We start from the raw sequence: 57,347 nt of genomic DNA, 5'->3' as shown, positions 1-57,347 counted from the left end.
GGTGGCAGCATCGACGCTGCCGCCGCGCGCGCGTTTAAGACGCGACGATTTTATTGGCGCCGCCGGTATTTTCCTGCTGGTCGTCGTCTCGACCTTTCCGGTCGCGCTGCCCTTCATCATCGTGAAGGATCACATCACAGCGCTGATCATTTCGCGCGTGCTCACGCTTGCCATGCTGTTCGCCGCAGGCTTTGCGCTCGGGCGCTACACGGGTGCGGGCGCGATGAAGGCCGGTTGCGCCATGACCTTGCTGGGCGCCGCCTTGACATCGGCGATTATCGCGCTGGGAGGTTAGCGCCCGCCGTCAGGAGCGTTGGTAGTAGAGATTCTGCGGGTGCCGCGCCTCGGCGAAGAAAAACCAGCGCTCGGCCACCAGCCCCGCGTACTGGATAATCGCCGCCGCGCAAAGCAGCGCGAACGACAGCCCAACCGGGCGCACGCCGCCACCGATCGCCACGAGGCAAAAAGGCGCAAGAAACGCCGCGATCAGGAACGTCCATTTGACGCGGGCCAGCGCACGCGGCGTCTTGCCGTGAAAGAACTCGCGCAGATTAAACGCTCCGGCGGTAAATCCGCGCGACTTCTGCTCGACACGTTCCGCGCGAATGCCGGTCGCGCTTTGCACCGTCGATTTCGGGCGCAGACGCGCATTGCGGATGAGCGAGCCCGTACGCGACGCACAGCCCGCGAGCGTCAACACGCAGGCGCAAACGGCGAGCGGCACGATCATGGCCGGTGCGAATTTCGCGGCGCAGGCGGTTGCCAGCGTAAAGCCGGATGCGCAGCCCAGCAGCAGGAAATTGACCAGCGTGAGCGGCGTGGCCCATTCCTGAAGAAAGCGCAGGCACGCGTAAATCATCGCGGTGCAAACGAACAGCAGCACACTGGCCACCACTGCCACGCCGCCTATCGCGAGCGTAAAGGACGCCCCCAACAGATGCGCCAGACCATAGGCGAAGGTGCAGGCAAGAAACGCGGGCAGACAAAGGCATTCGCGCGAAAGCCACGAGGTGCGCCACATTGCAATGGCGCGCCATGCCCGCTCGGGATGGCCGAGATGAAAAAACGATGCGACCAGTCCCAACACGCCAAGCAAGCACGACAGCCCTGCGCCAACCACATAAAACGCGGACGGAACAGCAGCCGCATCGCCGAAGCCTAGTCGCATTGCCAGTTCGACGCCCACGAGCGCGATGAGCAGCCCCTGGCCCGCGCCGCTGAGCGTCGTGAGAAATACCACTGAAAATGCCGGTTTCATTGCGCTCTCCTTTCTTCTATTCAGGCGTCGTCAAGTACGTTAAAGCGCAGGCCGCGTAGCGATAGACGCCAGATTGAGCGCCCCGCTTTCAAGCTGGGCTTCGAGCGTCGCGGACCCGGCTTCATCCGATGTCTTGCACGAACACGCGCCGCCGCAGGACGTCACTTGCTGACGCGGCAAATAATGATTCGACGGTTTGGTGTCCCACTCCGGCATCAGTTGATAGCCGCCGCGTTCGCGGATCGCCTTCGACACAACCGACTCGGGATCGTGAATGTCGCCAAACAGCCGCGCCGAGGTCGGGCACGCCAGCACGCACGCGGGCTTGCGGTCGCGCTCGGGAAGCGCCTCGTTATAGATGCGATCGCTGCAGAGCGTGCATTTGGTCATTTCCTTGCGCGCCTCGTCGATCTCTCGCGCGCCGTAGGGGCAGGCCCACGCGCAGTATTTACAGCCGATACAGCGGTCGTAATCGACCAACACAAGGCCGTCCTCCTTGCGCTTGTAGCTCGCGCCCGTGGGACAGACCGGCACGCACGGCGGGTCCTCGCAGTGCAGGCAGGACTTAGGGAAGTGAATGGTGTCGGCCAGCGGATATTCGCCGGCCTCGAACGTCTGCACACGGTTGAAGAACGTGCCCGACGGATCGGCGTCATAAGGGCGAAAGTCGGCCAGACTGCCCGCCTCGCCCGAGGTATTCCATTCCTTGCAACTCGTCACGCACGCGTGGCACCCCACGCAGACGTTCAGATCGATCACGAGCGCCATCTGTGTCATAGCCTGTACTCCGAATTATTTACGCTGCGTGGCCTTCGCCAGACGCGCGGCGAACTCGCCGCGCCCGGCAAAATAGGTCTGAACGACACGATGAACGAGTCCTTTCGCCCCCGTGCCGATCTCACCGGGCAGCGCGGGCATGGCCTCGAATTGCGGCAGCGTGTGGTCGGCGTCCGCCTCGGCTGCATAGATCCGCACGCGCACGTCGTACCACGCCGCCTGTCCCGTGATGGGATCGGAGTTCGAGGTGCGCGGATGATCGGCATGCTTGAGCGGGATTTCGTCGGCGATCAGATGGTTCAGCAGGAAGCCGCGCTGCGATTCGTTGGCGTCGGGCCCAAGATTCCACGCGCCCGCCGACTTGCCGATGGCGTTCCATGTCCATACCGTGCCGGGCTCCACCGCTTCGCTATAGCGCGCCATACAGCGCACTTTGCCCCATTGCGATTCGACGTAAATCCAGCTGCCGTCCGCGATATCCTGCGCGGCCGCCGTGCGGGGATTCATGTAGAGATAGTTCTCGCCGTGGATTTGCCGCAACCAGGCGTTCTGCGAATCCCACGAGTGATACATGGCCATGGGCCGCTGCGTGACGGCTGCGAGCGGAAACCGCGCGTGATCGGTCGCGTCGTGTTCGAGCGGCGCATACCAGAACGGCAGCGGATCAAAGTACTGTTCGATACGTGCGCGCAAATGTGCGGGCGGCTGCCGCCCTTTCGTCTTACCCTGCGCGGCGAGCCTGAACTTCTGCATCACATCCGAGTAAAGCGCAATGACAATGGGTTCGTTAAACTTACGAAAGCCCTTTTCCACCGCGAACTGCAGATAAGGCCCGTTGACGTTGCGCATGTACTGCAGCGATTCGGGCAGCGTGTAGTGGTAGACGCAGTTGTGTTTTGCGTACTGCTCCCACTGCTGCGGGTTTGGTTCGCCCACCAGCGCCTTGTCGCCGTCCTTGCCGCGCCAGCCCATCAGGAAGCCCACGCCCGATCCCGGCGCCGTCTGATGATGGATGACGAAGTCCGGATAGTCGCGGTATTTGCGCTGACCGTCCGGCGTGGTGAAAGCCGGAAGTTTCAGGCGGCCCGCCAGTTCGACGAGCACTTCCTGAAACGGCTTGCACTCGCCCGTGGGCGGCACGACGGGCACGCGCACGGAATCGACTGGCCCGTCGAATTCGGAAATCGGCCGGTCGAGCATCGACATAGCGTCGTAGCGCTCAAGATAAGTCGTATCGGGCAGGATCAGATCGGCGAACGCGGTCATCTCCGACTGGAACGCATCGCACACGACGATGAACGGAATCTTGTACTCGCCGCTTTCGTGTCGGTCCGCCAGCATCTTGCGGACTTCGACGGTATTCATCGACGAATTCCACGCCATGTTGGCCATGAAGATCAACAGCGTATCGATCGGATACGGGTCGCCGCGCCAGGCATTCGTGATGACGCTATGCATCAACCCGTGCACGGCAAGCGGATATTCCCACGAGAATGCCTTGTCGATCCGCACGGGCTCGCCACTGGCGTCCACAAACAGATCTTCCGGCGCGGCGGGCCAGCCCAGCGGGCCATTCGCAAGCGGCGTGTTGGGCTTGACGTCGTCGGGGCTATTGGGCGGTTTCGCCGAAGGCGGCACGGCGCGCGGATACGGCGACTTGTGCCGGAAGCCGCCCGGCCGGTCGATGGTGCCGAGCAAGGACATCAGCACGGCAAGCGCACGGATCGACTGGAAGCCGTTTGAATGGGCGGCAAGCCCACGCATGGCGTGAAAGGCAATGGGCGCGCCCGTCACGGATTCGTGCGTTTGCCCCCAGGCGTCAGTCCATGGAATCGGTAAGGTAACCTTATGATCGCGCGCGGCATCGGCCATTTCCTGCGCCAGCCGGCGGATCGTAGCGGCGGGAATGCCGGTGATCTGCGCCGCCCATTCCGGCGTGCAACTGGCGACCTGCTCGCGCAACAGTTCAAACGACGGTGCGACCGGCGTGCCGTTGGCGAGCGTATAGCGCCCTTCCAGCGCGGGCCGCACGCCCGGCGCGTGATGCGGCACCGCGCACTGGCTCGCGGCGTCCCACCACATATGATTCTGCGGAAAGAGCGGATTGCGCACTTCAACCGTTTCGTCCTGCACGAACAGGCCGTACGTATCGCTATCGGGCCGCATATCGAGCAGCTCGCCCGCATTCGTATAACGTTCGACGAATTCGCGGTCATACGCGTCGTTTTCGATCAGCTCGCGCATGAGCGCCATGAACAGCGCGCCGTCGGTGCCTGGACGAATCGGCACCCATTCGTCGGCGATGGCCGCATAGCCGGTGCGGATCGGATTGATCGCAATGAAGCGGCCACCCGCGCGCTTGAACTTCGAAATGGCGATCTTCAGCGGGTTCGAGTGATGATCTTCCGCCGTTCCAATCATGAAGAACAGCTTCGCGCGGTCCAGATCCGGGCCGCCGAATTCCCAGAACGATCCGCCTATCGTGTAGATCATTCCAGCCGCCATATTCGCCGAGCAGAATCCGCCGTGCGCCGCATAATTCGGGGTGCCAAACTGTTTGGCGAAGAGCCCCGTGAGCGCCTGCATCTGGTCGCGGCCCGTGAATAGCGCGAATTGTTTCGGGTCCGTCGCGCGCAAATGGGCGAGGCGCTTTTCCAGCAGGTCGAACGCGGTTTCCCAGGAAATCGGTTCGAACTGCGCGGCGCCCCGCACGGCGTCTGGTTTGCGCAGCAGCGGCTGGGTGAGACGCGCTGGCGAATACTGTTTCATGATGCCCGACGAACCCTTGGCGCAGATCACCCCCTGGTTGAGCGGATGCTCCGGATTGCCGTCGATATAGCGCACCTCGCCATCGCGCAGGTGCACGCGAATGCCGCAGCGGCAGGCGCACATGTAACAGGTCGTGGTTTTGACCTCGAGCTTTTCGTTCTGCGTGCGGGGCTTATGTTCCATCGCTCCTCCAGTTGCGCGCGCGGTACAAGCTGCACAACCGCTGCGCCGATACCGAACATCGTATAAACGACCCGCACATAAGAAAACTCGCAATTTGCGATCTCAATCATCGGCCTGGCTGATAGTTTCAGGCAGCCTGCCCCATCTGCATCGTCAACGCGAACGACTGGGGCTCAGGGTTGCCGCCGCGATAGCCGCTGCGATGAACGCACACGCGGCGGACACGGCGGCGACGGCGCGCAGGGCGTCGACGATGGCATCGGCGTCCGCGCGGGCCACCGGCGTGCGGGCTTCGCCCTGATGATCCGCCGCCAGCAATGGCTGCGTCGGCCGCACGTCCTGCAGTACATGCAAGCTGTCAAGGCGCGCCGATAGCCCGGCCTGGTGAGACCAGACGAACACGATGCCGAGCACCGCAATCGCCAGCAGGCCCGCCACGCGCGCGACCGCGTTGTTGATGCCGGACGCAACGCCGGTGCGCTCGCTCGACACCGAACTCATAACGACCGTCGTCAGCGGCGCCACCGTGATCGTCATCCCCAGTCCAAGCACGACGAGCGCAGGGAAAAAGCCGACCCAATAGCCCTCGTGCACGAACGGCAGCGCCAGCAACGCGAAACCCATACCCGCAACGCCGGGGCCGGCAGTCAACAGCGAGCGCGCACCGAAGCGGTTCGTCAGCCCGCCGGTGAAACGCGATAGCAAACCAATCGCGACAGGCACCGGCAACAGCGCCGCGCCCGCGGCGGTCGCGCTATAGCCGTGCGCGCGGATCAGCGTGAAAGGCAGGAAGAAGAATGCGCCGCCCAGTCCAAAGTAAAGCAGCAAGGTGACAAGATTGGCGGCCGTGAAATCGCGCGAGCGAAACACATCGAGCGGCATCATCGGGTTGGCGCTGCGCGCCTCGATCGCCACGAACACGCCGAGCACCAGCACGCCCACGCCAATCGCGGCGCATACCAGCGGATGCGCGAAGCCGCGCGCCGATGCTTCGGTCAGGCCGAACGTCAGCGCGGCAAGACCCGCTGCCGCGCTGAAGGCGCCCGGCCAGTCGAGTTCGCGCGGCGCATCGAGCTTGTGACTGTTGGGCACGGACGACAGCGCCAGCGCGATCGTCAGCGCGGCAAGCGGCACGTTCAGGAAAAAGATCGCGCGCCACGAAAACGCATCGACGAGCCAGCCTCCCGCCACCGGCCCCACCGCCGAGGTGATCGCGCCCACGCCCGCCCAGGTGCCAATCGCGCGCCCGCGCGAAGCGTCGTCGAACACCGCGCCGATGATCGAGAGACTACTGGGCACGAGCAGCGCCGCACCGATGCCTTGCACCGCGCGGGCCGCGATCAGCGCAGACGCATTCGGCGCGAAGCCGCAGGCCGCCGAGGCCAGCGTGAAGAGCGCGATGCCCGCGACAAACACCGTGCGCCGTCCGAGGCGGTCGCCCATTGATCCGCCGACCAGCACGAGCGAGCCGAGAAACAGCAGATATGCATTGACGACCCACTGCATCGCCGCGACGCTTGCGCCCAGTTCGCGCTGAATCGACGGCAGCGCGACGTTGACGACGGAGCCGTCGATGAAGGCCATGCTCGAACCGAGGATCGTCGCGGCCAGCGCGAGACGCTTGTGCCGGCAGGGGCGATCGACCGTGGTGGGCTGCGCGTGGATGACGAGTTTGTCGCACGGGCTGGCCTGCGCGGCGATGACGCGCGCGGCCTTCGGGTCGTCGACGGAAAGATCCGGGTTGGCCACGTCCGCTCCGGTGCTGATCGATGGTGAGCAGAGTCTGTTCGTGCTGGCGAGGCAAGTCAACCTGGTGACCGTGCCCTAAATCTGGAGCGTCAGGCGACTGATACTCGACGCATTCAATATGCGATAGCTGAACGAAAGGTGGGGTCGTCGGCGCAGTTCATCACGTTCGAATGAGCGCCGGGCCACGTCATATCGTCGTCATGACGACACAATCGTCGCTAACGCGGAATCGCCTCTACCCGGCGCCCTCTCATGATGCCGATATGGAATATTTATATTCAATCAATATTTAAACTTTGCATGTCGCGATGCTAGGCTGCGCTCCATAGAGACCTCTCACAGGAGCCAGCATGAGCATCGAATTCATCGGCATGATCCAGCAGCGCAAGGTGTCGGAGACGCACCAGGCGAGCGGCCCCGCGATCGACGTCGACTACGTTCGCGATTTCGCCCAGGCGCACGAGCGCGCGGGTTTCGACCGCATCCTGGTGCCGCATAGTTCGAGCAGCCCCGACGCCACGCTCACGGTTGCCTACGCCGCGAGCGTTACGTCGCGCGTGCATTTCATGCTCGCGCATCGTCCCGGTTTCGTCGCCCCCACGCTGGCCGCGCGCCAGATCGCCACACTCGATCACTTTTCGGGTGGCCGTCTGGCCGTGCACTTCATCTCGGGCGGCAGCGATGCGGACCAGCGCCGCGACGGCGACTTCCTGAGCCACGACGAACGCTACGCACGCACCGACGAATATCTCCGCGTACTCAAGCGCATCTGGACCGAAGACAAACCTTTTGACCACCACGGCCGCTTTTATCGCTTCGAGCAGGCGTTCTCCGAAGTCAAACCGCGCCAGCAGCCGCATGTGCCGATCTATTTCGGCGGCGCATCAGAAGCGGCGCTGACGGTCGCCGGCAAGCATGCCGACGTGTACGCGCTGTGGGGCGAATCGAAACAGGGCGTGGCCGACCTGATCGACCGCGTGCGCGCCGAAGCCGCGAAGCACGGTCGCGAGGTGCGCTTCTCTGTGTCGTTCAGGCCGATTCTCGCCGATACGGAAAAAGCCGCGTGGGAGCGCGCCGGGCACATCCTCGAAGAAACGCGCCGCCTGCGCGCGGCGCAGGGTCTCGATAAGGGCGGCCCGCTCGAAAGCGAAGGGGCGCGGCGCTTGCTCGGCGCAGCCGGTGACGGCGTACGCGCGGACGAGCGCCTATGGACCGCGGTTGCAAAGGAGATCGGCGGCCGCTCGAATTCCACGGCGCTCGTGGGCACGCCCGAACAGGTCGCGCAGACGCTCGCGGAATATCACGCGATTGGCGTTACCACGTTCCTGATTCGCGGCTTCGATCCGCTCGAAGACGCCGCGGATTATGGCCGCGTGTTGATTCCCGCCACGCGCGAACTCACCAGCCGCGTGCGCGCCGCCGCGTAAGCGCAGCAAAGCCCCTAAAAACAAGGAACGACATGAGCGCGATCCTCGCCAATTCCCCCCGCGATATTCCCAGCGATGCCGCGCCTGCGGACTTCCGGCATGCCCCCATCCGCAAGTTCTGGTTCGACGACGAAGCCGCGCCCGCGCGCACGGTCGCCGAAGAACGGCGCCATCGCCAGGCGCGCCTGGCCGGTGCATTCCGGCTGTTTGCGCGCTTTGGTTTCGATCAAGGTCTCGCCGGCCACATCACGGCGCGCGACCCGCAATGGCACGATCACTTCTGGGTCAATCCGCTCGGCCTGCATTTCGGGCGCATCCGCGTGTCCGATCTGCTGCTCGTGAACCGCCATGGCGAGATCGTGGTGGGCGAAGGCCCCGTCAATCAGGCCGCTTTCGCGATCCACGCAGCGATTCACGAAGCGCATCCCGACGTGGTCGCCGCCGCGCACACGCATTCGCTTTACGGCAAGGCCTGGTCGACGCTGGGCCGCACGCTCGATCCACTTACGCAGGATTCCTGCGCTTTCTACGAGGACCATGCGCTATTCGACGATTTTAGCGGCGTGGTGCTGGACACCGACGAAGGGGCGCGCATCGCGCATGCGCTCGGCGCGCGCAAGGCCGTCATTCTGAAGAACCACGGCATCCTCACTGCGGGCCCGAGCGTCGAAGCCGCGGCATGGTGGTATATCGCGCTCGACAACGCCTGCCACGCGCAACTGCTGGCCGAAGCCGCCGGCAAACCGCAGCCCATCGCCCACGACATCGCCACGCTCACGCATGGCCAGGTGGGCCGTGCGGCAGGCGCACGCCATGCGTTCGAAAGCCTTTACGCCGGTCTGGTCGAACGCGAGCCGGAGCTGCTCGACTGATGGCGATCCACAAACTACGCCGCTTTGTCGGCAACATCGCGGAACTGGTCGATCGACAGCCTCATGGATTTCAAAAGGAATCCGAACTGATCGAAGGCGGCCTCGAAGCGCTGAGCGAACTCGTGAGCGAGGACGACTGGCTGCCCGACGCTTACGCCGTGCCCTCGCCCGAGCGTTATCAGCAATTTCTGTTGCACGCCGACGCGCGTCAGCGCTTTTGCGTCGTCAGCTTCGTGTGGGGACCGGGGCAACAGACGCCGGTGCACGATCACACGGTCTGGGGCCTCATCGGCGTGCTGCGGGGCGCGGAATACGCCCAGCCCTACGTGCGCAGCGCCGATGGCGTGCTGAGCCCGCACGGCGCCGAAACGCGTCTCGAACGGGGCATGGTGGAGGCCGTTTCGCCCACCATCGGCGATATCCATCGCGTGCGCAACGCCTTTGACGACCGTGTGTCGATCAGCATCCACGTCTATGGCGGCAACATCGGCGCGATCAGGCGCTCGACCTATCCCGCCGACGGCCCGCCAAGACCCTTTATTTCAGGCTATTCGAACGACGTCCTCCCGAATCTCTGGGATCTCAGCAAGGAATCCATCGCCTCATGAAGTCATTTCCCACGCGCTCATACCAGGACGTGCGCGACGCCCTGCTCGCCCGCCGCGAAATCGCGCTGCTCGATGTGCGCGAAGAAGACCCGCACGCGCAACGCCATCCGCTGTTCGCGGCCAACCTGCCGCTCGCGAAGATCGAACTCGATGCCTGGACGAAGCTGCCGCGCCGCGACGTGCCCATCGCGCTGCTCGATGAGGGCGAAGGTTTTGCCGCGCGCGCGGCGCTCAAGCTCGATGCGCTCGGCTATACCGATGTGGCGCTGCTCGAAGGCGGCCTGGAAGGCTGGATTCGAGCAGGCGGCGAAGTGTTTCGCGACGTCAATGTGCCAAGCAAGGCCTTTGGCGAATGGGTTGAAGCCGCGCGCCACACGCCGTCGCTGAGCGCGCAAGAAGTCCAGGCGCTGCTGGACGGCGACGCGCCCGTGGTCGTGCTCGACGCGCGCCGCTTCGACGAATACCAGACCATGAACATTCCCGGCAGTGTCAGCGTGCCGGGCGCGGAACTGGCCTTGCGCGCCCGCGCGCTCGCTCCGGACCCGGCCACCCGCGTGATCGTCAACTGCGCGGGGCGCACGCGCAGCATCATCGGCGCGCAGTCGCTCGTCAATGCGGGACTGCCGAATCCCGTTGCGGCGCTGCGTAACGGCACGATCGGCTGGACGCTTGCCGGGCAGACGCTGGAGCGTGGCGCGGCGCGCCAGTTCGACGCCGATGCCGGTCGCGACGCCGCCACGCTCGCGCAGTCGCGGGAGGCCGCGCGCGCACTGGCCGATCGCGCGGGCGTGCGCCGCACCACGCTTGACGAAGCCGCGCGCTGGGCTGCCGATCCTGCACGCACCACCTATCGCTTCGACGTGCGCACGCCCGCCGAATACGAGCGCGCGCATGTGCCCGGTTTTCAGGGCGCGCCCGGCGGCCAGCTGGTGCAGGAAACGGAGATGTTCGCGCCAGTGCGCGGCGCACGCGTGGTGCTGCTGGACGACGACGGCGTGCGCGCCAATATGACGGCGTCGTGGCTCGCGCAGATGAATGTCGAAGTCCATGTGATCGACGCCGTGAACGCCGAGGCGCTCAGCGAAAGCGGCCCGTGGCGCGCGCCCAAACCGGCGCCGCAGGCCGTCGCGTCGATCACGCCCGAAGCGCTCGCCGCCCGCCTCGCACAGCACGATCACGGCACCGTGGTGCTCGATTTCACGTCGAGCGCGAACCACATCAAGGCGCATATCCCAGGCGCGTGGTGGACCTTGCGCTCGCATCTGGCACCGGGCTTCGACGATCTGCGCGCGCTGCCCGACGCGAAGCGCTACGTGGCGGTCTGCATGACGAATGCGCTCGCACCATTCGCCGCACCCGAAATCGCGGCGCTCACAGGCAAGCCGGTCGAGGTGCTCGAAGGCGGCACCACCGCCTGGCAGCGTGCCGGCCTGCCCGTCGAAAGCGGCGATGCCCAGCTCGCCTCGCCGCGCATCGACCGATACCGGCGGCCCTACGAGGGCACCGACAACGCGCGCGCAGCCATGAACGCCTACCTCGAATGGGAGTATGGCCTTGTCGAGCAACTGGGCCGCGACGGCACGCACGGCTTTTTCACGGTCTGAACGCCGTAGCGTTGAAGCGTTGAGGGTGGAAAGCGTCGCCCGCCGCGTGCCTGCCGTCAGGCCGCGCGGGCGACGCGCGCCGCCTTGAAGCTGCCCGCCACGCTCTGCGCCAGTACCGCGAGCGCCGACTCCATCTTGCCGATCGCGCGCGAGCGCACCACCCACACGGCGATTTCCGGCTTGAAGTCGCTGACCGGCACGATGTCGAGCGCGTCGGCCCAGGCGCTCGATGCCACCAGCGGCTGCGGCACCAGACCCAGCCCCACGCCGTCGGCCACCAGCCCCAGTTGCAGTTCGGTGCCGAGCGTTTCGAGGTTGAGCTTGAGCGAGTGGCCCTGCGCGGCGAGCGCATGCTGCAAACCCGCGCGAAAACCGCAGCCATCGGGATTGAGCACCCAGCCGTGCGCCTGGCATTCCGCCAGCGTATGCGTGCGCCGCTTGAGCAAGCCCTTCTTTGCGACCACCGCCAGCTTGAGCGAGCCGAGCGACTCGCCCGCCAGCGTTTCGGGCAGCGTGCGATTGGCGGGCAGCAGCGCGATGGCGGCATCGAGTTCGCCGTCCTCTACTTTTTGCAGCAGCGGCGCGCCCCAGCCCGTCGTCACGCGCGCCTGCAGTTCAGGGTGCGCCTGGCGCAGCACCTGCAGCGCGTCGAGCATCGCGATGTCGGCGACGGTCTGCGCGACGCCCAGGCGCAGCACGCCCGCCAGCGGCGCGCCGTCGTTGACGAGCTGGCGCAGTGCGTCCATCTCGCGCAGGATCGCGCGGCACTGGTCGTACACGGCGCGGCCCATCGGCGTGGTGCGCAGCGGTTTGGTATTGCGGTCGAGCAGTTCGACGCCTAGCGCTTCCTCGAAATTCTGGATGCGCCGCGTGACGGCGGGCTGCGTGAGGTCGAGTCCCGCCGCCGCCTGGCTTAGCGACGCGCTGCGCACCACGGCGACAAAGGCTTCGATTTCGTCGAGTTTCATGTCTGTTGTTCTGGCTGCTAGCCGGAATGAGCGATCGCCCAGCTTAGCGCCTTTACGGCTTCGCGTTCAAGCTTTGCTATTCCACTTATGCATATTTGCATGGAAGAACAATGCGTTTGCCTTATGGTGACGCGCTCCGTATCGTGTGCTTTTGCCTTCGATCGAGGATTGTTCATGCGTCGTTCCGCCATCCGCTCTTCTTCACACCCAGGCTGGCCGCAACGCCTGTCACGCACGCTGCTGGCGTTTGCCGTCGCGCTGCCGTTGTGCGCGAGCGCCGCCACCCTCAAGGTCGGCGACCAGCAGTTGCAGACGCGCGGCATTCTCGAAGCCTCGGGGCAGCTCAAGGACGTGCCCTACGAAATCCAGTGGTTCAACTTCCCGGCCGCGCAGCCGCTGGGCGAAGCGCTCAATGCGGGCGCCATCGACGTGGGCGGCCTGGGCGACGCGCCGCTTATCTTTGCCTACGCGGCGGGCGCGAAGATCCGCGCGGTGTCGGCGGTGCGCTATACGCCGGTGGATCTTGCCATCGTCGTGCCGGGCGGCTCGCCGATTCACAGCGCGGCGGATCTCAAGGGCAAACGCATCGCCACCACGCGCGGCTCGATCGGCCATTACCTCGCCGTCGCCACGCTGGAGCGCGCGAACCTCAAGCAGACCGACGTGACGTGGTCCTTCATGCAGCCCGCCGATGCGCGCGCCGCGCTCGCCTCGGGCAGCGTCGATGCCTGGTCCACCTGGGACCCGTACGTGGCGCTGGCCGAGGCGCGCGACCATACGCGCAGCATCGCCAACGGCGTGGGCGTCTCGTCGGGCTTGAGCTTCGAGGCAGCCACCGACGCCGCGATCCGCGACAAGCGCGCCGAACTCTCCGATTTCCTGCGCCGCGTCGCCGCCGCGCAGCGCTGGGCGCTCAGCCATCCCGCCGAAGTCGCGGCGATCCAGTCGAAAGTGACCGGCCTGCCCGCCGACGTGCTCGCCACCGTCTATCAACGCGGCCAGTGGCGTCCGGTGCCGATCGACGATGGCGTGATCGCCGAGCAGCAGCGCACCGCCGATCTCTATCGCCGCGCCGACGTAATCCGTACGCGACTGGACGTCGCGCCGAGCTTCGACAAGCAGTTTTCGAGCGCAGCGCCCTGACGACGCCAACCACGCGAACCAGCGCTACGGCACGCGTGCCTCCTCAATCGACACCAACGACGCCCATGACCCACCGACCGCCCGACACCGTGCTCGGCGCCGCCGATCGCAGCGCGCAACGCCAGCAGGACAGCGCACGCGACACCCACGCCCTGCAGGCGCTCGCCGATCTCGACTCGCCCGCCGCTCATGCGTGGCTAAGCGCATTGAGCGAGGACTTCGCGCGCGGCGCGGCCGCGCTCGACGCCGGCCCGCATTTTCCGCACGACAATCTCGCGCGGCTGCGGCGCGCGGGCCTGCTGGCCCTCACGGTGCCGCGCGCGCTTGGCGGGCGCGAAGCCACGCTCGCGCAGACGCTGAACGTGGTGCGCGCCATCGCGCGCGGCGAGCCGTCCACGGCGCTCATCTTCGTCATGCAGTGCCTCTACCATCTGCGTCTGCAGGCCAACCCCAACTGGCCCGCAGCGCTCAAGGAGCGCATCGCGCGCGACGCCGTCGAACACGGCGCGCTCATCAACTCCCTGCGCGTCGAACCGGAACTGGGCTCGCCTTCGCGCGGCGGGCTGCCGGCCACCATCGGTCGTCGGGACGGTGCAGGCTGGCTCCTGAACGGCCGCAAGCTCTATTCGACCGGCAGCCCCGGACTCACCTGGTTCGCGGTCTGGGGCCGCACCGACGAGGCCGAACCGCGCGTTGGCGCCTGGCTCGTGCATCGCGACTCGCTCGGCATCCGCTTCGGCAAGCCCTGGAATCATCTGGGCATGCGCGCAACGGGCAGCCACGAGGTGACCTTCGAGAACGTCGAAGTGCCCCTCGACCAGGCCGTCGACCTGCAGCCGCCCGGCCCCGCCAACGGCATGGACCCGGAAACCGCGCTGTGGATGAACGTGCTGCTGCCCGCGATCTACGACGGCGTAGCGCGCGCTGCGCGCGACTGGTTCGTGCAATGGGCCGCGCATCGCGTGCCTACCGGCCTGAACGCGCCGCTGGCCAGCCTCGACAGTTTCCAGCAGACGGTCGGGCGCATCGACGCGCTGCTGCTCGCCAACCGCGTGCTGCTCGACGCGGGCGCAAGCGGCAGCGTGGCGGCCGCCGAAGCGCAGACGCTCAAATACCTGGTCAGCCGGCACGCAATCGACGCGGTCGAAATCGCCCTGGAGGCCAGCGGCAACCCTGGCCTGAGCCGCGACAACGCACTGGAGCGCCACTACCGCGACGTGCTGTGCGCGCGCATCCACACCCCGCAGAACGACGTCGTGCTCGGCAATCTCGGGCGCGCCGCCTTCGCGTCGCTTGCCACATCCACCGACACCGCATCCCGCGATCGATAAAGGAGTCTTGCCATGAGCGTCGAATTCATCGGCTACGTCAGTCATCAGGAATCCAGCGAAATCCATCTGCCCGAAGGCGCCGCGATCAATCCGCCGTGGATTGCCGCAGTGGCGCAGGCGCACGAATACGGTGGCTTCGACCGCGTATTGATCGCCCATTCGAGCGCGTCGCCCGACGGCCTGCAGATCGCCTCCTACGTCGCGCACCAGACGCGCCGGCTTGGCATCCTGCTGGCGCATCGGCCCGGCTTCGTCGCGCCGACGCTGGCCGCGCGCCAACTGGCGACGCTCGATCATTTCAGCGCTGGCCGCGCCGCCGTCCACATCATCTCCGGCGGCGACGATACCGAGCAGCAACGCGACGGCGACTGGCTCGCGCACGACGCACGCTACCGCCGTACCGACGAATATCTCGACGTCGTCAAGCGCGCCTGGACGAGCGAAGCGCCCTTCGATCACCAGGGCGAGTTCTATCGCGTCGCCGCTCACCGCTCGCAGGTCAGGCCTTTGCAGCAACCGCATCTGCCGGTGTATTTCGGCGGCTCGTCCGAAGCGGCCATCGCGGTAGCGGGCAAGCATGCCGATGTGTACGCGTTGTGGGGCGAATCGCTCGACGCCGTGCGCGACACCATTGCACGCGTGCGCGCCGCGGCCGCCCCGCACGGGCGCGCGCAGACGATCCGCTTCAGCCTCTCGCTGCGGCCGATCCTCGCCGCCACCGAAGACGCCGCCTGGGCCCGCGCCGAATCCATTCTCGCGCGCGCCCAGGACGTAGTAGCGCGCTCGCCCAATTTCACGCGCCGCCCCCAAGACCCGCAAAACATCGGCTCGCAACGCCTGCTGGCCGAAGCGGCCAAGGGCCGGGTCGTCGATACGCGTCTGTGGACCGGCATCACGGCGCTCACGCGCGCGGCCGGCAACTCGACGGCGCTCGTCGGCACGCCGCAACAGGTGGCGGACGCGTTGCTCGAATACCGCAAGCTGGGCGTCACCACCTTCCTGATTCGCGGTTTCGATCCGCTGGAAGATGCGCTCGCGTATGGGCGCGATCTGCTGCCGCTCGTGCGCGCTGCTGTGGCACAGGAAGAAGCCGCGCGGCAAGCAGCTTGAGCTTCGAGGTGCTGCCGCCGGGCTTCATGCAGCGCGGCAGCACTCGCGATACGTCAGGTCAGCACGTCGGCGAATACGCGCGAGGCGAAATGATTCGAATCGGTGCTCGCGTTGACCACGCCCACGGTCTTGAGATCGTCGGCGTAAAGGGCGATTTCCTTGCGGAACGCGTCCCCCACCGGATGATGATGGTCAGTGTGGCTCCTGAGCATGGCCGCAAGCTGGCCCACGTCCGCTTTCGGCGCGTAGGCCGAGAACACCTTGGCGGCTTCGTCGGGATGGTTAGCAGTCCATTCAGTCGCTTCGAGCAAGGCGGCGGTAAGCGCCTGCGCGGTTGCGCGGTCCTTGCGCACCAGCGTGCCGCGCACGCCCAGCACGCAGCACACGCGATTGGCGTAGTCGCCACACAGATTGTTCGACACCTCGTAGAGATGGTCCGATTCGCGCAGTGTCCAGATGGTCGGGTCGCCATCGGCAATCGCCTGCACTTCGCCCTTCCTGAGCGCCTCGCCGAGCAGATTGGCCGGGTACTGCCGCCAGCGCACGTCCGCATCCGGATCGATGCCGAGTTTCTTGAGCGTGATCGCGAAGAAGTTTTTCGCCGGGCTCGCCATATCGCTCACGCCCACCGTGCGGCCCTTGAGGCCCGCAAGATCGACGATGCCGGAACTTCGGGTGGCGAGCAGGCGCATGCAGCCGCCGTGGATGCCCGCCGTGAGCTTGACGTCGAAGCCCTGCTCCAGTGGCTTGATCCAGCGCAGCGCCATGCCGACGCCCGCATCCGATTTGCCGGTGGCGATGGCCTCCAGCAACTGGTCGGTCGAGCCCGCGAAGTTGACCAGTTCGACATCCAGCCCGTGCTTGCGGAAGAAGCCCTGCGTCAGCGCGACGGGAACCGGCGCCGTGCAGATGGCGCCCGCATTCCACGAGAGCTTGAGTGCTTTGGCGCCTTCGTCGGCCAATGCGCGCGTCGCGGGCAAGCCGAACGAGAGCGCGCCGAATGCAGCCGCGCCCGTGGCGAGCGCGGTCTTGCGCAGCCAGTCGCGACGCTGCGAGGAGGACGGCGCGTCAGAAACATCGGAGACGATCGGGTTCATCGGTGTAGCGGTTCCGTGTGAGTAGAAAGATGTCGTTTCAGGCTTCGAGTCCGAGCTGCGCGAGCACTGCCCGACGCAACTCCACCAGCGCGGGATCGTCGCGATGACGTGGATACGGCGCGTCGTTGCGGACCTCGCTGACGATGCGCGCGGGCCGTGCGCTGAACACCACGACGCGCCTGGCCATCACCAGTGCCTCTTCGACGTCGTGCGTGACGAACAGCACGGAAAAGCGCTCGCGCTGCCAGAGCGCCACCAGTTCGGCCTGCATGCGCATGCGCGTGAGCGAATCCAGCTTGCCGAACGGTTCGTCGAGCGCGAGCAAGGCGGGATCGTTGACGAGCCCGCGCGCGAGCGCCGCGCGTTGCGCCATGCCGCCCGACAGTTGATGCGGCCAGGCGTGGGCGAACTGCGTGAGGCCGACGCGCTCCAGTGCGGCGTCGATGCGCGCCTCGGCTTCCGCCGCACGCGGGCCGCGCCGCGCGCCTTGCGCCTGCGGCCCGAGCCCCACGTTCTCGCGCACCGTGCGCCAGGGAAACAGCGTCGGGTCCTGAAACACCAGCACGCGCGACGGGTCGGGCGCGCGCACCGGCACGCCCCCGGCTTCGACCGTGCCCGCGCCCGGCGTCTCCAGCCCTGCCACGAGCCGCAGCAAGGTGGACTTGCCGCAGCCGCTCGGACCCAGCAGCGCGACGAATTCGCCGGGTGCAACGGTGAGGCTGACATCGTCGAGCACGGGCAGCGTTTCGCCGCGCAGCGCGAAGCCGTGACTCACGTGACGGATGTCGATGCGCGCGCCGGGACGCGTCGCTTCTTTCGTCGCCTCTTTCGTTGCTTCAAGCGGCGTGGCCTGTGCAATCACCATTTGAGCAGCCCCTTTTGCCAGCCGAGCACGCGGTCGCGCGCGCGGAACAACAACGTAATAAGACCCGAGCACATCAGCGCCATCACCAGCAGGCCCGCGTACATATTCGAATAGGCGGCCCAGCCCTGGGCCCACTGCAGATACCAGCCCAGACCTGCTTTCACGCCCATCATCTCGGCGACGATGAGTACCGAAAACGACGCGCCCAGCCCCATGAACAAGCCGACGAACACCGAAGGCAACGCGGCCGGAATCGCCACGCGCAGGATCAGGAAGCCGGCGCGCGCGCCAAGCGTGCGGGCGACGTCGTAGAACGCCGGATTCACACCCGCGACGCCCGACCAGGTCAGCACGGCCACGGGAAACGCCGACGCCAGCGCAATCAGAAACACGCTCGCGCTGAAGCTCGACGGAAAGAAGAAGAACGCCAGCGGTAGCCACGCGGTAGCGGGCAGCGGACCGACCAGACGCAGCAGCGGATGCAGCCAGTAGCCGACCGCGCGCGACCAGCCGATGCTCACGCCCACCACGAAACCCGTGAGCGCGCCGATCGCGTAGCCATACGCCAGCAGCCCGAATGAGTGCGCGACGCTGGAACCCAGCCGCGCGTAATCGTCGAAAAAGACCGCGATCAACGCCTCGGGCGGCGCGAAGAATGGGCGCGGCAGCCATTCGAGCTTGGCCGTGGCGATCTCCCACGCACTCACGCCCAGCGCCAGCGCGAGCAGCCACGGTCCGACTGCCAGCCAGCCGCGCGGTGGGACAGCCTGCGCGCGCCGCGTGCGCGCGGCCAATGCAGTGGCCAACGACACCAGAGCCAGCAGCAGCTCTAGCGCCAATAGCGCGTCAGTGTGCGGCCAGTCGTCGAGGCTCGGCCAGCCGCGTGTGACCGCCGCCGCGCCAAGCCAGGCGAGCGCCGCGAGCGTGCCTGAGAGGCCGCGCGCTGCCGCGCCGCGCGAGTGCGTCTGCCGTACGGCATCCGGCAACGTGCCGGGAGAGGCTTCTGCCTGGGTGGACATGAATATGGACTCCAAATGATCTATCAGGCAACACCGATGCGTGTATCCGCAAGCGCCGCCACGTCGAGCGGGCGCGGCAGGATGCCGTCTCGCACGGCGACATCGGCGACTTTCTGTAGCGTGGCGATATCGGCTGATGTCACGAAACGTAGTCTGAGCGCCGCGCGCTGCGTGATGACGAGCGCCGTATCGGGCGAGGTACGCGTGAGCTTGCCGTACACCTCGGCATAGGCCTGCGGATGAGCCAGCGCCCAGATTCCCGCGCGTTGCAGACGCTGCAGCACATCGGCGATGGCCGCACGCTTGAGCGGATCGGCATGTGCCGCGCCTGAAGCCGTGATGAAACTCAGCCCGCTATTGATACCGCTGCCGTCGCGCAGCACGCGCGCGCCGCGCGAAATCGCGATGCCATAGTAGGGATCGAAAGTGGCCCACGCCTCGATGGAGCCCGACGCGAAAGCCGCGAATGCATCCACTGGCAGGATGTAGCGGATCTGGATGTCGGTGCGCGCGAGGCCCGCTTCGGCAAGCGCGCCGTCAAGTTGGTACTCCGAAATGCTGCCACGCGCCGACGAAACGAAGACCGTGCGGCCCTTGAGCTGCGCGACGCTGTTGATGCCGGAGCGCTGCGGCACGAGGATGCCTAGCTGCGTGGGCGAACCGGCACGCGTGGCGACGATGCGCAGCGACGGATCGCCGGTCGCTGCGGCAAGCACGGGCAGATCGCCGGCCGGCGCGATATCGACGGCATTGGCGCGCTGCGCCTCGAACAAGGGCGCAGCGCCCTGGAAGTTGGCCCAGCGGTAGCGATAAGGCGTGCCCTCCAGCACGCGCGACGCCTCGGCGAGCGCGCGCAGGCCGCCGGCCTGATCGCCCAGCACGAGCGTAACGCCCGAGAGATCGGGCGCACTGGCGGCATACCCAGACGCGGGGAGCCAGAGTGCGGCAGCCGGCGCCGCGGCAAGCGCACCGAGCATCCGCCGACGCAGATGAAACGACGTGAAATTGGAGCGTGCCATAGTCCCTCGCTAGCGATGTCGATGCCAAGACTAGCGACGAACTCCGGCACTGTGAATCATTCTCTTTTTATATGTTTATCTCTGTGGATCATTTATAGCTTGCATAGTTTCATGTGATTGACCATCACACCCTGCCGCCCAGCGTGATCGCCATGCGCGGTGCCGCAAGGTGCGGGCCCGCAATCTAGCCTGCGTTCTTCGCCGGCATTGTTAGATGAACAGCCCATCCGACGCCGCGCCGAAAAAGACCGCCGTTAAATATTTCTCGTCTTTCACCGAACAAATTTCCTCAACAACAGAATACCCATGCAGCGAGGCCGTTCGCAGTCGCCATGAGACGCGCAAAAACGCTTAACCCACGGAAACCGGCGTCTCTCGCTTCGTCCGCTTCATGATTGAACACGACTGAAAATCCGAAAATGGACCTGATCCGAAGAAGAGAAAAACGTTTGCACATTCGTCTGGAACGCCAGCAGCATCGAACAATATCCAGTAATGCCTGCACGGATATTCAGACTAACAACAGGGAAAACCCATGAAAATGAAGAACATGGCCGCGATGTGCGGCGTGATGGTGTTGGCTGCCTGCAGCGGCGGCCCGAGTGATCCGGATCTGCAGGAGGCGCTCAAGGTTCAGATCGACCAACTGCGTGCTAACGCATTTACCGCCCCAATGGCAGATGCCATGCAGGCAAGTATCCAGAAGCTCCATCTGGCGAACTGCAAGTCGGCGGACGCCGGAGGCTATCAGTGCGACATGGTGGACGGCAACGGAAACGCGAAGAGCATCCGCATGATCAAGGTCGACGGTAAATGGTCCATCGTTGCATAACCCGGAATTGCCAATGAAACTCAAACTGCTCGCGCTCACCGCCGCAATCGTCGCCCTCGCCGCATGCAACAAAGGTAACGACGACCAGGCTACCGCCGTGAATCCGGCATCCACACCCGGCACCACGGCCGCGCCCGCGGCGGCCCCAACACCCGCGCCTGCCGTGGCGACGGCACCGGCGCCCACCAGCCAGCCCGACAACACTCCGCTGGCGAACTACCAGGCGGTCGACGCCTCGGACGGCCGGTGGCCGTGGCTGACTTACGTATCGGTCGCTCATGCGCAGGGCACACCGCCCTCGCAGGAGGATTTGCTGAATCTCTTCTCCGGCAAGTATTACAACGAGCACGATACGTTCAAGAAGCACGATCTGATCGCGACAGAGTGGCCGGTGGTGCAGGCGCAACTGAAGCAATATGCGGGATCGTATTACGCGATTCCGCTGGGCTCGCGATATAGCGGCCTGCAGGTGATGATGTTCGCGCAGCCCTACGATTTCGCGAGCAAGAGCTTTCCGGTCTCGTCGGTGGATAACGGCAACTACATCAACGTCCAGAACGTGGCGCTCGTGTTGAAAGAAGATCCGTCGATCGCGCGGATCCCGGTGAGCGACGAAAACCTGGCACGGCAAATCGAAAATATGCGCTCGAAGAGCAGCCTGGATCTGGAAGGCACGCTTTACATTCGCATTGACGGTGTCACGAACGGCAATCAGGTGCATGCAACCGTCGAGCACATCCATTACGATGTCTACGACCGTTTCATCCATCTGCCTGGGGCAAACAAGATCGCCCAGGCTGACATTTGATGGCCTGAAGGCAAGCGGGGCGCTGCGCGCCCTGCTGTACCCATGCTCGAAATGTACGCGCGCTGACGCACTGCGTGCTTCACTTACCCAGGCGCAATATGATCAGGCGGGCAAAATAGATAAGATGCGCACGAGATCGAAAATATCGATGATTCTCCAGTCGCGGGATTTCAGGATTTCGTAGGGGTAAAAATGGGTTTCAGCAGCAGGCGATTCCTGCCAGCGGCGACAGTGCGCGCCAAGAGTCACCGTGCAGTCAGGTTACGTGTCCTGGGCATTGCGGTGCTGGCGACCTTGCTCGCCAGCGCTGTCAAGCCTGGAATGGCCGCGACAACGCCGGCCGCCGAGTCTGCGCCCCGCGTGGCGCTCGTGATTGGCAACGCCCTGTACGGAGGCGTCGACCGCCTTGGCTCCCCCGTCCCGGACGCCAGGCTCGTTGCGCAAACCCTGCGATCGACGGGCTTCGACGTGGACCTCGAAGTCGATCAGACGCGCGCGCAGATGCTCGATGCATTTGATCGCTTTGGCGTGAACGCGAAGAAAGCTTCGATCGCCTTGATTTACTACGCGGGCCACGGATTCGAAAGCGGCGGGGAAAATTATCTGATCCCCGTCGATCTCCCCGTGCCAATCGGCAACGTGACAAGAAGCGATCTTACGCGCTACGGAGTGCCGCTGCGCTACGTCCGCGGCGCAGCGAACCGCGGTGCCCCGCGCGCGCTGATCCTGTTTCTCGATACGTGCCGAACCGCAGCGCTACGCGGTCCCACAAGACAAACGCTCAAACCCGTCGATGCCGCTCGCGGCGAGCTAATCGCATTTGCGACGCAGCCGGGCGGGTCGGCGCTCGATACGTTCTGGCTCGGCGGCACGCATTACGAACACAGCCCCTTCAGCTATTACCTGAGTCAGCAATTGCGCGCGGGGGGCGAACTCATCACCGCCCTGCGTCATACGCAAATCCTGGTGTCCGCAGCCACCGCCGATACGCAGCGCCCCTGGTTCAACGACGGCCTGGTTGGTGAGCTTCATCTGTCTGACGCGGCTCCACAGGCTTCCGATAGCGCTCCCCACTCACCCGAACTCTCGGGCGTTCAGGCGCGCGGCGGACAAGCCACTGACCCCGACACCGGCGTGGACGACTGGCGCGTGAGTACGCGCCCGCCAATCGCAGACCGGCTGGCCGAAGGCGCGCATTGGGACACCGAACTGGACCGCATGCTGAAACTGCTTCCGCAGATCTGGAGCGACGCCAATATTGCCAACAAGGTTCATGAGCAGGCGGAAAGCGGTGACCCTTACTCGCAGACGGCGTTAGCCACGGCGCTTCATGTTCGCATGCCGAATATGCCCGACGCGCTCTGGTACCGATCGCATGCCCTCGCTGTCGAGTACGCGGTGTACGCAGCGGGCAGGCATTATCCGCTCGCGGAAGCGCTTTACGGTAATTTCATGCTCGACGAAAGCAACGCGCCTGACCGACTGTATACGGCCTCCCTGTTCTTGCGGCGCGCTGTAGACGATGGCTATGCCCGAGCACTGGATCGATTGATTCCGCTGCTCGCGCAAATCAACGAACCGGAGCATCTGGCTCACTATCAGGCGATCTATCAACAGACCTACGGCCACAAATTCGAGCTCGAGGAAGTGAAACCTTGACCGCCTAAAAAATAACAAGGAAGAACGTCATGAAGAAATCAAATATCGTTCGGCATCCTGCATAATTCCCTGACCTTGTTATTGATTTTGCAGGGAGCCGGGCGTTCTGGCCGGTTAACTCTCCCCCGGCCATGACTCGCCGAGCCTCAGGCACCGCCGAACGCCCGCTCGAGCAGCGTTATGAGTTGCGCGTGCACAATCCTTGCACGAAGAAACCCGAGCCGTTCGGTTCGTCGATGAAATACATCTTCGCGGCGCTCACCGGCAGGAACGACAACACCGCGGTACCAGCCGGCATGGCGATTTGTCCGGCGATCAGGCCAGCGATACCCGATGCCACCGCAGGATCGGCGCTCGACTTCGACGCCGCAGCGTAGTCGAATGCCGCGTTATACGTCAGCGAAAGAAGCGTGCTCTGGCCGTTGGCCGCGCCCGCCGCACCGTTGAACTGCACGGTGGAAACCGCCACATCGCCCAGCAGATGATTCTTGTCGTCGGTGTTGGGCTCCGCGCAGCTCCACGTTCCGTCGATTGCACCGGCAGCAAGCGTCTGCGTCGTCGTCAATACCATCGAACCGGTGCGCGGCGTGCCTTCAGGCGACTTGCCGAAGCGGTCGATGAACAGCGTCTTGCTCTCGCCTTGCATCGCGACGAACGCCCGACCCACCGTCTGGCCGCTGACCGTCATGTCGAATGCACCGGGATACGTCGTCTGGTCGGGGTCCGGCGTGAAACTGGCAACGTCCGTCAAGCGCGCCGTCGCGCCAGGCGTGTCGTCCACATCCGTGCAGCTTGCTGAGTAGGCCTGACCAAAACAGAATCGCGCAGCACCCGTGGTGTCGATATTCACCTGGCCCGCCACCGGATTTTGCACCCCTGTCGGCACGCCGTCGACGCTATAGTCACCCGTGAGCGAAACGAGGCTGTACTGACCGGCAAGATCCGCGACGCTGGTTACGCCGCTATTCGTCAATGCGAATTGACCGGCGAGCGTGCCGGTTCCAAGCAGGTTCGGCACCTGCGCGATCGTGCCGCTCAGCATGCCCTGTCCGTTTGCGGCGGTGCTCACGACAAGCGAAACACGCAGCGCAGCCGCCTGCGCCTGTGACAGCGTGGCCCCTTGCACCGGCGTGGCGCCCGATACGCTCAGTACGCCATTGTTCTGCGTGTAGGCGCCCACCACGTCGCCTGCAAGGCCGAATTGCGAATTCACGAAGCTCAGCGTGAGTTGTCCCTTTGCCGGGCTATCCAGAGCGATCTTTACCGTATCGCCAAAGCTGACCGTGCCGATATACGTGCTGCCGCCAGGCAGGGGCGCAAGCTCGGCGACCGTCGGCTGCCCGTTACCGTTCGAGGCCTGATTACCCGAGCCACCCGCACCGCCCGAGCCGCCGCCGCACGCCGTCAGCATCGCGCCCAGCGCAAGCGCGGCCCCCGCCGCCCGATAGTTCATCGTCATTTTCATCGTTACTGGTCCTCTTTGTCAGTCGGTTTGCGAATCGGTATCGCGCATCTCGCGCTTCATGCAAAGCGCTCAATCCCGTATTCGCGGAGACACCTCCTTTTGTTCGCATTCGAATGAAATAAAGCGCACCGGGCGAAGATTGCGCGGCCTAGCGCGACATGAACATCTTCGCCATCGACCTCGCCAGATCGCGTGCGGCCTCGGGGTCACCACGTTGCGCCTGCAACTGGAACAGGTCCAGTTGCGCCCGTTGATGCCCGGCGTCGGCGGCCGAACGCAGCCAGCGCTCAGCCTTCGCACGGTCCACCGGTGTCGCGGCGTTGCCCCCCAGGTACTGCTCGCCCAGCAGCGTGGCCGCGACCGGATAGCCCTGGTTCGCCGCGCGCTGGTAGAACTGCATCGCGCGCGCGGGGTTGGCCCGCACGTAATGGCCTTCTTCGTAGGCCAGGCCCAGGGTCGTGAGCGCCTGCGCGTCGCCGGCCGCCGCGCGCCGCTGCAGCGAGGCGAACGAAGACGCGTCGAGAATCGCCGCAGCGTTGGTCACACTCTGCTCTTCGCTGTCCCAGAGCGAGCGCGAGGCGTTCGTGTCCACCGCCGCCGCACCGCGCGTGGCCGCCGCCTGCGCGAATAGCTGTGGATTCGGCTGCGGCGCCGCTGCGGGCGTTTCGGCAAGCACGAGTTGCCCCACGAGGCCGCTCACAAACCATGGGTGCTGGCCCTCTCCCGTTGCGGCCGCAACGGCAACCTGGGTCTTTTGCAGCACGTCGATCAGCGTGGCCCCGGGCACTGCGAGGTTCTCGCTGAGGTAATAGCTGAAAGGGCTATGGTCGATCGGTTTGCCCACATTGCGCATCGTATCCAGGGCCTTGCCGCCCGGACTCGTTGAAAACGCAACGAGTGTGCCGCGTGGTGCGTTCTCGGCAGTGAGTCCTCGTGCGCCCGTTACGCCTCGCCCTGGCTCGTCGCGACAGGCGTCGACCATCACCACCATCGCCTGCGGATGGGCACGCTCGACCGTGGTCATCACGTATTCGAGCGGAATGGCCGCTCCACGCAGTTGCACCGCCGACAGCGTGGCGAGCTTCGCGGGCAGATCGACCGGCATCAGGAAGTTTTTCTGATCCGTTTCAAAGCCGTGCCCGGCGTAATAGACGAGTGCAACACGCGCCCCGCGCGCGTCCGCGCTAAAGCCGTCGAGGTCCTGCAACATCTGGGCGCGCGAGCGGTCGGTCAATAGCCGCACCGTGAAACCCAGCCGTTGCAGGCTTTGCGCAATCAGTTGGGCATCGGCCGCCGGTGTCTGCAGCCTGTCGCCGTTGCGATAGGCGCCATTACCGATCACGAGCGCCATTCTGGGGGCGAGCGCAGCCTGTGCGCCGCAAGCGATCGTCGATAGAAAAGCGCCAATTAAAACGTTTGCGACCACGTTTTTCAGCGACTTAATGCCCTTTTGGCTCAGAAATAAAGTCTGCATGCTTGAATTAATACGCATGGATCGTGAAGGTTTCCAATACTCCGACATTCTGCTACGCTTCGCGTTTGTATGGCGTCATTTAATTGGCGCACTACGCAATCCAACGGAATCTTATTCTTCAATTCGATGGACCGTGCCGTTCGTGAATCGCTAGAGCGTCTGCGTCGCCAACCGGCACGTTTCCGGCGCTTTTACGACAAGTTGCGCCGCGACTTCCACCGCCTGGCGCGGCGCAGCTATTCATGGGCATATGACACGGAAATCGACGAATCGCTTAACGACGCCTTCGTTGCTTTATTCGTTCAGAATAAAGGTGAGTTCAGCACCGCGCCACAGATCGTGAGCGATCCGCTCGCCTTCGAAACCGCGCTGGCGGCCTATCTGATCGGCGCTGGCCGCTTCAAGCTGCTCACCCGCCTGCGCGAGCGCGCAAAACGGGAAGACCACGAACGACCGCTCGACGACGATGGCGAGATCCTGTCCGGCCATGCCGACACAGCGCCCGACGCTGCCTGGTCGGACGCCGAACCCTTTCCAACGCCGGAAGACAGTCACGAACAAACGCGGCGCGCGCGCATTCTCGCGCGCTGCATGGAGAAACTCACGGTGCTGGCCCGCCAGACGATTGCGCTTGCCCTGCGCGGCTACACCGACGTCGAAATTCAGGCGCGAATTGGCTCGACCTCGGCGGTTGCGGTACGGCGGCGCGTTTCCGAGACCAAGGCCCTGCTGATCGACTGCGCCCGCCAGGGCGCACAGGAAGCGTGATGAGCGAGCCTTCCAGCGCCGCCCCAACCGAACTGGCGCTCGCCTGGCTGCGTGGCGAACTCTCGCCCGCCGAGCGGCGCGCCTTTACCGCGCGGCTTGCCCATGACACGGCGCTGCGCGACGAACTGCATTGGCTGCAAGCGCTCGCCGACGCGCAGCAACAGCACTATGTCGACGAAACATCCGACCAGGCATTCGCGGCCCTGCAGGAAGCGCTTGGCCCTGTGCCTGCGGTTGAGCACGCACCTACGGCGACCGGCTGGCTGGCGCGCGCCGGGCGCTGGCTGCGCGAGCACGCCAATGTGCTGCAACCGGCTCTGATCGCCATCGTCCTGGTGCAGTCCGGGGTGATCGGCCTGCTCTCGACGCACAACACGACACAGGAGCCGGCTGCGACCAGTGCCTACCGCGGCGCCGCTCCCTCCTGCCTGACGATCTGGCTGGATCTGCGCGACACCGCACGCATGAGCGATCTGCGCCGCTGGATGACGTTGTATGGCGCGACTTTCGCGGGCGGTCCGGATGCGTCGGGCCGCGTGAATATCGCCTTCGCCGACGCAGCGAGCCTGAAAGCCGCATTGAACGATTCGCTGCTGCAACAGATCGCCGATCACGCGCAAGCGCCCCCTGGCTGCACCGCGCCATAACCGCGCGACGGGGGACGCCTCCCGCCGCATGGGCGCGATGAATGCATCGGGATGAGCGAACAAATTCACGGCTGGACGCGAATAGCTTCATGAACGACAACCTTGGGGATCGTCATGAAGCTCGCGAAACATGCTCTTTTTCGTTGCACGACTACCGTATATTTCGATGACGACATAGAATCGGTTACACAATCGCGATTTAAAAATACAAGAGTCGAGCGGACAGAATCAATGCGATCCGCATAACGAGGGGATCAAAAGAAGTGAAAAACGGGATATTTAACGTCTCAGTTCGACCCATGCGAGTCGACAGCGTCATCTTATTGCCATTTATTACGTATCTATCCGGCGAAATCTCACGCTCTCCCGAGATAGCGCTTTAGACACGCATTAAGGTTTTTTGCAGCGCAACCGTAAACACGCATTAGCGTTCACGCTCAATGCGCGCTCACGCTTTATCTGACGGGTTATCAAGCCTGCTTTCGAATCTGCTTGTCGGGGAAACAATGTCATCTTCCAAAGACGCGATCCGCGGATCGCTCGTCGTTCTCGAAGCCGTGGACGCCGCACGCAATACGCGCGCCTTTCTGCTCTTTATCTCCTGCGCCATCGCAGCGCTCGTTGTGGCAGGCGTCTTCATCGGCATCGCCGGTACGCTCGCCAGCAACGGTGCATTCGTGATCGGCGGGTTGTTTTCCTTTATCGGATCGGTTGCGGCCGCAATCATTACGGCCACCGGCGTATCGGCAGCAGGCAAGACGCTGATGGACCAGATTCAGGGCCGCCCGGTGCAGAGCGCACGCGACGCCCTGATCGCCGGCCTGCTGACCCTTCCGAAGCTCGCAGCGATTTTCCTGATCGAAATTGCGATCTTACTCGCGTTCATGATCGTGCTCGCGGTCGTGCTGTTCATCTGCAAGATTCCGTTCCTCGGACCGCTGCTCTACACGGTCGTCTATCCGATCGCTTCCGTGATCGGCGGCATCATGTGGTTCAGTTTCATGTTCGTTGTGAACCCGCTCGCGGCTCCGGCGTTCTGGGAAGGCTATGGCGTGCGCGCCGCGCTCGACACACTCGGCATGAATCGCGGTGCGTTCAACGTTGGCCGTCTGCTGCCGCCGATCGTGCAGCAGATGGTCCTGCTTTTCGTGGTAGGCATCGTGGCGTTCATCGCGTCCACCATCGTGTTTGGCGGCTCGGCATTCGTCGCGGCGCTCGCGAGCGGCATCATCGGCTTTGGCGGCAGCCTCCTGTCGCTCTATTCGGGCTTTGGCTTCGGCGGGATGGGTGGGATGGGCGGAATGGGTGGCGGCATGAGCGGCTATCTTCTCGCGACAGGCGTCGGCGTCGGCATGCTTGGCGCGCTGGCCTACACGTTCCCGCTGCTCGTCTATCTGGCCGGCATCTGCAACATCTTCCTGAACCTCGCTGGAGCGAACGCCGCCCCGCCTGCGTCGCCTGACGCGCCGGTATCGGCAGCCCCGCGCCCGCCGCACGCACCGGAGCCGTTCACGTCGCATGGACCGGCGCTGCTGCCCGATGCGCCTGCCAACGCATCGCCTGCCTGTGCAGCGTGCGGCACGCGCGCCGAACCGGAAGACGCGTTTTGCGGTGAATGTGGCGCCGACCTGCCGAGAGGTGCGTGATGGGACGCTTTTGTGTCAAGTGCGGCAGCGGGCTCGATCCCGATGCACGCTTTTGTGACGAATGCGGCTCGCCTGTACGTCCGCGCGCTGCCACGACGGTCGCCGTGGGCATGCAGCGATCCGCGCCCACTGGCGCCGCTGTAGCGCTCGACATCAACTGGCGCAAGGTGGGTCTGTGGAGCGGAATCGGCGCGGCCGTGCTGCTGGTCGCGGGCGGCATTGCGGCATTCCTCGCCATGCCGCCTTCCACGCCTTCCGCATCCGATCTGACCGGGCTATTGAATGCCGACAAGGTGAAAGTTGCGGATGCAACGTGTCTGGGCAACTTCGCCTACGGCAAGAATCCGGTCGTGGTGGGCGGCTTCGACGCGAACACCCTGCAGTGGCTGCAGGTGCTCTCCAGAGCGGGCATCTACGGGCCGCCGCAGCCCGTCACCAATGCGTTCATGTTCGGTGGCGGCCAACAGTTTTCGCATACGGCCTTGGGCGAAAAGAAGATCCACGACGGCAAGCTCTGTTTCGCCGATGGGCTGACGGTGACCGCCGTTGAGTTCACGAAGCCGGTCAAGGCAGGCGAGCGCTGGCACACGCAAGGCAGCTACAGCTACACCTACCGCAACGCGGACGCCTGGACCCAGACGCCGGAAGCCCAGCGCGCCGAGCCGAACCGTTTCGCCAATCTGCCCAAAACCACCTACGTTTCGCTCGTGAAGGGCGATCACGGCTGGCAGTTCGACAACGGCACCGCCTCGAATGACGGACTCGCGCTTCTGAACAATATGCAGCGCGGGATGCAGGCACAGATGAGCAGCCAGCGCCATGCGAGTGGCGGTCTTTTCAGCAAGATTGCTGACGCCGTGTCCGGCCTGTTCGGTTCGCGGCCCGCGTATATCGGTAAATGGCGCGAGGAGAACACCATCGGCGGCGTGATCGAATTCACGCGCGACAGCGCCACCGTGGAAGGCAATACGACAAACGTCACCTACGAAGCCGATAAGCGGGACAACAAACAATTTTTTGTGAAACACGATGGCGCGACCGTTGCCGTCATCAAGGTGATCGATAACGACAACCTTGAGTTTTCCCTGGGCTTCGGCGGCGCGCGCCTGCGTCGCGTCGACTAGCGAACACGCCCCTCCAAGCCACTACGACCACAGAGACCTAGCATGCGTTGTCAGAAATGCGGCTTTTCGAATAGCCCGACCGCGAAATTCTGTAAGCAGTGCGGTAACGGCATGCCGCGCGCCGCCGCTGCCGCAGCGCCTGGCGCGTCAGCCTTGAATAACGAGGCGCCTGCCCCCGCCGCACACACCGCGCCCGCCACGGCTCCGGCAACGGCAGCCAGTCTGGAAATGGCGGCACAAGCTGCCGTTGCAAGCACGCAGGCGGCCAATGCCGCCGCAGCGGCGCAGGCGTGTCCGCAGTGCACGACTGCGCGCGTGCCCGGCAAACGCTTTTGTCGCCAATGCGGGTTTGACTTCGTTGCGCTTGACAGCGCTGCCCCGTCAATTGCCGCGGTGCCGGAGCGACAAGCGGCCCTTGAACCGTTCGAAGCGAAGCACGAGGAGATCCCGGCAATCGCCCCGCAAGCGTCTGAAGCCGAACTGGCGACAATCGACGTAGCGCCGGCTGCGCTCGCCGAAAGTGACACGGCCCAGACGCACACTCCCACTGCGGCGCAACCTCACGCGACATTCGATAGCGCTCCCGCGCAGGCGCTTGCACCGCTCGCCCCAGCCGCACCGATCGCGAGCGATGCACAAGCGGGCGAATGCTGTCCGGAATGCACGACCGAGCGCACGCCGGGCAAGCGCTTTTGCCGTAGCTGCGGTTTCGACTTCACCGCGCCGCAGCAGGCCGCTGGAATCCCTGGGGAAGTGGAGCGCTCGACGCACGTTGAAGCCACTCAGGCGGCAGAAATCACGCAAACGCCAGTCGTTGCGAGCGCAACCGAAGCTACGCGCGCCGACGAAGCCGTCATTGCCGTGACCGAAGCAGCATCGATAGCCGACAGCACCACGGCTGGTGCAGTAGCGCAAGCAATGCCCGAATCGCGCTACGAATCGCAGTCCGAATCATTGTCAAAATCGCAGCGCGAACCAGATCCGGCACCGCGCGCTGAGGTGCCGCAAAAGGCGAACGCCGAAGCCGGGCAAGCCGCCGGACGGGACGTCCCTTCCCCTGCCATGACTTCAGCCCCCTCTTCCGCAAGGAACGAAGGCGGCAAGAAGATGTGGATCATCGGCACTGCTGCTGTGGTTGTCGTTGGCGTTGCGGTGGGCGCGGGCCTCATGCTGCGCTCGCATCATGCGCCCACTGCATCCGGCGATACGGCCGCAAGTCCCCCGCTCGCCGCATCGGCGCCGCCGTTCATTGAAGCGGCATCGGAAGCGCCTGCCGCAGTGTCTGCCGCAGTGCCTGCTGAAACACCCGCGTCCGCACCGGCCCCGTCGCTGAGCGCAGCGCTGAACGCACCTGCGCCCGACACGCCGACGACGACTGCAAGCGAAACGAACGCCGCATCTTCCGGCGCCACGGTCATCGATACGCGGCCTCAGGCGCAAGCTCAACCGCAAGCCGAGCCACCGTCGCCCGCGCCGCAAGTACAAACGCAACCGCCAGAACCTGCAGCGCCCGCAGCACGCGTGCACGAGAAGCCTAAAAAGAGCGCAGCGCCGGCCGATGCGAACGGCGGCGAAAACGCCACCATCCGCGCCGCCATCGCGGGCAGTCTCTCGGACGGCAATAGTTGCTTCAGCAACAAGAAGTTCGATTGCGCGATCTCGAATGCGGAGGCCGTTTTGCGTCTCGACCCGCGCAATGCGCAGGCCCTTTCGCTGCGCAAGCGTGCGAAGGTTGCCCAGCAAAGCGCGCTCAACAGCATGTCGATCGAATGATGTTCTGCGGAGCCCTCCATGTCGTTTGAATTCAGTTCCGAAGGCGATCGCCTCAATCTGCCCAATCCGTTCCGTGTCGAGAACTGGTTCCGCTTCGCCGCTGCGGCGCTGCTGTTTCTCGGCGGCGTCGCGGCATTGCTGCTGAGCCGCCACAATCTGGCGGCCCACCACGGCCTGTGGGCGTTCTTGCCGCTCGCGATGGGCATCTTCCTGCTCGGCAGCGGCATCAATTACGCGCGCATCGGCATGATGCAGCTGCGCTTTTACTTCGGGCGTGGACAGCCGCTCGGCCTGAGCGACGAGATCGAAGCCAGCAACCAGGATGGCGTCACGAAAGGCGCGGCAGAGCTGCAAAACCGCATGCGCTCCGGCGCGCTGTGGTTCGAGGAACCCAAGGGCGCGCTCAACGGCCTGCTGTATTCGCTGATCCCGGCGCTCATCTACGCGCCGATTCCGATCCGGCGTCTCGCGCAACTGCAGTTCCAGTCGGGCCTCGCACTCGCGGCAACGTTCCTGAGCTTCATCATCGCCGCGGTCGGTTTCGACAATCCGTCCGATCGCGCCTGGGTCGCGCTGCTGTTTTTCGGCTTCGCGTTTTTCCTGCTGCTCAAGCCGATGGAGCAAGGCAACCAGTCCAGCGCGTCGCTCAGCCCAGCCGGTCTGATCGGCCTGCTGCTGGTGGCCGTGTTCGCACCGATCGTGGTGCCGCTCGTCTCCACGCATCTGCCCGACCTGAGCTGGCTGCCGCTGACCACACAGACGTTCGCCCTGCTCATCTGTGCGAGCGTGGCCGTGGTGCTGTTCTTCGTCGCGCTGGTGCATCAGACCGTAGTCACGCCGCGCACCAGCATGGGTAGCGAGATCGCCACGGTGTCGATGAACGGCCAACCCAAGCAGTTGCTCGACGAACTCGAGCGACATCTGCAACGGCGCTGGGTCGAGCAGATTCCGAATCGCCGTTACGCCCGCCATACGCCGTCCGTGGCGGGACAGTCCGGCCAGTTCACCGGTCAGTTGTTCGAAGAAACCCAGCCACTGCCGCGCGAGGACATGCGTCGCGTGGACCTCAGGCGCGCCTTCAGCGAGCCGCGCTACCGCTGGCTGGTGAGTCTGAATACCTTCGGTGTCCTGCTGATTGCCGTTGCCGTGCTGTGCCTGCTGTGGTTCGCCACGGCGTTCGCGGCCTCGCCTGCGGACGTGCAATCGGCCGCGCTCGGCTGGGCCACGTTTGGCAGCGCGATGCTCGCAGTCGGCGCGTTCTGTCTGCGCGCCGGGCACATGCTGTGGGCGCGCTTCGACTTTCTTTCGAAGCTCGTCTGGGTGCAGTTCGACGGCAATTTCCAGCGCTCGCGCATGAACCTGGGGGCGCAATTCAGCGACCGCGTGCGCACGGAAAGCGACGTTGTCGCGGTTCATGACATGTCGGTGCGCGTGTGGGTGGCGGAGATCGATTCGGTGACCTTTGGCCGCGACCACCGCCGCATGATCGTCGGCATGCGCGGCCTGCCTGACGAAGCCCGCGAAATCCGCCAGCTCATTGAACAGTGCGCCCAGCAGCAGACCATCGTCGTCGCGCCGACGTCGCAGCGCGATATCGAAAAGATCGCGGTGGCCAATGCGCTCAACCGCGCCGGCGAAGGGGCCACGGAGCATCTTTTGTCGCCGCAGATGCGCGACATGCTCGCCGGTCAGCCCGGCGCGCAGCGCAGCGCGAAGCCATGTAGCGCCTGTGGCGAAGCGCTCGAACCCGACTCGCGCTTCTGCGACAACTGCGGGACGCAGGTTCAGTAACCGGCGTCCGATCGCCTTTTCCGATTGACCGAAACTCCGAGGAAGCAATGGAAGTCATCTACGTTTCGAAGCGGCTGATTGCCGGCGTCACGCTCGCTGCCGTACTGGCCGGTTGCGCCGACATGAACGACGCAAAAGCCAAATTCGCCAATATTTCATGCAATCCGCTGATCGCCGGCGTGGGCGGCGCGGCGCTCGGCGCAATCGTCGCGGGTGGCAACCGTGCCGCCGGTGCGGCGATTGGCGCGGGCATCGCGGCGCTGGTCTGCGCAGCCGTGGACTATGAGGCGAAGCAGATCAAGACCGCCCAGCAGGCCCAGGCCGACTACCAGGCCGGACACGGTGGCCGCTTGCCGGAACAGGCGTCGGTGGTCAAATACAACACGTCGTTTACGCCTGCATCCATCTCGGCGGGCGAGAAGGCAACGCTGCATTCGTATATCGAGGTCGTCAAGGGCAAGCGCGACGCCGCCGACCCGACGATCGAAGAAGAGGCCACGATCTACAAGCCCGACGGCTCGATCGCCAAATCGGTGCGCAAGCCGGTGAACCAGACCGCCAGCGCAGGCGCGTTCAGCAGCAGCTTCACCATCCCGATGCCGCAAGGCGTGCCGCAGGGCGCCTACCCGGTCAAGTCGACGCTGTACGTCAACGGCGTGCAGGTCGCCGAGCGCAAGGTCGATCTGCAGGTCGTCGCGGGCATTCCGGACACCCATACCTACGCGATGCTCGCCACGCACACCGTCAACTGATCCATCTCAACAGGGCAACCTCATGTACAAGTTCATCACGATCGAAGGCGCCTGCGGCAAGCCGTACGACACCGCCTCCTGCGAGCGCCACGCCAACCGCATGGCCGCCGAAGGCTACTGGCTCGTGCAGGTTTATCAGTCGTCGACCGCCACCTGCGGCGGCTCGAAGAGCGTGCTGGTGATGGTGTTCCGTCGCAATGAGTGAGGCCCGCTCCGGCCTGGGCGAGGGTTTCGTTCCGATGCCTTCGCCCGGCGAAATCAAGCGGCTCGCGCCCGGCTCCGGCATGTTGCGCTGGGCGCATCACCCGCATTGCGAGCGCCACGATCATCACCTGATACGGCCGTTCGGGCGGCCTCTATGCCTTGGCTGCAGCTGCGTCGCACTCGGCGCGCCGCTCGGCATTGCGGCGGCCTGTGCAATCGGCTGGCAAAGCTGGTCGATGGCGCAATGGATCGTCTTTCACCTGCTGCTACTTGTGCCGACCGCATTGCAGCCGCTTTGGCAGGCGAAGCGCTTCAAGATATTCGCGCGCATCCTGCTGGGATTCGCGAGCGGCAGTTATCTGGTGAGCGGGCTGTTCTGCGTGACCTACTTCGCGCCGATGTGGATGTTCAAGGCGGCGGTCCTGTTCGCGTTCGGCGCGATGCTCAAGCTGCTGCTGGCGTGGCGCAACCGGCGCACCGCCGACCCGTGCAGCGATTGCCCGCTCGGCATGTTCCCGACCTGCGAATGGAACCTGCCCCGGCTGCTTGCCGCCAATGCGCATGATGCGGTGCTCGGCCAGATCCCGATCACCGCGATCCACACCGCTGCGATCATCGGCGCTCACACCGCCGATGCGCCGGCAGATGGTTCCATCCGTTCCACCACCTGAAACCGCCAGGCCACGCATGCTGACCCAACTGTCCGATTTCCTGAGCCGGCGCAGCGCCTTCGTTCTAGTGTTCGTACTGCTTGAGGCCGGCATGCTTGCGGGCTTCCTGAAGGGCGTCGGGCAATTGCACGCCCCGGCGGCGGGCCTGGCCGCGACGCGCGGCGTCGGCAGCGCGAGCGCATGCAGCACGCTCGCGCTGACCTTCAGGCGCACGGCAACCGAGCGCGATATCACCCTGCTGCTGACGCAGTACGGCGCGACGATCGTGTACGGGCCGGACGAGAACAGCGCGTACCTCGTGCGCCTGTCCGACGCCCAGCCGCTCGCCGAGACCGCTGCCGCGCTGCGCGAATCGGCGGTGATCGACGACGTGCGGCTCCAGACCGCCTGCAGGACGCACTGAAATGCGCCCGCCCATCGCCTCGCCGCGCCACGCGCCGCCGCCGCTCGCCACGCGCCTCATGCCCGAACTGCTCGCGGCGATTCTGCTGAGCGTCGCATCATGCGCCGAATACATCGGCCTCGGCACCCAGGCGACCTCCAGCCTGCCGGGCAGCCAGGCGGTCGCGCTCGGCGCCATGATGGGCGTGCTGACCGCCGTGGTGGGCCTGATCGGCATCGCGCTGGGCGGCTCGATCCAGCCGCTCATCTCGGGACCGCGTGTCGCCGCCACTGTCCTATTTTCCAATCTGCTCGCGACGCTCGCCGCCCAACCCCGCCTGGCGGCGCACGGCTTGCCTGCCCTGCTAGGCTGCGCCGCACTCGCGGTAGCGGTCGCCGCCATCACGCAGTTGCTGCTTGCCGCGTTCAAGGCGGGCACGCTGGCGCGCATGGTGCCCGCGCCCGTGTTCTCGGGCTTGCTGTTCGGCGCGGCGGCCCTTGCCATCGAAAGCCAGGTGCAGACCGTCACGCACTGTGCGCTCGAATGGCCTCCAACGCTCGTCGTGATCGCTGCGGGGCTCGCCGCGCACTTCGGCTGGGTCTATGGCGTGGGCTTCGCGGCACGGCGCGGATACAGCCTGCCCAAAGGCCTGTCGCTCTTCTGGACGCTGCTCGCGGGCAGCGCCGCTTATTACGCTGTACTGGGTTTCGCACCGCCCGCCGCCGATTGCCGCACGCTCGGCATCAGCGGCTTCGATCCGGGCGGGATCGGCTCCGGTGCCGTCGAACGCTGGACGCACACGTTCTCGTTGCTGGACGGCGCGATACTCGCGCAGATCGGCGTCTATGGCGCGCTGATCGGCGTACTTGCCTCGCTCGACACGCTCATTGCGATTGCCAACATCGAGTCATCGACCCATGCGCGCGCCAAGCCCAATCGCGATCTGCTGATGCACGGCGTGCTCAATCTGCTGTGCGCGGGCGCGGGACTGCTGCCGGTCGTCGGCTCGCTTACCCGCACGAACATGGCGCTCGCCGCCGGAGCGCGTACGCGCTGGACCGCCATCCTGCACGCCCTTCTCACACTCGCCCTGATCCTGTTCTGCTCCCGGCTGCTTTCCTATGTGCCTAAACTCGCCGCGGCCGGCGTCATGATCGCGATGGCGCTCGACATGCTCGACGACTGGTCGAAGCTCATCACGCGTCTCACGTTCTCCGACATGCAGCCGCGCCAGGTCGTGGCGGCAGCGATGTGGCTCTTCGTGACGGTTGCGCTCGTCACCATCGTGACGGGCGAACCTAGCGACGGCTTTGCCGCAGGCTGCGCGCTGGGGGTATTGCCACTGCTATGGCCACCGCGCGGCCTCGAAGTCCGGATCGAGGTCCACCCGGCGCGTATCGACGTCGGGCTTGGCGGCGCACTGCTCGGGCATGTCGTCGATCGCAAGGTATGCGAGCCCCTGCTCGCTCGTGTTGTGGCTGAGCCGGGCTGCACGGCGATCGAATTCGACCTGCGGGCATTGCAGCGCGTCGATCTTTCCGCCTGCAAAGCCCTGATTCAATTCGAAGCCTTGTTGCGCGCGCGGGGTGTCGCCGTGCTTTACCGGCTCAAGCCGGATTCGCCGGCAGGCGCCACTTTTGCCGCCATTCGGGGTGACCAGGCGCCGCCGGCATCCTTCGTCGATGTGGACGTGGACGCGGGCAACGCAGGCCAGCCTGGCAACATCCTGCACTTGAACTAACGCCGCCCTCCCGCATCGACGGGAGCCGGCGGCCATGGCAGGTCAATCAATACACGGGGATGAGGTAGATGAGCACGTTGGACGGTCAGCGAGAGGCAACGGACGGCAAGGACGTTGCGGCAGGGAATGCCGGCAACCCGGAAGCGGCGCAAGCGCAATCTGAAGCGCAATCGGAAACGCAAGCCGGTGAAACATTCGAGCCAGACCTTGAGCAAACGTCGACCCTTCGGGGGAAAATTCGCGCGCTCATCAGCGCCAGCACGCGCTTTACGCCCGAGGACGTGCAGTGCGCCGCGGAAACCTCCGTCGATCAGGCAATGACGTTCGAGGTCCGTCACACGCTCGATGCGCGCACGAAGTCGATCGAGATTAACGGACATTTTCTGGGCGCGCGCGGTTCCGCGGATAAGCAGAGCCGTAACCCTTACCAAGACGCCGCCGCGCAAGTTGCAGATCGCCTGCGTGAAGCCAGGCGGGTCCTCACAGGCGCGCTCAAGCGTGCGCAGACGCCCTATGACTTCGCATCCGAAGGCGATGTCTATCTCGGACATGCCGGCCGGTTCTGGAATCTGGACACCTGCTCGGGTTGCAGCGGCAAAGGTAAAAACCGCTGCCATACCTGCTTTGGCCAAGGCTATAACACCTGCCAGACCTGCCACGGCACGCGCGAGACCCCATGCACGGCATGGGGCTGCGTCTTCGGCAAGAAGAACTGTGGCAATTGCAACGGCATGGGGACCGTCACGCGCGAAGTGGGCTACACCACCTACGTCACGGTCACCGGCGCGGACGGCATCTCCCGCACCGATAGCCACTACCAGACGCGTTACGAAACCCATCCTTGCACCGCCTACGGCTGCTTTCACGGCAAGGTCACGTGCAACCAATGCAATGGCACGTCGCGCGTATCGTGTTCGACCTGTCGCGCGACGGGCCGTGTCACCTGCAGCCCTTGTCAGGGCTCGGGCAAAATCATCTGCGCGTCGTGCGTAGGGTCGGGGCAAACCGGCACCTGCTCATGGACGGACGTACACGGCACGCCAGCCTACAAGGCGTCGTTTGCGGGCGAGGTCGATCCACGGGCCGCTGAAATCGAGGCGAAGCTGGGCCTGCACGGCTTGGCGGCGCAGACCCCGGGCTTGACGCTCACGCGCATCGGTGTGGATAACGACGACTACCCGAAAGCGATCACGGCGAATTACACGGCGACGTTGCGTATCGCGCATCTGGATGCGGTCTGCAATCAGCGCGACTATCACCTTGTAGCGTATGGCCGATCGCTCGAATGGCTCGACCTCGACAATATGGTCGAGACCCTGCTGCGCGCCGATCTGGAGTCCTTGCGCAATGCGCTGGTGATCGCGAGTGGCGAGGGCATTTTTGCCACCTCGGTTCAGACGCTGGCAAACCCGCTGCATCAGATGATTCAATCGGAAATCAACACCGAGATTGTCGAAGCGACACTATCCGGCGCGGCGCTGGACAAACTGCATGTCCTCACCTCCGCCGAATACGTGACCCAGGTGCACGATTCCATGCTGGCCGCGCTCCGGCAGATTTACACCCGGGAAGCAAAAAGGCTGGCGTGGCGCATTCCGCTGGTCGTGGCGGCCGCTGGAGTGGGCGTCGGTGTATTCGCGGGCGGCGGCTGGGCCGCGCTGGCCGGTCTTGCCTCGATTCCCATTGCTGACCTGGTCTTCAAACGCCGGGCTTGCTCGGTGCTGGCAAAGGCGCTAGGCGGAAAGCAACAGGGCGAGCGGGCCTTGGGCCTTGTGCTCAAAGGCCGCAAACATCGCTTTGCGCAGGCCTTGATTGGCACGCCATTGGTCGCGGCATCCGCCCTGCTGTTGCTCTTTCCACTGCACGGATTGTGGAGAAGTTCAGTCGCCGCGCCGTCGGGTTCGATGCAGAGCGGCGTTGCCGCTACGCCCGCCGCGAGCCCGGAAATCGCGGCGGCCATGACGCTGCGCCGGCAAGGTCAGTACGCCCAGGCGCGCGCCATGCTGCGAGCGCAGGCCGAAGGCGGCAATACCCAGGCGTTCGGCCCCTACGCGGTCTCGCTGATGTACGACGACGACCATCATTCGCTCGCCCACGAAACACCGCAACTTCGCGCGCAGGCCTTGCAGTGGGCGCAGCGCGGTGTGCAGGCTAACCCGCTCGATGCGGTCTCGCTCGAAGCCGTGGGCGAGTTGTTGACGTCCGACTGGCACCACAAGCCGGATATGCGCAATGGACTTGCCGCGCTGACGAGCGCGGCCAATCTTGGCAATACCGATGCAATGCATCAGTTGGGGATGATTTACGGCAGCGGACGCACGGTTGCGCAAAATCTCAGCGAGGCGCGCAAGTGGTTCACCTTGAGCGCGAATGCCGGACAAGCGGTGGATATGTATAACCTCGGCTTGATGGACTGGTACGGCTATGGGATGCCCCAGGCGGATCGACAGGAGGCCATGCATCTATGGAAGCAAGCCGCGGCTCAAGGCGAAGCGCGCGCCGTTCGTGCGGTGGCACAAGGACATCCGCCCGTCTGACGAAGCCATAACGCATTGAATCAACGTTTGAACTGCAACGGCGAGATGTGGGACCGCTTCTCGCCCTGTTGCCCGCCACCCATCCACTATGTCTCTTGATTTCGATATGAATGCTTTTCTGCGCGCTCGCCGAACAAGCTTATTCGCGGCCGTGCTCGCGCCTGCGCTGTTGAGCGGCACCCTGGCTTTGACGGGATGCGCAGTCGATTCGCACGGCGCGTTGCGGATCGACGCCGACGAGGTCACAGCGAAAAAGCTGTACCCGTTCCAGACGGCTTTCGGCAACGCCGTGCTGCGCCGCACGCTGGATGGCCGCTACCAGATCAAGCTTTACGATCGTCAGGCCATTTTCGACGTGGCCCGCACAGATGGCGTGCAGGTCGACAGCGTACTGAGCGCCAACAACGAGACCTATGTGACGTTGCGCATTCCGCGTCCGGCGTGCCCATACGTCTACCGCACGCTGCTCGTCAAGCAGCACGAAGTCGACCACTACGATCTTCGGAACGACTGCGATACACCCGTGAATTTCGCCCTGGAAGATGGGCATCTGTTGGGCATCCAGCAAAAGGCCCTCAATGCACGCTACTGGAAAATGACGGATACGACGGTTGTCAGCGGGATCGTTCCTCCTGCGCCGTTGCCGGTCGCCGTCAATGCGGCGCGCTCAGGCAGCGCATCCAGGCCGGGAACGACTCCCTCCGCCCAGCATCGAACGGCGCTGCGTCATAAGACCAACAAAAACGGCACCGCAATGGCCAGCGCGCCCGGCTCCGGTGTCGATACAGCAGGAAGCCGCACCTCAGGCGACGATCGCCCTCTGTCTGGTGCGACTGTTGTCGGCGTGCCCGAGAAAATTTCCACTGCGGATAGCACCGGCCCGGCACCGGTCCACATCGACCTCGACGACTCACATTGATCTCGCGTCGCCCGGGCGCACGCGCTGCCCGTCCGGTTGCGCGGCAGCGCCGGTCCGGTGGCCGACCGTCTCAGACCTTATACGCAGGCAGAAACTGCGCGAGACGCGCGCCCATTTCCGCGCCCAACGCCTGCAGCGCATTGAACGGCCGGATCATCACCTCGAACTCGACGATCTGCCCCGCCTCGTTAAAGCGGATCATGTCGATGCCCTTGAGCTGCTTGTCCTGCACGGTCGCACTGAACTCGAGCACGATGTCGAGTCCATCGGCGCTGCTGAACTGCCGGTGATAGGTAAAGTCCTGGAAAATCGTGATCACCGTGCGCAGCGCCATCAACAGGGCGGGCGCGGGCCCATAAGGCTTGAACGCCATCGGCGAGCGGAACACGGCTTCGGGATGAACAATCGACTCCAGACTGCTGAGATCCTTGCTCGCCACGAGCTCATGCCAGGTCGCAAGGGATCGCGCGACGGCGGGCGGCAGATTGAGTTCTGCGTGATTCATACGGACTCCATATCGAATAAGGAAAGTGGACGCTTATAGCGCAGCAGCAAGCGTGGTGCCCTCGTGAATGGCGCGCTTGGCATCTAGCTCGGCGGCTTCGGACGCACCGCCGATCAAGTGCGCCTTGCGCCCGGCGGCCTGCAACTGATCGGCCAGTTCGCGCAGCGGCTCCTGTCCCGCGCAGATCACCACGTTATCCACGGCGAGCGTTTGCGGCACGCCGTCAACGCTCACATGCAGCCCGTCATCGTCGATGCGCTGATATTCCACCGACGACGACATGCCGACGCCGCGCGCCTTCAACTCCGTGCGGTGAATCCACCCCGTGGTCTTGCCAAGATTGTCGCCCACCTTCGAGCGCCGGCGTTGCAGTAGCTGGACGCGGCGCGCAGCCGCGCCAACCGCAGCCCGACGCAATCCGCCGCGTTCGGCGTAGCTGGTGTCCACGCCCCATTCGGCGAAGAATTTTTGCGCGTCGAGACTCGCGGATTCGCCTTCGTGTACGAGATATTCGGCCACGTCGAAGCCAATGCCGCCCGCGCCCACAATGGCCACGTCCCTGCCTACCGGCTTGCCGTCGCGCAACACGTCCAGATAGCCCAGCACCTTCGCGTGGCCCGCGCCTTCGATGCGCAGTTCGCGCGGCAACACACCAGTCGCCACTACGATCTCGTCGAAACCTTCCTGCATCAGCGCTTCGGCGCTTGCGCGCGTGGCCAGACGCAGCTCCACGCCCGTCAATTCGATCTGGCGGCGGAAGTAGCGCAAGGTCTCGTTGAACTCCTCCTTGCCCGGCACTTTTTTGGCGATGTTGAACTGGCCGCCGATCTCCTCGCTGGCTTCGAAGAGCGTCACGGCATGCCCACGGCTCGCCGCCGTCACCGCACAGGCAAGACCGGCGGGCCCCGCGCCTACGATCGCCACGCGCTTGCGTTGCCCGGCTGGCTTGATGTCAATTTCCGTCTCGTGACAGGCGCGCGGATTGACGAGACAGGATGTCACCTTGCCCGCGAAGGTATGGTCGAGACAGGCCTGATTGCAGCCGATGCAGGTATTGATTTCGTCCGCGCGGCCCTCGCGGGCCTTGCGCACGAAAGCGGCATCGGCAAGGAACGGGCGCGCCATCGAAATCATGTCGCACGCGCCTTCGGCGAGCAGTTGTTCGGCAAGCTCGGGCGTGTTGATGCGATTGGTCGCCACGAGCGGCACCGAGACCTTGCCCATCAGTTGCTGCGTAACCCACGCCCACGCGCCACGCGGCACCTTGGTGGCGATGGTGGGAATACGCGCCTCGTGCCAGCCGATGCCGGTATTGATGATGGTCGCGCCGGCCTGTTCGACAGCCTGGGCAAGCTGGACCACCTCCTCCAGCGTCGAGCCGCCCTCCACCAGATCGAGCATCGAAAGCCGGTAGATGATGATGAAATCGCGCCCGACGCGTTCGCGCACGCGGCGCACGATTTCCACGGGGAAACGCATGCGGTTTTCGTAACTGCCGCCCCAGCGGTCAGTGCGATGATTGGTGCGCATCGCAATGAACTCGTTGATGAGGTAGCCCTCGGAGCCCATGATTTCCACGCCGTCGTAGCCCGCATGCTGCGCGAGCGCGGCACAGCGCACGAAATCGTCGATGGTGTCTTCGACTTCTTCGCCGCTCAGTTCATGAGGCGTGAACGGATTGATGGGCGCTTGCAGCGCGCTGGGCGCAACCAGCATCGGCTGATACGAATAGCGGCCGAAATGCAGGATCTGCATGGCGATCTTGCCGCCTTCGGCATGTACGGCACGCGTGATCGTGCGGTGCTGTTCGGCTTCCTCCTGAGTCGTGAGCATCGCGCCGCCGTGCATGGGGCGGCCGCGTTCATTCGGCGCGATGCCGCCGGTCACGATCAGCCCGACGTCGCCGCGCGCGCGTTCGGCGTAGAACGCGGCCATACGCTCGAAACCATTCGGCGCTTCCTCCAGGCCAACGTGCATGGAACCCATCAGAACGCGGTTCTTCAGCGTAGTGAAGCCCAGGTCGAGCGGGCGCAACAAGTGGGGATAGGGATTTGTCATGTTTATGCAACTGGTTGCATTAAGGTGCGATCGATAATGCAATCAGTTGCATAGAGAGTCAAGCAGATGCGAGAATTTCGAAAACCTCCTCTATATCCGGGTTAACATCCCAACTGGATTGTCGGTTCACTGATCGGATGTCACTCCCGCACGCCCTGCTCACCGCACTTGTCGAACGGTCCTGCTCCGGATCGGAACTTGCCGCTCGTTTTGACCGCTCGATCGGTTATTTCTGGCACGCGACCCATCAACAGATCTATCGCGAACTGGCGCGCCTGGAAGAGGCCGCGCTGATCGAGTCGCTCCCGGAAGCGTCCACGCGCGGGCGCAAGCGCGCCTATAGGGTGTTGCCGGCCGGACGCGATGAATTGAGGGCCTGGATCGCCCAGCAGGATGAGCCTGCCGCCCTGCGCGATGAGTTCATGGTGCGCCTGCGCGCGGCGGCGGCGGTCGGTGCGTCGGGGCTGGAAGAAGAAATTCGCCGCCGCATGGGTTTGCATGAGGCGAAGCTCGCGTTGTATCGGGAAATCGAGCATCGGGATTTTCCCGCCGAGCCGAAGGACCGCGAAACCGCGCTGCATCACCTGGTGTTGCGAGCGGGCGTGCGCTACGAGGAAAACTGGCTTGAACTGTTGCGTGAAGCGTCTGCCGCGCTGCGCAAGCCCTCTGGCAGAAGACCCAGCAGAAAGAACCCGTAAATAGCCGCGCGAATAAGCGTTATATTCCACAGGAACCGCAGTAATCATGAAGAGCAGTTCGAAGAGCGGTCTCGTCTACTCCACGGACGGCGGCCGGATGTGTCCCGAATGCCGACTTTCGCTGGCGCAGTGCGTGTGCAAGGCGGCCAAAGCGCGCCCGGCTGGCGACGGCATCGCGCGGGTCTCCCGAGAAACCAAAGGCCGGGGCGGAAAGAGCGTCACGATCGTCAAGGGTCTGGCGCTCGATCCCGTCGCCCTCGCCTTGCTGGGCAAACAGTTGCGCACCGCTTGCGGCTCGGGTGGAACGGTCAAGGACGGCACGCTCGAAATCCAGGGCGACCATTGCGAACGCGTCATCGAAGAACTTAAAAAAGCCGGCCATAGCGTAAAGCGGGCCGGCGGCTGACGCTTTCATCAAGCGCAGTCATGCAAAGAGGAACAAATGAAGAAAGGAAAGCCAAAACTCACCCGTCTTGACGCCGAACGTCTCTTTGAGGGGCTACCCGCCGCGGACGTGAAAGTGTCGAGCCGGCCCCAGAACCCGTTCGAAGCAGGGCCGTTCGCTGAGGTGAAGCCGGTCGAGCTGGTCAAGCGCGCCGACGACGAATCCCGGCTCTGGAAAGACAACCTCGTCACGCTCCCGGTAGGCATGGAATTACCTGCTGGCTACAAGTCGGTAGCCGCCTTGCGCGAGGCAATGGTGCGGGCATGGCGCATGAAATGGGTGCGGCAGGGCAACCATGAGGTCGTGGCCGACTTTCCGGAAGGATGGACCGCCGTGCGCCCGTTGACCGGCCCCATCGAGTTGCGCGATGCCGCCGGCGTGGTCCGCGCGCTATACGGTTGGGCCGAAGACGCCGAACTCCGGGTTCTGCCCAGATATCTGGTCGAATCCCAGTCGAACAGCACGAACGGGCTGGGCAGTCTGGTGGTTCGCGACCGGGAGAACAACAAGATTCTGGAACGATCGTCGATCTGGTCTGCTAAAACGGGCACCAATCATCCGGATTGGACCCGGCTCTCCGTGTGGCTCAACGCAAACTATCCGCAGCATCTGGATCCGCTGCGGTACTGGAAGGATTGCGAGGAAAATATCCAGAACTAGCGTGGACGACGCTTGTTCAGGCGTCTTTCAGCCACGGCATTTCCACGGGCGACACCACCAGTTGCCAGCCTTCCCGCTGCAATTCGAAAATAAAGCCGACCAGGATCATCGAGTCGGCGTAAGGGATCGGGAATACGTGGGGATTTTCCACCGTGAGCAGCGTTCGCGTGGGCGAATTGGCGGTCGTCGCGGCGTTCTCGCGCACGCTCTCCAGTTCGTCGGCCATGGCCTGCCCGCTGACTTTGACGACACGGCTGCGAAGGTCGCTGAAGGGTTCGATGCGCGCCCCGTCTTCGTTGTATTCGGGCACTTCATAGATGAACCAGGACATGTCTTACTCCGACGAAAAAGGCAGCCATTCTAACAGTGGCTGGGAATAGCGCGCCATTCGATGCGTGGCGCGATTCCTGCCTGTTAGTGTAGCCACGCGTCGATCTGGCTCACCACGTAATCCGCGATGACTTTTTGCAGATGCGTAGCCGGATGATAGGCGTCGGCGAACATGTAGATATCGTCGGCATGCGGTGACACATAGGTCGCACGCGAACAGAAAAGCGCGCTGGTGTCATCGGCCTGATATGCCGGGGGCAAGCTGGCGGGCGCGCACGCTACGTGGGTGCCGACGCTGCCGTCGAAACGAAAACCCAGTTGCCGATAGTTTTTTGAAACCTCGTCGATGAACGTGAAGGCATCGATGCGCAACACGGCCGGCGACGAAGGCAGCGCGTCATCCAGCGCGGCGTTGAATGCCTGGGCCATGCGCCGGAGCACTTTCGTGGATCCGGGCAGTTGTTGTTCGAGCAGGTTCGCGATCGGCGCCTTGCTGATATCGGGTACGTTCTGCACCACGATATGGGTCGCGCCGTGCTGTTGCACGCTGTGCACCAGTTCCCCTAATTGCTGCGCCGTCTGTTTCAGCGAGGGCAGCACCGCCTGCAACGAGGCATTCGGGTCAGCACCGTTGGCGACCATTCCGGCCCAGGCTCCATAGGCATCCTGAACATCATTGGCTCCGCCCTGCATCAAGACGATTTGCTGAGCGGTGAAACGCGTGTGCGCCTGGAGATAGGCGGCGACCTGCAGGGTCAGTGGAGTCTGCAACTCGCCGGTATCGCCCGTTGCGTCACCCGGATTCGGCGCCCCCGCGACGCGCGCGCCGCCCTGCGCGTATCCGAATCCGTCCAGATGAACCACGCCCGGCTGCCCAAAGCCGCCTGTCAACGCCGGAGTGAGGCTCGACCCATAATGCTGCGCGATAAGCACAACCGATATCGCGCCCGGATTGGTGGTGTACGTGCCTCCGCCGAACTGGCGGGCGTACGCGTAAGTGCCGACATCCGAAAGACTGTCCCCGAAGGAAACGACCTGCATCGGGCTGCGCTGCGGCCGGGGCGTGTCAGTCGAAGCGTTCGATGAATGGGACAGCCCAATGACGCTGCAGGTCAGCACAAGGAACGCGAAACGACGGACGGTCTTCATGGGTCGGCTCCGGGCGTAGTGTGGTATCGAAGCATAACCTCGTCGCGCAGTTAGCACTTCCTCGATGGCCTGATTGGCACGCCGCCCGCCGATTCGTTATGCACTGCCAAACTTCTTGCAAATGACTTACGATCCGGAACCCGCCAATCAGCTTGCGCGAACCTTCGCAGCGTTGCTTTGCGCCAGAAACTGACGTATGCGCGCAAGGTGCAGATCGCCCACCGCCGTATGCGCCGACTCGCCCTTGATCACCCGTCGCTGGACGGGTGGCCACGCACCGAGGTAGCGGCACAGCGCGGAAACATATGGACGTCTGCCACCCACGGCCAGTCGCTGCACAGCCGCCTCAACGCGCTTCGTGCCCACGTTCGCGAGCAGCCATTCAAGCGCCTGACGATCCTCGTCGTTCACAATACGCAGAAGCGATTCCATGTGACCTCCCTGCTGGATGTATACACATACTGTTAATTTATACAGTATTTTGCTCATCCGCAAGTTTGAGTCGACCGGGCACGCTTCGGCTCCGTTTTTAAGCCGCGAGATCGGCGAAATTGACCATTTTTGCCTCGCAGGCCCGCGCGAACTTCAAGTCGTGGCTCGCGAAAAAGATCGTGCGCTCGGTGGCCAGCGTCGTGAACAGTTCGACGAGAACCGCACGACCCGCCGCATCGAGGCCATTAACTGGCTCGTCGACAATGACGACGCGCGGATTGCCGATAATGGTCGCGCTCAAAAGAAACTTCTTGCGCGTGCCGAGCGACATCTGCTCGAAACGCTTCTCCAGATGCGGGCTCAACCCGAAACGATCGGCGAGATCGAGCACAGCGCTATCGACAGCGGTCTTTCTGGTGGACGCCACAAGATCGAGAAATTCGCGTCCCGTCTGCGCCGGGTGCTCAAGATAGTCTTCGGGTACGTAGGCGAGCGCCGATTTCGCCTCGAACGGCGCAGTACGCAGCGATTGACCGTCGAGCCAGACCTCGCCTTCGTCGGCGTCGATCATGCCGGCCAGGATGCCGAGCAAGGTGGATTTGCCGCTGCCGTTCTCGTCGCACAGCGCCACGCAACCGTTGCCCGCGGCGTAGTGCAGCCCCTTGAAAATGACGTGATCGCCATAGCGCTTACTGAGTTTTTCGAATCGAAGCATGGTGTAGTGGTTGATGTATGGCTAAGCCAGCAAAATCGCAATAGTTTGTGCCGCAGCGCGAGATACCTTCAGGAGCCGCTCTTCTCCCATCCCTTCGCGCGCACTCGCCGACATGCCCGACATGACGGTCGATACGAAGTCGATCGCCTCATCGGCGCGATCCGGATGCGTAGCGGCGACAAAATCCCTCAATCGCGCGCGCCTGGTCTCTGCGGTCCGGCGCGCCATCAGCGCGCTTTCGCTTTCGTCGCTGCCGCGCGCCGATTCCAGCACGAGGCAGCCCCGGCGTTGCGGATCGCGAGCGTATGAACGGGCCGCGCGCTCGATCAGATCGGCGAGCGCTACGGCAGGCGGGCGATCGGCCTGCAACACGTCGGTCAACGGCAATTCCGTGTGCGCATAGCGCTCCAGGACGCGCTCGAAGAACGCCGCCTTGCTGCCAAACGCCATATAGAAACTCGGCGGCTTGATGCCCAGCGCTTGCGTCAGCGCGCTCAAGCCCACGCCCTCGTAGCCGTGGGCATGGAACAGATGCTGGCCGATAGCCAGCGCCGCCTCGGGGTCGAAAGCCCGCGGGCGGCCCCGGGCAGGCTTCGCTTTCGACATTAAAGTAGTGACCACTATAGAAATTCCTTGCGAGCGTGTCCGTCGAAATATATAGTGATCGCTAATTTAATTCAAGGACTGCGCCAGCCGCGGCTATCAAAAGGAGAAGAACGATGGATATCGGCATGATTGGTCTGGGTGCAATGGGCCGCGCGATGGCGCGCAATCTCGCACAGGCGGGCCACACCGTGAAGGCGTGGAACCGCTCGGGCGGATCGGTGGAAGGCGTAACGATGGTGCCCTCGCCCGCCGAAGCGTTTCAAGGCGATGCCGTGCTGACCATGCTTTCGGACGACAACGCGATCCGTTCCGTACTGCTCGAACCTGGCGTGCTGAAGCATGCGAAGCCCGGTCTCGTACACATCGTCACGTCGACGATCTCCGTGGCGTTCGCGCGCGAACTCGTCGCGCTGCACGCGGTTCAGGGTATCGATTACGTATCGGCGCCCGTACTTGGCCGTCCTGACGTGGCCGCCGCTGGCGAACTGAATGTGCTGGCCGCCGGCGCGCCGCATGCGCTCGCGAAGATCAGCCCGCTATTCGATGCGATCAGCAAACGCGTGTGGGACATGGGCGCCGATGCACCGACCGCGAATGCCGCAAAAATCGCATGCAACATGATGATTGCGATGTCGATCGAGGCGATGGCCGAGGCCGTCGCGCTCACCGAATCGAATGGTCTCGCCCGCGACCGGTTCTTCGATGTGATTCTGAATACGCTGTTTGGCAGCCGTTCGTATCAGGTGTATTCGGCCAATATCGCCGCGAACCGGTATGAAGCCGGCTTCAAGGCCTCGCTCGGTTTGAAGGATCTGCGACTGGCCACCGAAGCCGCAGAACAGGCTGGCCGCGCATTGCCGATGCTCGATGCCGTGCATGGCCGTATGGCGCAGACCGTGGAGGCCGGTATGGGTGAAAAGGACTGGTCGGCAATGGCGGCGTTCACGATTGGTTGAGACAAGCGAACATTGGGCGACGCTGGCATATCAGCAAAGGGAATATCAGCGCCGCGCCCAAAAGCCTTAAAACGAATGGCGCATGCCAATGCGCACATCGGCCTGCGTGGTCGTGGAAGAAGGCGTAAAGCTATAGCCGATCACAGCGTCGACGCCTTGCGAAGCCTTGAGCCAGTCGCCGGAGACATAAACATCGGTATTCTTGGAAAGCAGATAATGCAGCCCAGCCGAAAGCTGATTCCAGTGATGCCCGTCGAAATGCGTGTACTGGTAACCGCCAATCGCGCTAAACGCGGGCGTCACCTGCCAGTTCACCCCACCTTCGGCAACCAGCATATGTTCACTCTCGCCAAAGGCCTTGATCTGCGTATAAGTGAAATCGCCTGAAAGCGTAACCGCGTTGATTACATAACTCGCGCCAATGCCAAAGGTTCCCTGCTTGTCCACGGGGAAAGAGTCGCTCGCATAGAGATCCGTCACAGCTCCCGTAGCAGGATCGACACTCACCGTCGGCCTGCCGAAAAACGACTTCACGCCGATCATCGCATAAGGATCGAACGCATAAATCCCCGAGGGATTATTCAACTGCGTATAAGCCGTTCCCATCGCAAAGTCACCGTGCTGATACTGCGCGCCCACGCTCCAGGCGCTGCCAGTATGAAAATCTCCCGGCGTATTGCTAAACGAATACATGCCGCCGAACTGGAACCCGGCGTACGTATTCGACATGAACTTGATCGCGTTAGGCAGATGATCGCCGTTCATGCGATCGAAATCGCCCTGGTTGATGGCATATCCGCTCGCCCAGGCGGTGACGTTGAAGAGATAAACCATCTCCTGCGTCATATCGATCTGATTGCCGAACGTGAGCGTGCCCCAATCGCTCTGCAGCCCCACATAAGCCGCGCGCCCGAACAACGACCCGCCATTCGCCAGTTGCCCGTTGCCAAGGTGAAAGCCGCTCTCAAGCTCGAACACGGCCTTGAGCCCGCCGCCCAGATCCTCCGTGCCCTTGAGGCCAAAGCGGTTCGCATACGAAATGCCGTCGTCGAACTTGACCTGATGCGAGCCGCCCGCGTTGTTCACCCAGGTCACGCCGCCGTCGATGATGCCGTAGAGGGTCACGCTGCTTTGCGCATGGCAAGCGCCGGACAACAACATCGTCGCCAGTGCAATGGCGCTCAGTGCCGCCGCATTCGTTCTTTTCATGGTGTCGGTCTCTCCTGACTCGCACTACGGTTGAAGGGCCATGTGCTGAATGGGCTGCACGCAGCGCACGGACCTGCAAAACGTATAAGTCCAAATCTCTGCCGACTTGCGCCCAAACGACAGGCGCCAGGCTTGCAGCGACATGCCCGGTCACCACCATCGCGAAAGCGCCGCGCATCAGCGCAAACGCGTCATCCACGATCTGCTGCGGTTTTTTATTGATTGATCGTTCAATAAAAAAAAATTACAGTAGAGGCCTTCAAGATGCACCAGGAGTTCCCATGCCCAAGATCGGAATGCGCGAAATCCGCCGCGCCCAGCTTATCGATGCGACCCTTGAGTCCATCGATCAGGCCGGTATGTCCGGCACGACGCTCGCCACTGTCGCGCAGCGCGCGCGCATTTCCACGGGCATCGTCAGCCACTATTTCGGCGGCAAGGACGCGCTGCTCGAAGCCACCATGCGCCATGTGCTGCGCGATCTGGGCGCCGCCGCGCAACGCCGCCTCAAGGCCGCACGCCGTGAGCCGCGCGCGCGGTTGCGCGCCATCGTCGCCGCCAATTTCGATGTCTCGCAGGTCAGCGGTCCGGTGATGAAAACCTGGCTCGCGTTCTGGGCCGAGAGCATGCATGTGCCCGCCTTGCGGCGGCTCCAGCACGTCAACACGCGGCGGCTTTATTCGAACCTCTGTGCGGAATTCGGCAAGCTGATGCCGCGCACGGCCGCGCGCCGCGCCGCCAGCGGCCTCGCCGCAATGATCGACGGGCTGTGGCTGCGCGGCGCGACCACGGGCGACCCGTTCGACACCAAAGCTGCGCTGCGTCTGGCCAACGATTACATCGACCTTCTGCTGGACACGCACGCCTCAGCGCGTGTGCGCCAGCGCGCCTGAACCGCTGCATGAACCGGAACAAGACACGCATGACTTCGACCAGCCTCGAACGCCTCTTCATCGACGGCGCTTACACGGACGCCACCAGCGGCGAAACCTTCGAAACGCGCAATCCGGCCACGGGCGCCACGCTCGCGACCGTCCAACAGGCCAGCGCCGCCGATATCGAACGCGCGGTGCAATCCGCGCGTGACGGCCAGCGCGTGTGGGCCGCCATGACGGCCATGCAGCGCTCGCGCATCCTGCGCCGCGCCGTGGAATTGCTGCGCGAGCGCAACGACGAACTCGCGCAACTCGAAATGCTCGACACCGGCAAGCCGATTGCCGAAACGCGCAGCGTGGACATCGTCACGGGCGCGGACGTCATCGAGTACTACGCCGGTCTCGCGCCCGCGCTGGAAGGCCAGCAGATTCCGCTGCGCGAAAGCTCGTTCGTCTACACGCGGCGCGAGCCGCTCGGTGTGACGGCGGGCATCGGCGCGTGGAACTATCCGCTGCAGATCGCCTGCTGGAAATCGGCGCCTGCACTTGCGGCCGGTAACGCGATGATTTTCAAGCCAAGTGAAGTCACGCCGCTGAGCGCCTCGCGGCTTGCGCAGATCTATATCGAAGCAGGCGTGCCGCCGGGCGTATTCAACGTCGTGCAAGGCGACGCACGCGTGGGCGCGCTGCTCAGCACGCACCCCGGCATCGAAAAGATTTCGTTCACGGGCGGCGTGGAAACGGGCAAAAAAGTCATGGCCGCCGCGGGCGGCTCGTCGCTCAAGGAAGTGACGATGGAACTGGGCGGCAAGTCGCCGCTCATCGTGTTCGACGACGCCGATCTCGATCGCGCCGCCGACATCGCCGTGACGGCCAACTTCTTTAGCGCCGGCCAGGTCTGCACCAACGGTACGCGCGTGTTCGTGCATCGTGCCGTGCGCGAGGCTTTTGAGGCGCGCGTGATCGAGCGCGTGGCGCGCATCCGCGTGGGTCAGCCCGACGACCCGGTTACCAACTTCGGCCCGCTTGCCAGCGCGGCCCAGCTCGACAAGGTGCTCGGCTATATCGAAAGCGGCAAGCGCGAAGGCGCGCGGCTGCTTGCGGGCGGCGCGCGTTTGATCGATGGCGCGTTCGCGCACGGCCAGTTCGTGCAGCCCACCGTGTTCACCGATTGCAGCGACGAAATGCAGATCGTGCGCGAGGAAATCTTCGGGCCGGTCATGAGCATCCTCGTATTCGATGAGGAAAGCGAAGTGATCGCGCGCGCGAACGACACGCTTTACGGTCTCGCCGCCGGCGTGGTCACGGAAAGTCTCGCGCGCGCGCATCGCGTGATTCACCGGCTCGAGGCAGGTATCTGCTGGATCAATACGTGGGGTGAATCGCCTGCCGAAATGCCCGTGGGCGGCTACAAGCAGTCGGGCGTCGGCCGCGAAAATGGCCTTACCACGCTCGAGCACTACACGCGCATCAAATCCGTTCAGGTGGAGCTGGGACCGTATCAGCCTGTCTTCTAAACGCGCCGCAGAGGAGGAACCGCAGATGGCCGCGCAGGAGTACGACTACATCATCATCGGCGCGGGATCGGCGGGCAATGTGCTCGCCACGCGCCTCACCGAAGATCGCGACGTCAAGGTGCTGCTGCTCGAAGCTGGCGGCCCCGACTACCGCTTCGACTTTCGCACGCAGATGCCCGCAGCGCTCGCCTATCCCTTGCAGGGACGCCGCTATAACTGGGCCTACGAAACCGATCCCGAGCCGCATATGAACAACCGCCGCATGGAATGCGGACGCGGCAAGGGCCTGGGCGGATCGTCGCTCATCAACGGCATGTGCTATATCCGCGGCAACGCGCTCGACTACGATGGCTGGAGCGCGATAAAAGGCCTCGAAAACTGGAGCTATCTGGACTGTCTGCCGTATTTTCGCAAGGCGGAAACGCGCGATGCCGGCGCGAACGATTATCACGGCGGCGACGGCCCCGTGCATGTGACGACCAGCAAGCCCGGCGTGAATCCGCTCTTCGAAGCGATGATCGAAGCGGGCGTGCAGGCGGGCTATCCGCGTACCGACGATCTCAACGGCTACCGTCAGGAAGGCTTCGGCCCGATGGACCGCACGGTGACAGCCAAAGGGCGGCGCGCGAGCACCGCGCGTGGCTATCTGGACCAGGCGCGCCATCGTCCCAATCTCGACATCGTGACGCACGCCGTCACCGATCGCATTCTGTTTTCCGGCAAGCGGGCGCGCGGCGTGGTCTTCATGGACGGCCCCGCGCGCGTGACGCGTCATGCGCGCCGCGAAGTGCTGCTATGCGCGGGCGCGATTGCCTCGCCGCAAATCCTGCAACGCTCGGGCGTCGGCCCCGGCGAATGGCTGCGCGAGCTGGATATTCCCGTGGTGCTGGATTTGCCGGGTGTGGGGCGCAATCTTCAGGACCACCTGGAAATGTACATGCAGTACGAATGCAAGGAACCGGTATCGCTCTACCCTGCGTTGAAACTGCGCAATCAACCCGCAATCGGTCTTGAATGGATGTTGCGCGGCACCGGCATCGGCGCGAGCAATCACTTCGAAGCGGGTGGCTTTATCCGCACGCGCGACGACGATCCCTGGCCCAATATCCAGTATCACTTTCTGCCGGTCGCGATCAATTACAACGGCAGCAACGCCATCGAGATGCACGGCTTCCAGGCGCATGTGGGATCGATGCGCTCGCCCAGCCGCGGCCGCGTGAAACTGCGCTCGCGCGACCCGCGCCAGCATCCGTCGATTCTCTTCAACTATATGGCCGAGGCGCTCGACTGGCGTGAGTTCCGCGACGCCATTCGCATCACGCGCGAGATCATCGCGCAGCCCGCACTCGATCGCTTCCGTGGCCGCGAGCTCAACCCTGGCGCGGATCTGAAAACCGATACGCAGATCGTCGCCTTCGTGCGCAGCCGCGCCGAGACGGCTTATCACCCGTCCTGCTCGTGCCCGATGGGCTACGACAATATGGCCGTGGTGGATGCCGAAGGCCGCGTACATGGCATCGACGGGCTGCGCGTGGTGGACGCCTCGATCATGCCGCTGATCACCACGGGCAATCTCAACGCGCCGACCATCATGATGGCCGAGAAAATCGCCGATCGCATTCGCGGACGCGCGGCGCTGGAGCGGGCGCAAACGCCTTATTACGTAGCGAATGGCGCACCGGCGCGCGGCGGCGTGGTTCCGCCCAATCCCGTAACGACGTGCAGCGACCAACCGGCGACCGTCTAATCCCCGCGAGTTTTACCCAAGCAAAAGCCCCGAATCTGCATGCAGATTCGGGGCTTTTCTACATCGTTTAAATGGCCCGCTTACACCCGCGCCGCCAGGTAATGCGAAACCGCCACCGTCAATGCGGCCAGCACCAGCGCGCCATAAGGCGCCAACGATTTCCACGGGCTGCGTGTAGTCGCCTCCAGTTCCATGTCGTGCGCGCTGCCCGCCGGAAAACGCCCGCGATCCTGCCAGTAATGACGATACGCAAATACCGGCACGATCAGCAGCACCGCGAAAAGACCATCGCGCAAGGTGTTTTCGCCTTGCAGATTCGCGCCCGCACCCACGAACACGAGATTCGCGTAACCGCACAACGCGCCTGCCGCCAGCAGCCACTTCGGGCAACGAAACGGGCGATGCCACGCAGGCCGGTCCATACGATGAATCCAGCCCGATTGCAGATTCAAAAACACGAAAAGCATGTAGCAGACGTTCGAGATCGACAGCACCGTCATGTAATCCGACATCGCCAGCAACACGAGATTGAAACCGAGATCGGTCCACATGGCCGCCGTCGGTGCGCCATGCTCGTTCACACGCGAGAGATAGCGCGGCAGCCAGCCATCGAGGGAAGCTTGATAAAGCGTGCGCGACGAACCCATCATCGACGTCATCACGATCAGCAGGATCGAAAGCATCAGCATGACGACGATAGCGTTGCCGATCCACGCGCTGCCGCCAACGATCGAAGCCATTGCCGTGCCGACGCCGGTGCCATCGCCAATGCTCGGATCGAGCATCGCCTGGGTGCCGAGCGCACCCTGAAACGCCAGCGGCACGAGCGTCATCACGACAAGACACAGCGCGCCCGACCAGAAGATCGCGCGCGCCGTATCGCGGCGCGGATCGCGGAATTCGCGCGTATAGCAAACCGCCGTTTCGAAACCGTACGAGGCCCAGCCCGCCATGAACATCGCACCAAGGGCCATGACCACGCCCTGCCCGTTCCATGCCCCAAACAACGACGCAGTGAGATTGCCGCGCGCATCGTGACCGAGCGGCAGCAGCGGAAACAGATGCTTCGTGGGGATATCGCCCGTCACGAACGGCACGATGCCGACGATCAGGAGCGGCGTGAGCGAAGCGATGCCAAGGATCTTCTGGGTGCGCGCCGCCTTCGATGCGCCGCTATGTTGCAGCCGGAACGTGATGAGCAGAAACGCCGCTGCAATCAGAAACGTCGCGTTGATACGCAGCGTCAGACCGTGCTGGATAAAGCCGAGATTGGCGATGGTCCAATGCCATTGGCGCACCGCCGCTTCAGGAGGAAATAGTGTCGCCAGCGCGTAATTGGCTGCGAGGCCGCAACCGAGCGCAAGCATCGGCGACCAAGCGAGCCAGTTGCACCACACGGAAACGGGCGCGACCAGCTTGCTATAGCGCACCCAGCCGATTGCGCCATACACCGACGCACCGCCCGATTTGTGCGGAAAGAGGCCGGAAATTTCGGCGTAAGTCGCGCTCTGGATCAGGCCCATCGTGATCGACGCGATCCAGATCGCCCACGCGGGCTGGCCGATGGTGGCGCACACGCCGCCCAGCGTGAACAACACGCCTGCGGGCACACCGCTCGTCACCCAGAACGCGTCCTTCCACGTAAGGCCGCGCCGCAGTCCCGAGCCGGGGCTCTCGCTCGCGCGTCCCTCCGCACTGTCTGTGCTGCCTGTGCCGAATCCTGCTTGCTCCATCGATCTCCTCCTCTGTTCAACGCTAATCGAACAAAATTGCCGGGCCTATCGGGATTTCCGGTGTCTGGCGCTGCGCAGCGCCTGAAATAACCACACCGGAAATCCGCAGACAAATGGCACGAGTGCGCACACCTCATGCCTGCCGCCATGCTCGACTGCTTTTATTCACCACATCACTGCGCGCCCAGATACGCCCGCACGGCCGGCAAGCCGGGCTTACCGTCAAAGGTCGTCACGCCCGCAAGCCACTTGTCGAGCATCTGCGGATTGCTCTTGAGCCACGCGGCAGCGGCCTTGTCCGGCTCCTCCTTGTTCATGATCGGCACCATCAGATGGTTTTCGATCGAGGTCGTGAATTGCAGGTTGGAAACGAACTTTGCGACGTTCGGACAGCGCGCGCTATAGTCCGGCGGCACAGCGGTAAGCACGCGCGCTTCGCCGTAGTTCGGACCAAACACCGCATCGCCGCCCGTGAGGTAATCGATCTTCATCTGCACGTTCATCGGATGCGGTTCCCAGCCGAGGAACACGATCCACTGCTTGTCGCGGATTGCACGATTGACCTGCACCAGCATGCCCGCCTCGCTCGACTCCACCAGCTTGAACTTGCCGAGGTCGAACTGATTCGCGCCGATCATCTTCTGGATCAGCGCGTTGCCGTCGTTGCCCGGCTCGATGCCGTACATGCGGCCTTGCAGTTTGTCCGCGTAGTTCGCGATG

Annotated in this window: 52 protein-coding genes (1 of these 52 running past the window's edge); 31 read left to right on the top strand and 21 right to left on the bottom strand. The window is 64.1% G+C overall.

Going from position 1 to position 57,347, the window contains the following annotated elements; genetic code table 11:
- A protein-coding gene (locus tag VG320_RS22570; protein WP_327202289.1) for a VIT1/CCC1 transporter family protein crosses the window boundary here: on the top strand, positions 1 to 295 show its final stretch. The gene continues 386 nt to the left of window position 1, outside the view; only the last 295 of its 681 coding nucleotides appear in the window; its start codon lies beyond the left edge, outside the window; the stop codon is at positions 293 to 295.
- A gap of 9 nt (positions 296 to 304) precedes the next feature.
- Here VG320_RS22570 and VG320_RS22565 read toward each other — a convergent pair whose 3' ends face one another.
- The 4 genes from VG320_RS22565 to VG320_RS22550 form a co-directional block, all read right to left on the bottom strand.
- Positions 305 to 1,258: a dimethyl sulfoxide reductase anchor subunit family protein gene (locus VG320_RS22565; RefSeq protein WP_327202288.1), complete on the bottom strand. Its 954-nt coding sequence runs from the start codon at positions 1,256 to 1,258 to the stop codon at positions 305 to 307.
- A 39-nt stretch (positions 1,259 to 1,297) separates the two neighbouring features.
- Positions 1,298 to 2,035 carry a 4Fe-4S dicluster domain-containing protein gene (locus VG320_RS22560; RefSeq protein ID WP_327202287.1) on the bottom strand — a complete coding sequence of 246 codons (738 nt, stop codon included), beginning with the start codon at positions 2,033 to 2,035 and terminating at the stop codon, positions 1,298 to 1,300.
- Positions 2,036 to 2,050: 15 nt separating this feature from the next.
- Positions 2,051 to 4,987, bottom strand: coding sequence for a molybdopterin oxidoreductase family protein (locus tag VG320_RS22555; RefSeq protein ID WP_327202286.1), 2,937 nt, complete (start codon positions 4,985 to 4,987; stop codon positions 2,051 to 2,053).
- 153 nt (positions 4,988 to 5,140) lie between these two features.
- Positions 5,141 to 6,736, bottom strand: a complete 1,596-nt coding sequence (locus VG320_RS22550; protein ID WP_327202285.1) for an MFS transporter — start codon at positions 6,734 to 6,736, stop codon at positions 5,141 to 5,143.
- Between the two features lie 350 nt (positions 6,737 to 7,086).
- Between VG320_RS22550 and VG320_RS22545 the strand changes: the two genes are divergently transcribed.
- Genes VG320_RS22545 through VG320_RS22530 form a run of 4 tightly spaced genes read left to right on the top strand, consistent with a single transcriptional unit; the run spans position 7,087 to position 11,247 of the window.
- Positions 7,087 to 8,163 carry an LLM class flavin-dependent oxidoreductase gene (locus VG320_RS22545; RefSeq protein ID WP_327202284.1) on the top strand — a complete coding sequence of 359 codons (1,077 nt, stop codon included), beginning with the start codon at positions 7,087 to 7,089 and terminating at the stop codon, positions 8,161 to 8,163.
- Between the two features lie 32 nt (positions 8,164 to 8,195).
- Complete coding sequence (locus VG320_RS22540; RefSeq protein ID WP_327202283.1) at positions 8,196 to 9,035, top strand: class II aldolase/adducin family protein; 840 nt, start codon at positions 8,196 to 8,198, stop codon at positions 9,033 to 9,035.
- Positions 9,035 to 9,643 carry a cysteine dioxygenase gene (locus VG320_RS22535; RefSeq protein ID WP_327202282.1) on the top strand — a complete coding sequence of 203 codons (609 nt, stop codon included), beginning with the start codon at positions 9,035 to 9,037 and terminating at the stop codon, positions 9,641 to 9,643. Before VG320_RS22540 ends, VG320_RS22535 begins: the two co-directional genes overlap by 1 nt.
- Entirely contained in the window at positions 9,640 to 11,247 is a 1,608-nt protein-coding gene (locus VG320_RS22530) for a rhodanese-related sulfurtransferase (protein ID WP_327202281.1), read from the top strand. The genes VG320_RS22535 and VG320_RS22530 overlap by 4 nt, the downstream gene beginning before the upstream one ends.
- 56 nt (positions 11,248 to 11,303) lie before the next feature.
- Here the strand turns inward: VG320_RS22530 and VG320_RS22525 are convergent, their stop codons facing one another.
- Complete coding sequence (locus VG320_RS22525; RefSeq protein WP_327202280.1) at positions 11,304 to 12,215, bottom strand: LysR family transcriptional regulator; 912 nt, start codon at positions 12,213 to 12,215, stop codon at positions 11,304 to 11,306.
- A 174-nt stretch (positions 12,216 to 12,389) separates the two neighbouring features.
- Between VG320_RS22525 and VG320_RS22520 the strand changes: the two genes are divergently transcribed.
- The 3 genes from VG320_RS22520 (at position 12,390) to VG320_RS22510 (ending at position 15,799) form a co-directional block, all read left to right on the top strand.
- Positions 12,390 to 13,358 (top strand): ABC transporter substrate-binding protein, encoded by a 969-nt coding sequence (locus tag VG320_RS22520; protein ID WP_327202279.1) that lies wholly within the window; start codon positions 12,390 to 12,392, stop codon positions 13,356 to 13,358.
- A 65-nt stretch (positions 13,359 to 13,423) separates the two neighbouring features.
- A complete protein-coding gene (locus tag VG320_RS22515) occupies positions 13,424 to 14,689 on the top strand; it encodes an acyl-CoA dehydrogenase family protein (RefSeq protein WP_327202278.1) in 1,266 nt (421 codons plus the stop codon).
- Positions 14,690 to 14,701: 12 nt separating this feature from the next.
- A complete protein-coding gene (locus VG320_RS22510; RefSeq protein ID WP_327202277.1) occupies positions 14,702 to 15,799 on the top strand; it encodes an LLM class flavin-dependent oxidoreductase in 1,098 nt (365 codons plus the stop codon).
- A 53-nt stretch (positions 15,800 to 15,852) separates the two neighbouring features.
- Here the strand turns inward: VG320_RS22510 and VG320_RS22505 are convergent, their stop codons facing one another.
- From VG320_RS22505 to VG320_RS22490, 4 genes are read right to left on the bottom strand one after another with little or no spacing between them, the layout of a single operon-like run.
- Positions 15,853 to 16,896 (bottom strand): ABC transporter substrate-binding protein, encoded by a 1,044-nt coding sequence (locus tag VG320_RS22505; protein WP_327202276.1) that lies wholly within the window; start codon positions 16,894 to 16,896, stop codon positions 15,853 to 15,855.
- 37 nt (positions 16,897 to 16,933) lie between these two features.
- Positions 16,934 to 17,761 carry an ABC transporter ATP-binding protein gene (locus tag VG320_RS22500; protein ID WP_327202275.1) on the bottom strand — a complete coding sequence of 276 codons (828 nt, stop codon included), beginning with the start codon at positions 17,759 to 17,761 and terminating at the stop codon, positions 16,934 to 16,936.
- Positions 17,755 to 18,780 (bottom strand): ABC transporter permease, encoded by a 1,026-nt coding sequence (locus VG320_RS22495; RefSeq protein ID WP_327202274.1) that lies wholly within the window; start codon positions 18,778 to 18,780, stop codon positions 17,755 to 17,757. The genes VG320_RS22500 and VG320_RS22495 overlap by 7 nt, the downstream gene beginning before the upstream one ends.
- Before the next feature lie 23 nt (positions 18,781 to 18,803).
- A complete protein-coding gene (locus tag VG320_RS22490; RefSeq protein WP_327202273.1) occupies positions 18,804 to 19,799 on the bottom strand; it encodes an ABC transporter substrate-binding protein in 996 nt (331 codons plus the stop codon).
- Positions 19,800 to 20,334: 535 nt separating this feature from the next.
- Here VG320_RS22490 and VG320_RS22485 point away from each other — a divergent pair.
- From VG320_RS22485 to VG320_RS22475, 3 genes are all read left to right on the top strand, one after another.
- Complete coding sequence (locus tag VG320_RS22485; protein ID WP_327202272.1) at positions 20,335 to 20,631, top strand: hypothetical protein; 297 nt, start codon at positions 20,335 to 20,337, stop codon at positions 20,629 to 20,631.
- Between the two features lie 13 nt (positions 20,632 to 20,644).
- Complete coding sequence (locus VG320_RS22480; RefSeq protein ID WP_327202271.1) at positions 20,645 to 21,439, top strand: hypothetical protein; 795 nt, start codon at positions 20,645 to 20,647, stop codon at positions 21,437 to 21,439.
- Between the two features lie 192 nt (positions 21,440 to 21,631).
- Positions 21,632 to 23,098 carry a caspase family protein gene (locus VG320_RS22475; protein ID WP_327202270.1) on the top strand — a complete coding sequence of 489 codons (1,467 nt, stop codon included), beginning with the start codon at positions 21,632 to 21,634 and terminating at the stop codon, positions 23,096 to 23,098.
- Positions 23,099 to 23,276: 178 nt separating this feature from the next.
- Here VG320_RS22475 and VG320_RS22470 read toward each other — a convergent pair whose 3' ends face one another.
- Complete coding sequence (locus VG320_RS22470; RefSeq protein ID WP_327202269.1) at positions 23,277 to 24,563, bottom strand: hypothetical protein; 1,287 nt, start codon at positions 24,561 to 24,563, stop codon at positions 23,277 to 23,279.
- Positions 24,564 to 24,711: 148 nt separating this feature from the next.
- Positions 24,712 to 25,914: a caspase family protein gene (locus tag VG320_RS22465; protein WP_327202268.1), complete on the bottom strand. Its 1,203-nt coding sequence runs from the start codon at positions 25,912 to 25,914 to the stop codon at positions 24,712 to 24,714.
- A gap of 462 nt (positions 25,915 to 26,376) precedes the next feature.
- Here VG320_RS22465 and VG320_RS22460 point away from each other — a divergent pair, with 462 nt between their 5' ends.
- The 13 genes from VG320_RS22460 (at position 26,377) to VG320_RS22400 (ending at position 40,992) form a co-directional block, all read left to right on the top strand.
- Positions 26,377 to 26,805 carry a hypothetical protein gene (locus tag VG320_RS22460; RefSeq protein ID WP_327202267.1) on the top strand — a complete coding sequence of 143 codons (429 nt, stop codon included), beginning with the start codon at positions 26,377 to 26,379 and terminating at the stop codon, positions 26,803 to 26,805.
- Positions 26,805 to 27,452, top strand: coding sequence for a hypothetical protein (locus VG320_RS22455; protein ID WP_327202266.1), 648 nt, complete (start codon positions 26,805 to 26,807; stop codon positions 27,450 to 27,452). Before VG320_RS22460 ends, VG320_RS22455 begins: the two co-directional genes overlap by 1 nt.
- A 506-nt stretch (positions 27,453 to 27,958) precedes the next feature.
- Positions 27,959 to 29,098: a zinc ribbon domain-containing protein gene (locus VG320_RS22450; RefSeq protein WP_327202265.1), complete on the top strand. Its 1,140-nt coding sequence runs from the start codon at positions 27,959 to 27,961 to the stop codon at positions 29,096 to 29,098.
- Positions 29,098 to 30,222, top strand: coding sequence for a zinc ribbon domain-containing protein (locus VG320_RS22445; protein ID WP_327202264.1), 1,125 nt, complete (start codon positions 29,098 to 29,100; stop codon positions 30,220 to 30,222). The genes VG320_RS22450 and VG320_RS22445 overlap by 1 nt, the downstream gene beginning before the upstream one ends.
- Before the next feature lie 153 nt (positions 30,223 to 30,375).
- The gene (locus VG320_RS22440; protein WP_327202263.1) at positions 30,376 to 31,995 is read left to right on the top strand and encodes a hypothetical protein; all 1,620 of its coding nucleotides are present in this window, start codon (positions 30,376 to 30,378) and stop codon (positions 31,993 to 31,995) included.
- Between the two features lie 18 nt (positions 31,996 to 32,013).
- A complete protein-coding gene (locus VG320_RS22435; RefSeq protein ID WP_327202262.1) occupies positions 32,014 to 33,786 on the top strand; it encodes a zinc ribbon domain-containing protein in 1,773 nt (590 codons plus the stop codon).
- Between the two features lie 47 nt (positions 33,787 to 33,833).
- A complete protein-coding gene (locus VG320_RS22430) occupies positions 33,834 to 34,538 on the top strand; it encodes a hypothetical protein (protein WP_327202261.1) in 705 nt (234 codons plus the stop codon).
- Positions 34,539 to 34,560: 22 nt separating this feature from the next.
- Positions 34,561 to 34,743: a hypothetical protein gene (locus VG320_RS22425; protein WP_103704897.1), complete on the top strand. Its 183-nt coding sequence runs from the start codon at positions 34,561 to 34,563 to the stop codon at positions 34,741 to 34,743.
- A complete protein-coding gene (locus VG320_RS22420; protein WP_327202260.1) occupies positions 34,736 to 35,413 on the top strand; it encodes a hypothetical protein in 678 nt (225 codons plus the stop codon). Before VG320_RS22425 ends, VG320_RS22420 begins: the two co-directional genes overlap by 8 nt.
- Before the next feature lie 16 nt (positions 35,414 to 35,429).
- Positions 35,430 to 35,816, top strand: coding sequence for a hypothetical protein (locus tag VG320_RS22415; RefSeq protein ID WP_327202259.1), 387 nt, complete (start codon positions 35,430 to 35,432; stop codon positions 35,814 to 35,816).
- Position 35,817: 1 nt separating this feature from the next.
- Positions 35,818 to 37,536, top strand: a complete 1,719-nt coding sequence (locus tag VG320_RS22410) for a SulP family inorganic anion transporter (RefSeq protein ID WP_327202258.1) — start codon at positions 35,818 to 35,820, stop codon at positions 37,534 to 37,536.
- A 68-nt stretch (positions 37,537 to 37,604) separates the two neighbouring features.
- Entirely contained in the window at positions 37,605 to 40,073 is a 2,469-nt protein-coding gene (locus tag VG320_RS22405) for a hypothetical protein (RefSeq protein WP_327202257.1), read from the top strand.
- Between the two features lie 106 nt (positions 40,074 to 40,179).
- The gene (locus tag VG320_RS22400) at positions 40,180 to 40,992 is read left to right on the top strand and encodes a hypothetical protein (RefSeq protein ID WP_327202256.1); all 813 of its coding nucleotides are present in this window, start codon (positions 40,180 to 40,182) and stop codon (positions 40,990 to 40,992) included.
- Between the two features lie 70 nt (positions 40,993 to 41,062).
- Here the strand turns inward: VG320_RS22400 and VG320_RS22395 are convergent, their stop codons facing one another.
- Positions 41,063 to 41,497 (bottom strand): nuclear transport factor 2 family protein, encoded by a 435-nt coding sequence (locus VG320_RS22395; RefSeq protein ID WP_327202255.1) that lies wholly within the window; start codon positions 41,495 to 41,497, stop codon positions 41,063 to 41,065.
- Between the two features lie 33 nt (positions 41,498 to 41,530).
- A complete protein-coding gene (locus tag VG320_RS22390) occupies positions 41,531 to 43,555 on the bottom strand; it encodes an NADPH-dependent 2,4-dienoyl-CoA reductase (RefSeq protein WP_327202254.1) in 2,025 nt (674 codons plus the stop codon).
- 137 nt (positions 43,556 to 43,692) lie between these two features.
- Here VG320_RS22390 and VG320_RS22385 point away from each other — a divergent pair, with 137 nt between their 5' ends.
- From VG320_RS22385 to VG320_RS22375, 3 genes are read left to right on the top strand one after another with little or no spacing between them, the layout of a single operon-like run.
- Entirely contained in the window at positions 43,693 to 44,253 is a 561-nt protein-coding gene (locus VG320_RS22385; RefSeq protein WP_327202253.1) for a PadR family transcriptional regulator, read from the top strand.
- A 46-nt stretch (positions 44,254 to 44,299) separates the two neighbouring features.
- Positions 44,300 to 44,659 carry a translation initiation factor Sui1 gene (locus VG320_RS22380; RefSeq protein ID WP_327202252.1) on the top strand — a complete coding sequence of 120 codons (360 nt, stop codon included), beginning with the start codon at positions 44,300 to 44,302 and terminating at the stop codon, positions 44,657 to 44,659.
- Between the two features lie 36 nt (positions 44,660 to 44,695).
- Complete coding sequence (locus tag VG320_RS22375) at positions 44,696 to 45,358, top strand: hypothetical protein (protein WP_327202251.1); 663 nt, start codon at positions 44,696 to 44,698, stop codon at positions 45,356 to 45,358.
- 16 nt (positions 45,359 to 45,374) lie between these two features.
- On the opposite strand, the gene VG320_RS22370 is transcribed toward VG320_RS22375, so the two are convergent.
- The 5 genes from VG320_RS22370 to VG320_RS22350 form a co-directional block, all read right to left on the bottom strand.
- Positions 45,375 to 45,689, bottom strand: coding sequence for a helicase (locus VG320_RS22370; protein WP_327202250.1), 315 nt, complete (start codon positions 45,687 to 45,689; stop codon positions 45,375 to 45,377).
- 83 nt (positions 45,690 to 45,772) lie between these two features.
- On the bottom strand, positions 45,773 to 46,837 hold the full coding sequence (locus VG320_RS22365) for an SGNH/GDSL hydrolase family protein (RefSeq protein ID WP_327202249.1): 1,065 nt from the start codon (positions 46,835 to 46,837) through the stop codon (positions 45,773 to 45,775).
- 147 nt (positions 46,838 to 46,984) lie between these two features.
- Positions 46,985 to 47,269 (bottom strand): hypothetical protein, encoded by a 285-nt coding sequence (locus VG320_RS22360; protein WP_327202248.1) that lies wholly within the window; start codon positions 47,267 to 47,269, stop codon positions 46,985 to 46,987.
- Positions 47,270 to 47,366: 97 nt separating this feature from the next.
- Positions 47,367 to 47,984 (bottom strand): ABC transporter ATP-binding protein, encoded by a 618-nt coding sequence (locus VG320_RS22355; RefSeq protein WP_327202247.1) that lies wholly within the window; start codon positions 47,982 to 47,984, stop codon positions 47,367 to 47,369.
- Positions 47,985 to 48,005: 21 nt separating this feature from the next.
- Positions 48,006 to 48,605 (bottom strand): TetR/AcrR family transcriptional regulator, encoded by a 600-nt coding sequence (locus tag VG320_RS22350; RefSeq protein WP_327202246.1) that lies wholly within the window; start codon positions 48,603 to 48,605, stop codon positions 48,006 to 48,008.
- Positions 48,606 to 48,703: 98 nt separating this feature from the next.
- Here VG320_RS22350 and VG320_RS22345 point away from each other — a divergent pair, with 98 nt between their 5' ends.
- A complete protein-coding gene (locus tag VG320_RS22345; protein WP_327202245.1) occupies positions 48,704 to 49,546 on the top strand; it encodes an NAD(P)-dependent oxidoreductase in 843 nt (280 codons plus the stop codon).
- A 66-nt stretch (positions 49,547 to 49,612) separates the two neighbouring features.
- Here VG320_RS22345 and VG320_RS22340 read toward each other — a convergent pair whose 3' ends face one another.
- Positions 49,613 to 50,755 (bottom strand): porin, encoded by a 1,143-nt coding sequence (locus VG320_RS22340; protein ID WP_327202244.1) that lies wholly within the window; start codon positions 50,753 to 50,755, stop codon positions 49,613 to 49,615.
- Positions 50,756 to 51,036: 281 nt separating this feature from the next.
- Here VG320_RS22340 and betI point away from each other — a divergent pair, with 281 nt between their 5' ends.
- Genes betI through betA form a run of 3 tightly spaced genes read left to right on the top strand, consistent with a single transcriptional unit; the run spans position 51,037 to position 54,894 of the window.
- Positions 51,037 to 51,648 (top strand): transcriptional regulator BetI, encoded by a 612-nt coding sequence (gene betI, locus VG320_RS22335; protein ID WP_327202243.1) that lies wholly within the window; start codon positions 51,037 to 51,039, stop codon positions 51,646 to 51,648.
- A gap of 29 nt (positions 51,649 to 51,677) precedes the next feature.
- A complete protein-coding gene (betB, locus tag VG320_RS22330; RefSeq protein ID WP_327202242.1) occupies positions 51,678 to 53,147 on the top strand; it encodes a betaine-aldehyde dehydrogenase in 1,470 nt (489 codons plus the stop codon).
- Between the two features lie 25 nt (positions 53,148 to 53,172).
- Entirely contained in the window at positions 53,173 to 54,894 is a 1,722-nt protein-coding gene (gene betA / locus VG320_RS22325; protein WP_327202241.1) for a choline dehydrogenase, read from the top strand.
- A gap of 80 nt (positions 54,895 to 54,974) precedes the next feature.
- Here betA and VG320_RS22320 read toward each other — a convergent pair whose 3' ends face one another.
- Positions 54,975 to 56,627 carry an APC family permease gene (locus VG320_RS22320; protein ID WP_414696096.1) on the bottom strand — a complete coding sequence of 551 codons (1,653 nt, stop codon included), beginning with the start codon at positions 56,625 to 56,627 and terminating at the stop codon, positions 54,975 to 54,977.
- A gap of 173 nt (positions 56,628 to 56,800) precedes the next feature.
- The coding region (locus VG320_RS22315) for a glycine betaine ABC transporter substrate-binding protein (protein ID WP_327202240.1) at positions 56,801 to 57,347 on the bottom strand (547 nt) is incomplete at its 5' end.

Source organism: Paraburkholderia sp. (genome assembly GCF_035948235.1).
GTDB lineage: Bacteria > Pseudomonadota > Gammaproteobacteria > Burkholderiales > Burkholderiaceae > Paraburkholderia.
This window is presented reverse-complemented; position numbering and strand designations above follow the sequence as displayed.

Coding starts and splice junctions, on each gene's coding strand:
- VG320_RS22565 (WP_327202288.1), bottom strand. CDS start 1,258: ATGAAACCGGCATTTTCAGTGGTATTTCTCACGACGCTCAGCGGCGCG.
- VG320_RS22560 (WP_327202287.1), bottom strand. CDS start 2,035: ATGACACAGATGGCGCTCGTGATCGATCTGAACGTCTGCGTGGGGTGC.
- VG320_RS22555 (WP_327202286.1), bottom strand. CDS start 4,987: ATGGAACATAAGCCCCGCACGCAGAACGAAAAGCTCGAGGTCAAAACC.
- VG320_RS22545 (WP_327202284.1), top strand. CDS start 7,087: ATGAGCATCGAATTCATCGGCATGATCCAGCAGCGCAAGGTGTCGGAG.
- VG320_RS22540 (WP_327202283.1), top strand. CDS start 8,196: ATGAGCGCGATCCTCGCCAATTCCCCCCGCGATATTCCCAGCGATGCC.
- VG320_RS22535 (WP_327202282.1), top strand. CDS start 9,035: ATGGCGATCCACAAACTACGCCGCTTTGTCGGCAACATCGCGGAACTG.
- VG320_RS22530 (WP_327202281.1), top strand. CDS start 9,640: ATGAAGTCATTTCCCACGCGCTCATACCAGGACGTGCGCGACGCCCTG.
- VG320_RS22525 (WP_327202280.1), bottom strand. CDS start 12,215: ATGAAACTCGACGAAATCGAAGCCTTTGTCGCCGTGGTGCGCAGCGCG.
- VG320_RS22520 (WP_327202279.1), top strand. CDS start 12,390: ATGCGTCGTTCCGCCATCCGCTCTTCTTCACACCCAGGCTGGCCGCAA.
- VG320_RS22515 (WP_327202278.1), top strand. CDS start 13,424: ATGACCCACCGACCGCCCGACACCGTGCTCGGCGCCGCCGATCGCAGC.
- VG320_RS22510 (WP_327202277.1), top strand. CDS start 14,702: ATGAGCGTCGAATTCATCGGCTACGTCAGTCATCAGGAATCCAGCGAA.
- VG320_RS22505 (WP_327202276.1), bottom strand. CDS start 16,896: ATGAACCCGATCGTCTCCGATGTTTCTGACGCGCCGTCCTCCTCGCAG.
- VG320_RS22500 (WP_327202275.1), bottom strand. CDS start 17,761: ATGGTGATTGCACAGGCCACGCCGCTTGAAGCAACGAAAGAGGCGACG.
- VG320_RS22495 (WP_327202274.1), bottom strand. CDS start 18,780: ATGTCCACCCAGGCAGAAGCCTCTCCCGGCACGTTGCCGGATGCCGTA.
- VG320_RS22490 (WP_327202273.1), bottom strand. CDS start 19,799: ATGGCACGCTCCAATTTCACGTCGTTTCATCTGCGTCGGCGGATGCTC.
- VG320_RS22485 (WP_327202272.1), top strand. CDS start 20,335: ATGAAAATGAAGAACATGGCCGCGATGTGCGGCGTGATGGTGTTGGCT.
- VG320_RS22480 (WP_327202271.1), top strand. CDS start 20,645: ATGAAACTCAAACTGCTCGCGCTCACCGCCGCAATCGTCGCCCTCGCC.
- VG320_RS22475 (WP_327202270.1), top strand. CDS start 21,632: ATGGGTTTCAGCAGCAGGCGATTCCTGCCAGCGGCGACAGTGCGCGCC.
- VG320_RS22470 (WP_327202269.1), bottom strand. CDS start 24,563: ATGAAAATGACGATGAACTATCGGGCGGCGGGGGCCGCGCTTGCGCTG.
- VG320_RS22465 (WP_327202268.1), bottom strand. CDS start 25,914: ATGGCGCTCGTGATCGGTAATGGCGCCTATCGCAACGGCGACAGGCTG.
- VG320_RS22455 (WP_327202266.1), top strand. CDS start 26,805: ATGAGCGAGCCTTCCAGCGCCGCCCCAACCGAACTGGCGCTCGCCTGG.
- VG320_RS22450 (WP_327202265.1), top strand. CDS start 27,959: ATGTCATCTTCCAAAGACGCGATCCGCGGATCGCTCGTCGTTCTCGAA.
- VG320_RS22445 (WP_327202264.1), top strand. CDS start 29,098: ATGGGACGCTTTTGTGTCAAGTGCGGCAGCGGGCTCGATCCCGATGCA.
- VG320_RS22435 (WP_327202262.1), top strand. CDS start 32,014: ATGTCGTTTGAATTCAGTTCCGAAGGCGATCGCCTCAATCTGCCCAAT.
- VG320_RS22430 (WP_327202261.1), top strand. CDS start 33,834: ATGGAAGTCATCTACGTTTCGAAGCGGCTGATTGCCGGCGTCACGCTC.
- VG320_RS22425 (WP_103704897.1), top strand. CDS start 34,561: ATGTACAAGTTCATCACGATCGAAGGCGCCTGCGGCAAGCCGTACGAC.
- VG320_RS22420 (WP_327202260.1), top strand. CDS start 34,736: ATGAGTGAGGCCCGCTCCGGCCTGGGCGAGGGTTTCGTTCCGATGCCT.
- VG320_RS22415 (WP_327202259.1), top strand. CDS start 35,430: ATGCTGACCCAACTGTCCGATTTCCTGAGCCGGCGCAGCGCCTTCGTT.
- VG320_RS22410 (WP_327202258.1), top strand. CDS start 35,818: ATGCGCCCGCCCATCGCCTCGCCGCGCCACGCGCCGCCGCCGCTCGCC.
- VG320_RS22405 (WP_327202257.1), top strand. CDS start 37,605: ATGAGCACGTTGGACGGTCAGCGAGAGGCAACGGACGGCAAGGACGTT.
- VG320_RS22400 (WP_327202256.1), top strand. CDS start 40,180: ATGAATGCTTTTCTGCGCGCTCGCCGAACAAGCTTATTCGCGGCCGTG.
- VG320_RS22395 (WP_327202255.1), bottom strand. CDS start 41,497: ATGAATCACGCAGAACTCAATCTGCCGCCCGCCGTCGCGCGATCCCTT.
- VG320_RS22390 (WP_327202254.1), bottom strand. CDS start 43,555: ATGACAAATCCCTATCCCCACTTGTTGCGCCCGCTCGACCTGGGCTTC.
- VG320_RS22385 (WP_327202253.1), top strand. CDS start 43,693: ATGTCACTCCCGCACGCCCTGCTCACCGCACTTGTCGAACGGTCCTGC.
- VG320_RS22380 (WP_327202252.1), top strand. CDS start 44,300: ATGAAGAGCAGTTCGAAGAGCGGTCTCGTCTACTCCACGGACGGCGGC.
- VG320_RS22375 (WP_327202251.1), top strand. CDS start 44,696: ATGAAGAAAGGAAAGCCAAAACTCACCCGTCTTGACGCCGAACGTCTC.
- VG320_RS22370 (WP_327202250.1), bottom strand. CDS start 45,689: ATGTCCTGGTTCATCTATGAAGTGCCCGAATACAACGAAGACGGGGCG.
- VG320_RS22365 (WP_327202249.1), bottom strand. CDS start 46,837: ATGAAGACCGTCCGTCGTTTCGCGTTCCTTGTGCTGACCTGCAGCGTC.
- VG320_RS22360 (WP_327202248.1), bottom strand. CDS start 47,269: ATGGAATCGCTTCTGCGTATTGTGAACGACGAGGATCGTCAGGCGCTT.
- VG320_RS22355 (WP_327202247.1), bottom strand. CDS start 47,984: ATGCTTCGATTCGAAAAACTCAGTAAGCGCTATGGCGATCACGTCATT.
- VG320_RS22345 (WP_327202245.1), top strand. CDS start 48,704: ATGGATATCGGCATGATTGGTCTGGGTGCAATGGGCCGCGCGATGGCG.
- VG320_RS22340 (WP_327202244.1), bottom strand. CDS start 50,755: ATGAAAAGAACGAATGCGGCGGCACTGAGCGCCATTGCACTGGCGACG.
- betI (WP_327202243.1), top strand. CDS start 51,037: ATGCCCAAGATCGGAATGCGCGAAATCCGCCGCGCCCAGCTTATCGAT.
- betB (WP_327202242.1), top strand. CDS start 51,678: ATGACTTCGACCAGCCTCGAACGCCTCTTCATCGACGGCGCTTACACG.
- betA (WP_327202241.1), top strand. CDS start 53,173: ATGGCCGCGCAGGAGTACGACTACATCATCATCGGCGCGGGATCGGCG.
- VG320_RS22320 (WP_414696096.1), bottom strand. CDS start 56,627: ATGGAGCAAGCAGGATTCGGCACAGGCAGCACAGACAGTGCGGAGGGA.